Below are 45,100 nucleotides of genomic sequence, written 5' to 3' on the forward strand. Positions count from 1 at the left end.
TGTTCATGCCTGTGTCTCCAGTTTTGCACTGGCGCAGAACTGAGATCGCACCTACCTAGGAACAAGTATGCACCTTTTGGTAAGTATGAAAATATGACGGCGTCTCCTTCCCCTTCCGGCTTCAGTTGCGGCCTCGACGCGACGCTTCGCGTGATCGCGGGCAAGTGGAAGCCGCTGATCATCTATTTCCTGATTCAGGGGCCGAACCGGTACGGCGCGCTGAAGCGGGCAGTGCGAGGGGTCAGCGACAAGGTGCTGATCCAGCAGCTGAAGGAGCTGGAGGCCGACGGTATCGTGACGCGACGGGATTATCGGGAAGTCCCGCCGCGCGTGGACTATACGCTGACGCCGCTGGGCCACAGCCTGGCTGAAGCGCTCGTGCCGCTGTGCAATTGGGGAGCGGACAATATGGCGGAGGTCGCGCGCATCTTTGCGGAACGCGAAGCATGGCAGGCCGGGGGCGCGGCTAGGGCCGCAGAGGGCAAGGGAGCGCGAGAATGACCACCATCCTTTCCGTGCGCCGCATCTATGACGACTGGCTGGGCGTCACCATGGCGACCGTGCGGGCGGAAGGCGGCGACATATTCGAGCGGCATGTGGTGGAGATGGGCCGCGCCGTCGCGGTGCTGCCCTATGATCCCGAGCGGCGGGTGGCGCTGGTGGTGTCGATGCCACGGGCGCCGGTGACGCTGGCGGGACTGCCCGACATGCTGGAGGCGATCGCCGGCAATCTGGAAGATGAGCCGGAGGATTGCGCGCGGCGCGAGGCGCTGGAGGAAGCGGGCGTGCGGCTCGGCACACTCGATCCGCTAGGCCAGATCTGGAGCATTCCCAGTGTCGTGACCGAGAAGATTGATTATTTTCTGGCCGATTACCGGCTGGCGGACCGCATCGCCGACGGGGGCGGCGTTGCGGATGAGCAAGAAAATATCACCGTGCATGAAATGCCGCTGGCAGCGCTATGGGATCTGTTCGAGCGGAAGCAGATGCAGGACGGCAAGCTGGTCATCCTGCTGCTGGCGCTGCGCGTCCGGCGACCGGAATTGTTCGACGCGGGCTGAAGCGGGTCAGCCTTCCACCGTGCGGAGGCTCCGGCCCGCCACTTCCACCGCGATGCCGGGGAGATGGAAGGTGCAGGGTTCGCCTATCCCATTGATGCAGAGCGTGAGACCTGTCGCCCTATAGCGCAGCGCAAGGATGCGCCGGGCCGGGTCTTCCCACTGTGCGACGGTCAGCGGCTCGCCTGCCTCGTCCAGCCATTCGACGTCATCCGGGCGTAGGAAGGCCGTATCGTGCAAGGGGGCATGGCGCTCTCTCAGATCGGCCATGGCGAAGGCATGCTCGAGTATCTCCGCGTCGGCCGCCGACCAGTCGATCCAGCCGATCGCATTGTCCTGCGCATAGGCGTTGTTATTGCCCTGCTGGCTGCGGCCGAACTCATCGCCCGCCGTCAACATGATCGTGCCGCGCGAGCAGAAGAGTGTGGAGAGCAGCGCCTTGACGTCACGGCGGCGGGCGGCGAGGATGGCCGGATCGTCGCTCGGCCCCTCCACGCCGTTGTTCCAGCTGAAATTCTCGCCATGGCCGTCGCGATTGTCCTCGCCATTGGCTTCGTTGTGCTTGTCCGCGAAGGCGGTCAGGTCCGCCAAAGTGAAGCCGTCATGCGCGGCGAGGAAGTTGACGCTGCGCGTCCCTTCCCCCGCAAAGAGGTCCGACGAGCCGGCGAGCCGGGTCGCCAGCGTGCCGATCGTCCCGGCGTCGCCGCGCCAGAAGCGGCGGACATCGTCGCGATAGCGGTCGTTCCATTCCAGCCACCCCTCATCGAACCGCCCGAGGCAGTAGCCGCCCGGCCCGATGTCCCAGGGCTCGGCGATCAGGACGCGATCGGCGAGCACGGGATCGGCGCGCATCTCCCGAAGCAGCGGCGCCGCGGGATCGAAACCCTGGGGAAGCCGTCCCAGCGCCGGGGCGAGATCGAAGCGGAAGCCGTCCACGCCGGCCTGGGTGACGAAATGCCGGAGCGAATCCAGGATCAGCCGTCGCACCATCGGATGATTGCAGTCGATGCTGTTGCCGGTGCCGGTATCGTTGATGAGGCGGCCGTCCTCTTCCCGCCGGAAATAGTCGCGTCCGTTGAGGCCGCGCAGGGAAAGCACGGGGCCTTCGGTATCGCTTTCCCCATCATGGTTGAACACCATGTCCAGGATCACACCGATCCCAGCCGCGCGCAACCCCGTCACCGCGTCACGCAGTTCCACCATGCCGCCTGGCGCCAGGCGGGGGTCGAGCGCGAACCAGCTGACCGGATTATAGCCCCACGCGTTGCGCAGGCCGAGCGGCGGCAGATGGCGTTCGTCGATCCAGGCGTTGATCGGCATCAGTTCCACGGCATCGACGCGCAGCCGTTTGAGATGCGCGATGATGGACGGATGGGCGAGCGCGGCGATGGTGCCGCGCTGTGCCTCCGGCACGTCGGGGTGCAGGCGGGTGAAGCTGCGGACCTGAAGCTCATAGATGAGGCCGCCGGGTGCAAACAGCGGTGGCGCAGGGGCGAGAGGAGGCAGCGGTTCCGCGATCACGCCACGCGGGACGAAGGGGGCGGTGTCAGGCCCCGCCCCTCGTCGGGCGGCCAGCAGCGGGAGATGCTCGAACGGCCGGTCGACGGCCGGCGCATAGGGATCGAGCAGCAGCTTGTCGGGATCGAACCAATGTCCGGCATCGGGCGCATAGTGGCCCTCCGCGCGCAGGCCGTAGCGCGCGCCTGTCCCAACGCCCGGCGCATCGCCATGCCAGATGCCGTCGCCGGCGCGGAGCATCGGCAGCCGCGTCTCTTTCTCCTCGGCGTCGAACAGGCAGAGCCAGAGCTGCGTGGCGTCGGGGGCCCAGACGCTGAAATGCGTTCCGTTCGCGCCGACGACCGGCCCCAGCGTCGCCGTCATGCAGCCTCCGCGGCCAGCGACCGGAACAGCGCCGCATAGCGTGCCGCGCTGCGCGTCCAGGAAAAATCGGCACGCATCCCGGCGCGCTGCATCGCCTGCCAGGCCGGACGGTCGCCATGCAGGTCGACGGCACGCGCAATAGCCCCGTGCAGAGCAAGCGGATCGGACGGCGGGAAGAGGATGCCGGTCGCCGCGCCCGACGCCACTGCCGCTTCGTTCGCGTCGATCACGGTATCTGCCAGGCCACCGACCCGCGCCACCACCGGCACGCAGCCATAACGCAGGCCATAGAGCTGGGTGAGGCCGCAGGGTTCGAAGCGCGAGGGGATCAGGATCGCATCGCCACCGGCCTGCATCAAATGCGACAGCGGCTCGTCATAGCCGATCTGCACGCTTACCCTGCCCCGATGCTGATCGGAGGCGGCCAGGAAGGCGCCTTCCAGCGGATGGTCGCCCGACCCGAGCACGGACAACTTCGCGCCGAGCCCGACCAGATGGTCGATCGCGCCAATCATCAGATCCATGCCCTTCTGCCAGGTCAGGCGGCTGACGATGATGAAGAGCGGCGCAGCGTCGCGGTCCAGCCCGAAGCGCGTCTCCAGCGCGCGGCGATTGGCGGTTCGCGCCGTCAGCGATCGAGCCGCGAAGGGCTTTGCGATGAGGGTGTCGGCCGCCGGATTCCAGATGTCCATGTCGATGCCGTTCAATATGCCGTGCAGCCGGTCTGCCCGCCCGTTGACCAACCCGTCCAGCCCCATGCCGTGGGCGGGCGATCGAATTTCCTCTGCATAGGTCGGGCTGACCGTAGTGATCGCGGCGGCGGAGACGAGCCCCGCCTTCAGATAGCCGATCCCGCCATAATATTCGACACCGTCCATGCCCCAGGCTTCCGGCGGCAGGCCGAGAGCGGGGAAGATGTCCGCCGGGAACCGGCCCTGAAAGGCGAGGTTGTGGATGGTGACGACGCTGGGGATCGCATGGCCCGGCCCGAAACGCAGATAAGCGGCGGCCATCGCCGCCTGCCAGTCATGTGCATGGACAATGTCCGGACACCAGCCCCTGATACCATCCACCGCCAGGTCGGCCGCGACCTGCGACAGGGCCGCGAAGCGCCGCCAGTTGTCGCTCCATTCATTCCCGCCCGCGTCGCCATAGGGACCGCCTTCGCGCGCGAAGAAGTCTGGCGCGTCGAGCACCAGCAGGTCGAGCCCGCCTACATGCGCCGCCAGAACCGTTGCCGACGCGCCGAACAGCGCGGAATAGCGCCGCACCGCCTTCGCCTTGCCCAGATGCGCGAGCACCGACGGATAGCCGGGCACCAGCGTCCGCACCTCCACCCCCTGCGACGCAAGGGCTCCTGGAAGCGCGCCCACCACATCGGCGAGCCCGCCGGTCTTGACGAGCGGATAGATTTCGGAGGCGACCGACAGCAGTTTCATCATGGCGCCTTCGATCAGCCTGCGAGCCGTTCGATCATCGGCGGGGTGATGAGGCAGATGCCGCTTTCTGTCCGGCGGAAGCGCTGCGCGTCATGTTCGGGATTTTCGCCCACGATCAGTCCTTCGGGAATGATGACGCCGGAATCGAGCACGCACCGATGCAGCCGGGCGCCGCGCCCGATCACGCAATCGGGCATGACCACACTTTCGGTCACGGACGAGAAGCTGTGCGTGCGCACGCCGGAGAACAGCAGGCTCCGATGCAACGAAGACCCCGATACGATGCAACCGCCCGCGACCAACGAGGAGGTGGCGGAACCGCGCCGACCATCCTCATTATGGACGAACTTGGCGGGCGGCGTGACCTCCGAATATGTCCAGAGCGGCCAGCTGCGGTCGTAGAGATCGAGCGAGGGCACCACGTCGGTCAGGTCGATATTGGCCTGCCAATAGGCATCGATCGTGCCCACGTCGCGCCAATAGGGCACCAGCTCGCTTTCCGCGCGCACGCAGCTGCTGGAAAAGCGGTGGGCGACCGCCTTCCCATATTTGACGATGTGCGGGATGATGTCGCCGCCGAAGTCGCGCCTGCTATCTCGGTCGTCGGCGTCGCGCCACAACTCCGCGATCAGGAACTTGGTACGGAAGACGTAGATGCCCATGGAGGCAAGCGCCATGTCGGGCTGGCCGGGGATGCCGGGCGGGTTCTTGGGCTTTTCGACGAAGGCGGTGATGACGTCCTGCTCGTCCACATGCATGACGCCGAAACCGGTCGCTTCCATCCGCGGCACCTCCAGGCAGCCGACGGTGACGTCCGCGCCACTGTCGACATGCTGCTGGAGCATCAGTTCATAGTCCATCTTGTAGACATGATCGCCCGCCAGGATGACCATATATTCGGGCGCGTAGCTTTCGATGATGTCGATATTCTGGAACACCGCGTCGGCCGTGCCCTCATACCACTGGCTTTCCGACACACGCTGGCTGGCGGGCAGGATATCGAAGCTCTCGTTCCGTTCCGGGCGGAAGAAGTTCCAGCCGCGCTGAAGATGGCGGATCAGCGAATGCGCCTTGTACTGGGTCGCGACGCCGATGCGGCGGATGCCGCTGTTGAGCGAGTTTGACAGGGCGAAGTCGATGATCCGCGCCTTGCCGCCGAAATGCACGGCCGGCTTGGCACGCCGGTCGGTCAGGTCCGCCAGGCGGCTGCCGCGACCCCCGGCCAGCACATAGGCCATGGCGTCACGGGCAAGGGGCTGGTGTCGGCTCTGCATTCTCATCCTCTCCCGCCCATCACGATCGGGCGATCCCGATCGTCTAATTGTCCAGTTCCAGCATCAACGTCGCAAAGGGCGGAATGGTGACATTGGCCCATCCCTCCTCATCGGCGTGGACCTGGCCCATATTGCCCATGCCGCTGCCGCCATATGCCGAAGCGTCGCTGTTCAATATCTCCCGCCAGCGCCCCGCCGCGGGCAGGCGCAGGCGATAGCCGTGGCGCAGCACCGGCGTGAAGTGGCTGATCACCACCACCGTCGGAACGCCAGGCGCCCGCCGCTGCCAGGCGAAGACCGAGTCCGCCGCCGCGTCGACCAGCACCCATTCGAACCCTTCCGGCTCGCAATCGCGGCGGTGCAGCGCGGGATGCTCGCGATAGATCCGGTTGAGGTCGCTGACCAGCAGCTGCATCCCCCGGTGCGGTGCGTGGTCGAGCAGATGCCAGTCCAGACTGCTCGCCTCGCTCCATTCGGCGCGCTGGGCGAATTCCTGTCCCATGAACAGCAGCTTCTTGCCGGGATAGCCCCACATCATCCCGTAATAAGCGCGCAGCGTGGCGAATTTCTGCCAGTCGTCCCCCGCCATCTTGTGCAGCAGCGACGACTTGCCGTGCACGACCTCGTCATGACTGAGGGCCAGAACAAAATTTTCGGTAAAGGCGTAGAGCAGGCCGAAGGTGATGTCGTCATGATGATGCGCCCTGTGCACCGGCTCGCGCGCCAGATAGCGCAGCGTGTCGTGCATGAAGCCCATGTTCCATTTAAAGCCGAAGCCCAGGCCCCCGGCATGCACCGGATGCGACACATTGGGCCAGCTGGTCGATTCCTCGGCGATGGTCATGACGCCGGGATGGGTGCCGTAGAGCGCCTTGTTCATGTCCTGGAGAAAGCGGACGGCCTCCACATTCTCCCGCCCGCCCTGGGCATTAGGCACCCATTCCCCTTCCTTGCGGGAATAGTCGAGGTAGAGCATCGATGCGACCGCATCGACCCGCAACCCGTCGACATGGTAGCGCTCCGCCCAGAAGAGCGCGTTGTTGACCAGAAATTGCGCCACTTCCCGCCGGCCGAAATTGTAGATCGCGGTGTTCCAGTCGGGGTGGAAGCCCTTGCGGGGGTCGGCATGTTCGTACAGCGCCGTGCCGTCGAAACGGGCGAGCCCGTGCTCGTCGGTCGGGAAATGGGCCGGCACCCAGTCGAGGATCACCCCGACGCCTGCCCGGTGCGCGCCGTCGACGAAGCGGGCAAATCCCTCCGGATCGCCAAATCGCGCGGTAGGCGCATAGAGGCCCAGCGTCTGATAGCCCCAGCTCGGGTCATAGGGATATTCGCTGATCGGCAGGAATTCGATATGGGTGAAGCCCATGCCGACGACATAGGGGATCAGGCGATGCGCCAGCGCATCCCAGCTGAGGAAATTCCCCTGCTCGTCGCGCTGCCAGGATCCGGCATGAACCTCGTAGATGCTGATCGGCTCGCGGCGCGCATCAGCCTCCGCCCAATAGCGGCGGTGCCGGTCATCGCCCCAGGCATGAGCCGGAGGATCGCCGACGATCGAGGCGGTGGAAGGGCGCAGCTCCGTGCGGAAGGCGAAGGGATCGGCCTTGAGCGGCAGCACCACACCATCGCGGCCCACAATCTCGAACTTGTAGGGGCTGCCAGGGCCGACATCGGGCAGGAAGATTTCCCAGACGCCCGCATCCTGCCGGTGCCGCATCGGGCCGCGGCGCCCGTCCCAGCGATTGAAGTCGCCGACCACCGACACGCGGCGGGCGTTGGGGGCCCAGACGGCGAAATGCGTGCCCTCCACGCCTTCATGCGCGATGCAATGGGCACCCATCTTGTCGAACAGACGGTCGTGGGACCCTTCCGCGAAATAATAATCGTCGAGCGGCCCCAGCACCGGACCGAAGCTGTAGGGATCGGTCAGCCAGTAATCGCCGCCATCGGCATAGTGCGCCTGATAGCGCAGCGGCCGGCGTTCCTTGACCGTCACTTTGCCGTGAAACAGCCCGTCGGAATGGACGGCAGGCAGTTCGCCCACCGCCTCTCCCTCCAGCGTATGGGCGACGACGCGCACCGCCTCCGGCAGGAACACGGTGGCCGTGCAGCCCTTCCCCGCCGGATGAACGCCGAGCGTCGCAAAGGGATCGTCCTCCCGCCCTTCGACCAGCCTGGCGATCTGCTCCGGCGTCAGCACCCTATCCGCGACCTTCCGTCATGGGATCTTCCAGATGTCGGCGGCATATTCGCGGATCGTCCGGTCCGAGGAGAACCAGCCCATGCGGGCGACGTTGCGGATCGCCTTTTCCGCCCATCGCGCCTGGTCCCGCCACAGCGCGTCGACGCGCCGCTGGGCAGCCGCATAGCTGTCGAAGTCGGCTGCGACCATGAACCAGTCATGATCGTAAATGCCCTGGATGAGGTCCTTATAGCGATTGGGATCATCAGGGGAGAACACTCCGCTGGCGATTGCGTTCAACGCCTGTCCCAATTCCCGGCTGCCCGCGATCACCTCCCGCGGGTTATAGCCGTTGGCGCGGCGGCTGTTCACCTCCTGCGCGGTCAGGCCGAAGATCACGATATTCTCCTCGCCCACATGGTCCCGCATCTCGACATTGGCGCCGTCGAGCGTGCCGATGGTGAGCGCGCCGTTGACCGCGAACTTCATGTTGCCAGTGCCGGACGCTTCCATGCCCGCGGTCGAGATCTGCTCCGACAGATCGGCCGCCGGAATCATCACTTCCGCCATCGAGACATTGTAATTGGGCACGAACTGCACCTTCAGCAGGCCCTGTACCGCCGGGTCGTGATTGACCGCGCGGGCGACGTCGTTGGCAAGCTTTATGATGAGCTTGGCATTGTGATAGCTGGGCGCTGCCTTGCCGCCGAACAGCTTGACGCGCGGCACCCATTCCTTTTCCGGATGCGAGCGGATCTGGTCATAGAGCGACACGGCCTCAATGATGTTGAGCAGTTGTCGCTTATATTCGTGGATGCGCTTGATCTGGATGTCGAACAGCGCGGCCGGGTCTATCCGGGCGTTGACCCGGCGACGAAGCAGGTCGGCGAGGGCCGTCTTGTTGGCCGTCTTCACCGCCATGAACTTCTGCTGGAATGCGCTGTCGGTAGCAAAGGCGTCGAGATCGCGCAGCGCCTCCGGATCGTCCATGAAGCGGTCGCCGATCGCCCCGCGGACCAGATCGAACAGGCCATGATTGCACTGCATCAGCCAGCGACGGAAGGTGACGCCATTGGTCTTGTTGTTGATCCGCGTGGGATAGAGCTTGTGCAGGTCGGCGAACACCGTCTCCTTCATCAGGTCTGTGTGGAGCGCCGATACGCCGTTGACGCTGTGCGATCCCGCAAAGGCCAGGTTGCCCATGCGCACGCGCCGCTCCCCGCCTTCGTCGATCAGCGAAATCGTACCGATCGCCCGGTCGTCCAGCTTGCCCGACCGCCGCGCCTCGGCCAGCAGGCGGCTGTTGACCGCATAGACGATCTGCATGTGGCGCGGCAGCAGCCGTTCGAACAGCGGCACCGGCCAGCTCTCCAGCGCCTCCGGCAGCAGGGTGTGGTTGGTGTAGCTGAAGGTGCGGCGGGTGATGTCCCACGCCTCGTCGAAATCCATGCCGTGAACGTCGAGCAGGATGCGCATGAGCTCTGCGACCGCTACCGCGGGATGGGTATCGTTGAGCTGGATCGCCGCCTTGTCCGGCAGCGTCTCTATCCTGTGGAAATATTGCATGTGCCGCCGGACGATGTCCTGCAACGAGGCGGAGGAGAAGAAATATTCCTGACGCAGCCGCAGTTCCTGGCCGGCGGGCGAGCTGTCGGCGGGATAGAGGACACGGGTCAGCGCCTCGGCCCGGTTGCTTTCTGCCAGCGCGCCCAGATGGTCGCCCGCGTTGAACCGGTCGAGCAGGATCGGGTCGATGGGCTGCGCTTCCCATAGGCGCAACGTGTTGACCCGCTTGCCGCGCCAGCCCGCGATCGGCGTGTCATAGGGTGTGGCGATCACCCGCTCTGCGGGCTTCCAGTGCATCTGGTGCGGCGCCGCATCTTCCCCCTCGAGCGGGTCGACGCGGCCGCCGAAGCCGATCTCGTAGCTCGCCTCACGCCGCTCGAACTCCCAGGGATTGCCGTGCGCCAGCCAGTTTTCTGGCAGTTCGACCTGCCAGCCATCGGAGATTTCCTGCCGGAACATGCCGTTCACATAGCGGATGCCATAGCCATAGGCGGGCACATCCACCGTCGCCATGCTCTCCATGAAGCAGGCGGCGAGACGGCCGAGACCGCCATTGCCGAGCGCCGCGTCGGGTTCCAGTGCGGCGATGATGTCGAGGTTGACGCCCAGCGAAGCGAGCGCGGCCTGCAAATCCTCCAGCATCTCCATGTTGGAGGCGGCGTCGCGCATCAGGCGGCCGATCAGGAATTCCAGGCTCAGATAATAGACCCGGCGCCCTTCCTCCTCATAGGTCTTCTGGGTCGAGTTGATCCAGGCGTCGATCACCCGATCGCGGATCGAGAGGATGACGGCGTGCAGCCAGTCGTGCGGCTTGGCGGCGGCGGCGTTCTTGCCGATCCGGTAGGTCAGGCGCTCGACGATCTCATGCGCCAGAACCTGCGGGTCGTATTGCCGGGGAGCGGGTTTGGGAAGCGTGGTCTTGCCTTCGATATTCATGGCAGCGTCACCCCCTGCTGAGTCTGGGAAATCATGGCACAGCGCCAGCGCGGGCCAAAGCAATTTTGCAGCGCAGCAACATATCTGCGGTGCGAAAGGTTCCTCATCGCCGCGGTGCGGCACGCCGGTTCCGTGTGGTGCTAGGCCCGGCTATGAACGATCGCGCGACGGATGCCTGCGCGGAACTGGTTGCGGATAGGATGGGTGCTGGACGGGAGATGCTGGGTCATGAGGATGCCGATCAGCCGCTCGACCGGATTGATATAGAAGAAGGTGGAGAAGATGCCGCCCCAGTAGAATTCCTGCGAAGCAAGATCCACCGCGAAGCCGAGACCGAAGCCGATCCCGCTATAGTCCGCCTCGCTGAACATCGCGCGCGAGAGGCTGGCGAGGTCGCTGCCGCCCGGGAGCTGGTTGCTGCGCATCGCAGCGACGGTCTGCGGCTTCAGTAGCCGGGCGCCGTCCAGTTCGCCACCGCGCAGCAGCATGCGGGCAAAGCGGTGATAGTCCGCTACGCTGGAGACGAGGCCACCGCCGCCTGACAGGAAGCGCCCCTTCTGCCGCCACCGACTGCGGGCGCCACGATCCCCGACCACCAGCTTGTTCTGATCGTCGAGCCGCCACGCGTCGGCCATCCGGTCCAGCCGATCCGTCGACAGGACGAAGGTCGTGTCCGGCATACCGAGCGGATCGAAGATGCGACTGCGGAAACAGCTTTCGAGGTCGAGGCCGCTCAACCGTTCCACCACGACGCCCAGCACGTCCGTTGAAACCGAATAGTTCCAGCGATCCCCCGGCGAAAATTCCAGCGTCAGGCCGGCAAGGGCGGCGATGAATTCGTCGGATGTGCGCTTCTGCTGGAATTCATCCAGCCCCAGTTCCCGGTAGCGCGCGTCGATGGACGTCCGCCGCTGCAACCCGTAGGTAAGGCCCGAGGTGTGGCGCAGAAGATCGATCATCCGCATCGGCTGCCGGACCTTGCGCCCGCCCTTCGGCCCCACGCGCAGCCCCGCGAATTCCGGGATTATGTTGGTCACCGGATCGTCAAGCGCGACCAGCCCCTGTTCCACCAGCATCATGAACGCGACCGATGTCACGGGCTTGGTCATCGACGCGATGCGATAGAGCGCGTTTTCCCGCAGCGGCTGGCCCGTCGCCCGCGCCCTGCCCTTGCAAAAGGATAGCAGCGGCTGCTCGTCGCGGGAGACGAGAAGCTGGAGATGCGGCAGCTTTCCGCTGGCGACATAGGTTTCGTCGAGAAAGGTGGCGAGGGCCGCCAACGCGTCGGGGTCCATGCCCGCCGCGCGCGCCGCTTCGCCGTCGATACCTTTGTTCGTCATCATTGCTTCGCCTCCCGCTCCCTTCTTCCGTTCGCCCTGCGCCTGAACGGAGGAGGTTATGATGCCGGCTCTAGATGAACGGAGTCGCAGCCGTAAATGATTCATCGCGCCCGCCCTAGCCTTCAATGATTGCATGTCGCGAGCGCCGGCATTATGGCAACCGGCCTTGTCGCCTCGCACTGGACCGTCTTGGGCATGGCCACCGGCCTTTCCGCCATCTTCCTCGCCAATCGCGCCGCGTTGCTGCGCTTTGTCCGCGCGCGCGGTGCGGGCGACGACGCGGAAGACGTCATCCAGGAAATGTGGATGAAGCTGGAGGCCAAGGATCTCGGCCCCGTCGCCGACCCCCTGCCCTATCTTTACCGCATGGCAAACAACCTGATGCTGGACCGTTATCGGTCCGCGACGCGGCGCGAGCGGCGGGAGCAGGACTGGGCGGAAGGCGCTGGCGGGGTGATGGCCGATCCCAGCGAGGACCTGGCCGTCGACGAACGCATGATCCTGGCGCAGCGGCTGCGGGAGGCGGAGAAAGTGTTACGCGAGTTGGGCCCGCGTGTCGAACTGGTGTTCCGCCGCTTCCGCCTGGAAGGCGTCGGCCAGCGGCAGATTGCCGAGGATCTGGGGGTCAGCCTGACCACCGTGGAAAAGGACCTGCAGAAGGCCTATCGCGCCATGCTGGCCCTTCGACTGAGGCTCGATACGGAATGAGCAGGGCCGCGACGTCTCACCCACCGAGGGGCAGTGTATGAACGGGGCTGAGGCCATGATCCATGAAGCGGCGATCGGATGGGTGATCCGAACGCGCGATCCGGAATTTACCGACTGGGAAGGCTTCACGGCCTGGCTGGAAGCCGATCCCGGCCATGCGGCGGCGTATGACGCGCTGATGGCGGCGGACGCGGACCTGCCCTCGCTGCTGCCAGAGAACCCGGTCGGTATGCCGGAGCCGGCGAATGACCCCGGCGAGCGACGATCCCGTCCCTGGCGCTGGGTCGGCGGGGGCGCGATCGCGGCGGCGCTGGTCGCGGCCATTTCCATCGGCAGCTGGAATCGCACCGACATCTATTCGGTCACCACCCGTCCCGGCGAGACGAGGACCATCGCCCTGGAGGACGGCACGCGGATCGACCTCAACGGCGGCACGACGCTGCGGCTGGACCGCAAGAATATGCGCTTTGCCGCCCTGGACGCGGGCGAGGCCGCGTTCACCGTGCGGCACGACGCGGCCGACCCGTTTCGGGTGACGGTGGGCGAAGCGGTGTTCGAGGACGCGGGGACAGTGTTCAATATCGTCCATGCATCCGGCGCCACCCGCATCGGCGTATCGGAGGGCAAGGTCATCTACAACCCGCAAGCGGAGGCGATCGCCCTACCCGCGGGCCGCGCGCTGACCGACGACGCCAGCGGCCTGCACCTGATGGCGGTCGCGCCCGAGGCGGTGGCGAGCTGGCGTCAGGGCAGCCTGGTCTATGCCAACGCCGCCGTCGGCGACATCGGGCAGGACATCGCCCGATCGCTGGGCGTGCGGCTGACGATCGCGCCCGGCGCGCAGGCGATGCGCTTCACCGGCACGATCCGGCTGGATCGCAATCCCGAACGCTTCTTCGCCACGGCCGCGCCGCTGATGGGGTTGAGCGCAGTTCGGCAGGGGGACGGATGGGTGCTGAAGGAAGGGCATGGGCCGCAAAGCTGACATCGTTCTTGCCACCGCCCTCGCTTTAGCAGCCACATCGCCAGCGCATGCGGCGGACGGACAATCGATCAGCATCGCCCAGGGCAGCCTGGGCGAGGCAAGCATTGCGCTCGGCCGACAAGCGGGCGTCAGCATCGGCATGTCCGACCAGTCGCTTGCCCGCATTCCCACACGCGCGGTCAAGGGCCGCCTCTCGGTCGAACAGGCGCTGCGCCGCCTGCTGAAGGACAGCGGCGCCGTCGCCCAGCGGATCGACGAGAGAACATGGCGTATCGTCCGCGCGCCGCACCCCGCGCCTGCCACACGGGCGCCGGTGACCACCGCCGCGCTGGCACCGGTGGAGCAGCAGCCGGTGGCCGAAATCGTCGTCACCGCCTCCAAACGCGACCTGCCGCTGCCCCGCTATCCCGGCATGGTCGATGCGGTGGACAACGGCGCCTTTACCAGCGGGGAAGCTGCGGGCGGCACCGCCACCCTGCTCGCGCGCATAGCCAGCCTCAGTTCCACCCACGCCGGATCGGGCCGCAACAAGCTGTTCATCCGCGCCATCGCGGATTCCGGCGTGGTCGGGCCGACCCAGGCCACCACGGGACAATATTTCAACGACCTGCGGCTGAACTATGCGGCCCCCGATCCCGACCTGCGCCTGTATGACGTGCGCGGCGTCGAGGTGCTGGAAGGGCCGCAGGGCACGCTGTACGGCGCGGGGTCGCTGGGGGGCATCATCCGCATCATGCCCAACCCACCCAATCTGGGCGAAACGGGTGGGCAGCTGTCGATGGGCCTGGCCGCTCCCCAGCATGGCGACCCGGGCGGCGACGTGGCCGCAACGCTCAACCTGCCCATCGTGCCGGAAAAGCTGGCGCTGCGCGTCGTCGGCTATGGCGTGCAGGATGGCGGCTATATCGACGACGTCCAGCGCGACAAGGACGACGTCAACCGCACGCGGACATGGGGCGGACGCGCCGCGCTGCGCTTCGCGCCCGACGACGACTGGACCATCGACCTCAACGGGCTCTACCAGGAGATCAAGGCCGACGACGCACAATATGCAGCGAAGGACGTCGGTCGCCTGGAACGCGCATCGGGCGTCGCCCAGCCCTATTCCTCGACCTACGGGCTGGTGAACCTGCGGGTCGAGCGCCAATGGGACAACCTTCGCTTCGTGTCCTCGACCGGTTATGTGCGGCAGGCTCTGAACGAAAGCTACGACGCCACGGTCGAGAAGGATGTTCCCGCCCTCTTTCGCCAGCGCAACAGGGTCAACATCTTCTCGACCGAGAACCGGCTGGTGCGCGACCTGGATAATGGCCTGGGTTGGATATTGGGCGCGTCCTATCTGGAAAGCAGTTCGGACCTGCGCCGATCGCTGACGTCAGACGTGTTCAGGGTCGTCCCGGTGCAGGCGTCCGCCATTCCCGGCGTGCCGCTCTACGGCTTCGGCCGGGTGGCAACCACCACCGGCGTGCATAACGAGATCAAGGAAGCGACGCTGTTCGGCGAAGCCTCGTTCGAACCGATACGGGGGCTGGTGGCAACCGTCGGCGGGCGATGGACCAACAGTCGCCTGTCAGGCCGGGCGATCGACCCCATCGCCCTGCTGTCCTTTGCCGAGATCGCCCGGGCGGAGGCGCAGGCCGACCGTACCGAAAGCGTCTTCCTTCCTTCTGTCGGGCTGCTTACCGACGCCATCGCCGGCATGACGCTCTATGCCCGCTTCCAGCAGGGTTTCCGCCCCGGGGGGCTGGCGGTCGACGACCAGCGCATCCAGCGCTTTCAGAACGACCGCGCCTCCACCGTGGAAGTCGGGTTCCGCCAGGGCGTGCCGGGCCGCGACCTCGTCGCACTTTCGGGCAATGTCGCCTATACCGAGTGGCGCGACATCCAGGCCGACGTCACCGATCGCATCGGCCTGCCCACCACGGCCAATATCGGCGATGGGCGCATCTACACGGTCGAGGGGCGGATCGTGTTGCGCCCGGTGCCCCGACTGACGCTGGATGGCAGCATCATCTACAATGACAGCCGGCTGACCCGCCCGGCAGAGTTCGTGACCACCCTGTCCTATCGTGGACAGTCGCTGACCCTGCCCAATGTCGCCAATCTGGGCGGCCGCGTCGCGTTCGACTATCGGACGCCGGTCGGCAAGGACATGGGCCTGCGCATCGGCGGGTCGGCCCGCTATGTCGGCAAGTCGCGCCTGGGCGTCGGGCCGATCCTGGGCCGGACGCAGGGCGATTATGTCGACACCAGCCTGACCGCCGCGCTGCGCAAGGGCGCCGTCGAGCTGTCGCTGTCGCTGACCAACCTGCTCGACAGCGACGGCAACCGGTTCTCGCTGGGAACGCCGTTCGACCTCAGCACCGACTATTACACGCCGCTGCGCCCCCGCACCGTCCGTGTGGGCCTGGATTTCGCCTTCTAGGACCGATCGATATTCAGCCCTGACGGGATTGCGACGTCGGCGCCGTCCCCTCCGCACGCGCGCACCCCAATAGAGGCGCGGCACGCAGAGGAGACATCATGCGACATCTTTTGGCCTGCACGGCCATCGCCCCCGTTCTTGCGGCCCTGACGATCGGGCAGGCGGCGGCGGAAACCAACATCAGCAGCGCCACCACCGCCCCTGTCAGGACGTCCACCATCGCCAATGGCGGAGCGGATTCCATCACGGTGCAATCGGCCGGTTCCATCACCGTGACGAGCGGCGCCGCGATCACCCAGGATTCCAATCATGCCGTCAACAATGCCGGCGGGCTGAGGATTACCGGCGCCGACAATGCGACCGGCATCCTGGCCGCGCCAGGCACCAGCGCCGACATCACCAGCAGCGGCACGATCACGATCGACGAGGATTATACTCCTACGGACTCGGACAGCGACGGCGACGTGGACGGCGCGTTTGCCACGGGCGCCAACCGCAACGGCATATGGGTTCAGGCCGGCGCGCCGCACAGCGGATCGATCACCACCAGCGGCACCATCGCGATCGAGGGCAATAATTCCGCCGGCATCCGCATCGATGCGCCGATGACGGGGAACATATCGACCAGCGGCTCCATCGCGGTGACGGGTAACAACAGCTATGGCATCGCGACCAACGACGTTGCCGGCAACGTCACCATCCAAGGCGGAGTCTCCGCGCTGGGCGCCAACAGCACGGGCGTCGGCCTGCTGGGCGACATCAACGGCGCGCTCAAGATCCAGGGAACGGTCAGCAGCACCGGCTATCGATCGACCACCCGGCCCAGCGACACCAGCAAGCTGGATGCCGACGACCTGCTTCAGGGCGGATCGGCCGTGCGGATCGCGGGCAATGTGACCGGCGGCGTGATTTTCGACATCCCGCCAACCCGCACCGATCAGGATGACGACGACGACACCGATATCGACGACGACGGCCTGACCGACAGCACCGAAGGTTCCGCCTCGGTCGTCACCTATGGATCGGCCGCGGCGGTACAGGTCGGCGCGGCTGACCAGGACACCAGCATCGGCGCAGTCGCTGCCGACAGTTCCGGCTACGGCTTCATCGTCAAGGGCACGATCGCGGGCTCCGGCGTCTATGACGGGGTGGACGGCAATGGCCTGGTGATCGGTGGCCTGGGCGGCGATGTTTCCATAGCCAGGGGTATCCTCGTCTCCGGCACGGTGGTCGGCATCTCCTACGACAGCAACGCGACCGGCCTGCGGCTGGGATCCGGGGCAAGCGCGGACACCATCGAGGTTTCCGGCACGGTCGGCGCCAACGGATCGACCAAGGCGGGCACCGCCGCGCACGCGCTGGTGATCGACCAGGGCGCGCAGGTCGGCACGATCAAGGTCAGCGGCAATATCACCGCCACCGGCCTCAGCACCGAGAACGGGACCGCGGTCGCCATCCTCGACAGGTCGGGAACGGTGTCGAATGTCTCCAACACCGGGAGGATCGTCGCCACCGGTGGCAAGTCCGGATCGAACATCGCCATCGACCTCAGCGCCAACGGCAGCGGCGTGACGCTGACGCAGGCGGCGGCATCCTCCACCGCGGCCGCGCCACAGATCGCTGGCGACATCCGCCTGGGATCAGGCAATGACGTGGTGACCGTTTCGGCCGGCACCGTCACCGGCAATGTGGACCTGGGCGCGGGTGCCGACCGGGTGTCGCTGTCGGGCTCCTCGTCCCTCGCCGGCAATCTGCGCTATGGCGGCGGAAATGGCGCGCTGGCGCTGGCCGGTACGTCGCGCATGGCGGGCGATGTCGATTTCGGCGGAGGGGCGAACACGCTCACCCTGTCGGACACGGCGTCCTATACCGGCAGGATCAGCAATGCCGCACAGACCGCCGTGGTACTGAACGGCGGCACGCTGGACGCGACCAACGCGGGCCCGGTCGCGCTCGCTTCGCTGAGCGCAAGCAGCGGATCGGCCATCGGCGTCACCATCGACGCGAAAAACGGCACACACACCAGCTATGACGTCGGCGGCGCGGCGAGCTTTGCCAACGGGTCGAAGGTCAAGGTCGGGCTGACCCAAGTCAGGGGATCAGAAGGCGACTATGTCATCGTTCGGGCCGGATCGCTGTCTGGCGCCCCGACCAGCGCCGAAGCCACGCAGCTTCCCTATCTGTTCAAAGGGTCGGTGTCGGGCAACAGCACGACCGGCGAGGTGACGCTGTCGATCGCGGCGAAGAGCACGGATGAGCTGGGGCTGAGCGGATCGCGGGCGCGCGCCTATCAGGCGGTGTTCAACGCGCTGGACAATGACAGCGCCGTCGCCAACGCCTATCTGGGCATCGCCGACAGTGCGACGCTGAACGCCAACCTGCAGCAGATGCTGCCCGACCATGCGGGCGGCACCTTCGAATCGGTGACTTCCGGATCGCGCGCCACCGCGCGCATCCTGTCCGATCCGGGCGGCATCTATCGCACGCGCGACGGCCGTCTGGGCTTCTGGCTGCAGCAGGTCGGGTTCGGCAGCTCGAAGAGTGTCGGCAGCACCGGATCCTACGACATCCAGGGCTGGGGTGCCGGCGGCGGCGCGGAATATCTGACCGGGCTCGGCGCCTTCGGCGCATCGATCGCCTATATCCACGGCAGCGATTCGGACGGCGGATCCGACAATGCGGTCGATTCCGACCAGTGGGAACTTGCGGCGCACTGGCGCGGCAGCTGGGGTCCGCTTCAGGCCTTTGCCCGTGCATCGGGCGCCAAGATCGACTTCCAAGGCACCCGCCATTTTTCCAGCGGCGACGTAGTGCGCACGGCAAGGGGCGACTGGTCGGGCACGCTGTGGTCGGCGACGGCCGGCGCGTCCTACGAGTTGCGGTTCAATCGCCTGAGCGTCCGCCCCGGCGCGGGCATCGACTATTACCGCCTGAAGGAGGACGGCTATAGCGAGCAGGGCGGCGGCGATGCCTTCAACCTCACCGTGCTGGGCCGGACCAGCGACGAGCTGATCGCGAATGGCACCGTGACCATGGGCTATGACTTCGGCGCGCTGGCGAAGGAAGACGGCTGGATGCGCTTCGAGTTGGAAGGCGGGCGCCGCCAGATCATCGGCGGTTCGCTGGGCGACACGGTCGCCTATTTCAAGGGCGGCGACCAGTTCACCCTGGTACCGGAGGACCGCACCAACGGCTGGACCGGCCGTGCCCGCCTGTACGGCGGCACCGACACTTTCCGCATCGGCGGCGAGTTCAGTGCGGAGGAACAGCAAAATCACGTCGCCATCGCATTTCGTGCGACGGTTAACTTCGTCCTGTGACGTCTGACTAAGGAGCGGACGGGCCACCCCCCACAGACCCTCCGGCCCCTCCGCTCCGTCACGGCGCATGTTCCTCCCCCGGAACGCCGTGACACCTAAGGAAGGGGCGCCGCTTCCCTACAGCGGCGCCCCTTTTCATCCCATAGTACCCGCTAAGGACGAGACGGGCCGAAGTCAGCCCAGCGCTTTGCGCACCAGTTCGTTCACGACCTGGGGGTTCGCCTTGCCCTGCATCGCCTTCATCGTCTGGCCGACGAAGAAGCCGAAAAGCGCTTCCTTGCCCGCCTTATACTGGGCGACCTTTTCGGCATTGTCGGCCAGCACCTTGTCCACCGCCGCCTCGATCGCGCCGGTGTCGCTGGTCTGCTTAAGGCCCTTTTCATCGACGATCTTCGCGGGCTTGTCACCGGTCTCGAGCATGATCTCGAACACCTGCTTGGCGATCGTGCCGCTGATCGTGCCGTCCGCCACCAGAGCAAGGAGTTCCGCGCCTTCCTCGGGGCTTACGGGGCTTTCCTCTAGGCTCTTCCCAAGCCGATTGAGCGCGCCGTAGAGTTCGGAGAGCAGCCAGTTGGCCGATGCCTTGGCCACCTCTCCCTCGCTCTTCTTCTGGATGCGCGCGCCTTCGGCCAGCAGCGCCTCGAACCAGCGGGCGGTGTCGGCATCGGCGGTCAGCGTCGCGGCATTATAGGCGGAAAGGCCCAGATCCTGCTCGTAGCGGCGGCGCTTGGCGTCGGGCAGTTCGGGCAGCGACTGGCGGCATTCCTCCAGGAAGGCGTCGTCCAGTTCCAGCGGCAGCAGGTCGGGATCAGGGAAGTAGCGATAGTCGTGCGCGTCCTCCTTCGACCGCATCGACCGCGTCTCGTTGCGGTCGGGATCATAGAGGCGCGTTTCCTGCACTACGGTGCCGCCCGCTTCCAGCACGTCGACCTGGCGGCTCGCCTCATGCTCGACAACCGCCATGACGAAACGGACAGAATTGACGTTCTTCGTCTCGGTGCGCGTGCCGAACGGCTCGCCCGGCTTGCGGACGGAGACGTTGACGTCGGCGCGCATCGACCCCTGATCCATATTGCCGTCGCACGAGCCGACATAGCGGAGAATAGTCCTGAGCTTCGAGAGATAAGTCCCTGCTTCAGCGGGAGAACGCATGTCGGGTTTCGACACGATCTCCATCAGCGCCACGCCGGAGCGGTTGAGGTCGACATAGGAGCGCGTGGGATGCTGGTCGTGCATCAGCTTGCCGGCGTCCTGCTCGACATGGATGCGTTCGATGCCGATGGTCTTGGTGCTGCTCTCCGGATTCTTCTCGTCGAGCACGATCTCGATCTGCCCTTCGCCCACCAGAGGATGGTAGAGCTGGCTGATCTGGTAGCCCTGCGGAAGATCGGCGTAGAAGTAGTTTTTACGGTCGAAACGCGACCATTTGTTGATCTGCGCTTCGATCGCCATGCCGGTGCGGACCGCCTGGCGGATGCACTCGCGGTTGGGCACGGGCAACATGCCGGGCATGGCCGCATCGACCAGGCTGACCTGCGTATTGGGCTCCGCGCCGAAGGCGGTCGCCGCGCCGGAGAAGAGCTTGGCGTTGGAGGTCACCTGGGCATGGACTTCGAGGCCAACCACGACCTCCCACTCGCCGGTTGCACCCTGGATGCGATAGGTTGATTCAGTCATTCGCTTCTTACCCATCAATTTCTGTCGGAGCGATCCGACCTCTGTTTCGGCGACCCTTGCCCCACAGACTGATCCTCGGACGATCCGGTGTCGCTTCCGCGGTGGCAATGACGATCTTCCGCCGCTTGGCTGGTCGATCATCCTTACGCTGATATCGCTGCTTCCCAGAAACGGTGAGGGAACTGAGCAAATCGACAAGTCCCCCCGCGAGTTCTGCGAAACTCATCTCACCACCACTTGTCCGGCCGCGCCGTAAAGCTGGCGCGTTCCTCGATCGCGAGACTCGCGTTCAGTACGGTCTGCTCGTCCAGAGCCTTGCCGATGATCTGCAACCCGATCGGCAGACCCGCCGCGTCCAGCCCGCCCGGCACAGCCATCGCCGGCAGCCCTGCCAGCGATGCAGGCACGGTGAAAACGTCGTTCAGATACATGGCCAGCGGATCGGCCTGCTTCTCGCCCAGCGCGAAAGAGGCGCTCGGCGCGGTCGGCGTCAGCAGCAGGTCGCACTTCTCGAAGGCCAGCTCGAAATCGCGGGCGATGAGCGCCCGGACTTTCTGCGCCTGCGTATAATAGGCGTCGTAGAAGCCGGCCGACAGCACATATGTGCCGATCATGATGCGGCGCTTGACCTCCGGCCCGAAGCCGGCGGCGCGGGTCGCGGCATACATGTCCTGCAGACCCGCCCCGTCGGGCAGGTCGCGCTGGCCGTAGCGCACGCCGTCATAGCGGGCGAGGTTCGACGAAGCCTCGGCTGGCGCGATGATGTAATAAGTCGGCAGCGCATATTGGGTGTGCGGCAGCGACACCTCGACCACCTCGGCGCCCGCGTCCTTCAGCCATTCGATGCCGCGATCCCATAGCGCTGCAATCTCGGCATTGAGGCCGTCGGGGCGATATTCCTTCGGAACGCCGACCTTCTTGCCGCGCAGGTCGCTGGAAAGGTTCGCCTCCCACTGGGGCACGGGCAGATCGAGCGAGGTCGAGTCCTTGGGATCGAAGCCGGACATGACTTCCAGCAGGATCGCATTGTCGCGAACGGTGCGTGCCATAGGCCCGGCTTGATCGAGCGAGGAGGCAAAGGCGACGATGCCCCAGCGCGAGCAGCGGCCATAGGTCGGCTTGATGCCCGAAATGCCGGTGAAGGCGGCAGGCTGGCGGATGGACCCGCCCGTGTCCGTGCCGGTCGCCGCCGGGCAGAGCCGCGCCGCGATAGCCGCCGAAGAACCGCCCGAAGAGCCGCCGGGTGCCAGCGCCGCATTGTCACCGCCGCCCCGCCGCCAGGGCGAGATGACGTTGCCGAAATAGCTAGTCTCGTTGGACGAGCCCATGGCGAACTGGTCGAGGTTGAGCTTGCCCAGCATCCCCGCACCGGCCGCCCAGAGCTTGCCCGAGACAGTGGATTCATAAGTTGGCACAAAGCCTTCCAGCATGTGGCTGGCCGCCGTGGTCTGCACGCCCAGGGTGCAGAACAGGTCCTTCATGCCGATCGGCACGCCTGCCAGCGCGCCCAGCGGCTCGCCCGCCGCCTTCGCCTTGTCGGCGGCATCGGCGGCGTCCAGCGCCTTCTCGGGCGTTTCCACGATGAAGGCGTTGAGCGCCTTGGCAGCGGCGACATTGGAGTTGAACGCCTCCGCCACTTCGCGCGCGGAGAAATTCCCGGCGCGAAAGCCGTCGCGGATATCGGCTACAGTGAGATCAGTCAGATCAGTCAAAACTCTAACCCCGTTCGGGCTGAGCCTGTCGAAGCCCAGTCCTTCTTAAAGAGAAGTGCGGCCCTTCGACATTGAAAAGAGACAAGCGGCTCATTTCAACAGAGCGAACGGTTCTGGAGGGCAATGCCCTATTCGATCACCTTCGGCACCGCGAAAAATCCATGCTCCGCCTGCGGCGCATTTGCCAGCACCTTGTCGCGGACATTGCCGTCGGTCACGACATCGTCGCGCAGCCTTTGCCGGTTGGGGATGACGGCGGTCATCGGCTCCACGCCGGTCACATCCACCTCGCCCAGTTGCTCCACCCAGCCCAGGATGTTGTTGAGTTCGGGCACCATCGCCTCCGCCTCGGCCTCGGTCACCGAGATGCGGGAAAGGCTGGCGATCTTCTTGACGGTCTGAAGGTCTATCGACATGGGCCGCCGCTAGCACCCGCTCCGGCCCGCTTCAAGTCTTGCCTATGCGGATCGCGCATCTTGCGTGTCGCCTGCCCTTGCGTCAGACAGTCACCCACGACCGCGGGCGCGCCCCGCCGACAAGGAAAAAATGGAGAAACAGGGTGGCCCGCAAGTTCCTTTATGTCATCGCCGGCCTGATCGTGCTGGTGATCGCGGCGCTGCTGGTCTACCGCATCTGGGGGCTGGAGCTGATCCGCGCGGTGATGGTCCCGCGCGAGGCTTTCGCTCCCCTCTCCCCACTGCCCGCCAATGCCTATGACGATCCCAAGATGTGGATCGCGCGGCCGGACATAACGAAGGACAATCCGGCACTCTGGACTCCGCAGGGGGTGAAGGATGCACCTGCTGCGAAAAAAGCGGCCGTGTTCTTCATCCATCCGACGTCCTACATCACGACGCTGGGCGATGCGCATTGGAACATGCGGCTGGATGACCCGGAATCGCTGAAACTGGCGCGCCGCTTCGTCCAGGGGCAGGCAAGCACGTTCAACGCCGTGGGCGACATCTGGGTGCCGCGCTATCGCCAGGCCAATTTCGGTGTCTTCTTCACCGACAAGCCGGCGGCAGAGGCTGCGCTGGACGCCGCCTATAGCGACGTCGCCCAGGCTTTCGCCGCGTTCGTCAGGGCCAATCCGGATGAACCTCTGATCCTGGCCGGGCACAGCCAGGGGTCGCGCCATCTGTTGCGCCTGCTGCGCGATCAGGTTGCGGGCAAACCCGTCGCCGACCGTATCGCCGCCGTCTACGCCGTGGGCTGGCCCATATCGGTCGAGGCGGACCTGCCGGCGCTCGGCCTGCCCGCATGCGCCCGGCGCGAGCAGGCGCACTGCATCGTCAGCTGGCAGAGCTACGCCGAACCGGCCGACCCGTCGGGCGTGCTGGAGGTCTTCGGCCGTGCCAACGGCTATACCGGCAAGCCGCGCAAGGGCACGCATATGCTCTGCACCAATCCTATAACCGGCGCCTTCAACGGTTCCGCGCCCGCCACCGCCAATCTCGGGACGCTGGATAGCCGCGACGACAAGAAGCCACCGCACCTCATCACCGGGATCGTGCCGGCCCGCTGCGACACCAGCGGCGTGCTGATGATCGGAGAGCCGGTCGACCTGGGGCCGTTCACCCTGCCCGGCAATAATTACCATGTCTATGACTACAGCCTCTTCTGGGCCAATGTCCGACAGGATGCGAAGGTTCGCCTGGCGACGTTCCTGAAGCAGGAAAACGGGACCTGACGCGATGACAGAGGCCATCCTGACCTCGGACCGGGCGGCGTTCCGCGCGGCGCTGCCCCATGGCGGACGGCTGATCGGCATGGACGTGGGCAGCAAGACGATCGGCCTTGCGCTGTGCGACGCCGGCTGGTCCATCGCAAGCCCCGCCCATACCGTGTCGCGCGGCAAATTCTCCAAGGACAAGATCGCGCTGGCCGCCTTCATCGAGCAGCAGCAGGTAAAGGGCATCGTCATTGGCCTGCCGCTCAACCTTGACGGCAGCGAAAGCCCGCGCAGCCAGGCAAGCCGTGCCTTTGCCCGCAATATCGCCGCCCTGGGTCATCCCATCCTGCTGTGGGACGAGCGTTGGTCCACCCAGGCGGTGACGCGCACCCTGCTGGAAGCCGATGCGAGCCGTGCCCGGCGCGGCGAGCTGGTCGACAAGCTGGCGGCCAGCTACATCCTGCAGGGGGCGATCGACGGGCTCATGGCGGGGTTTTAGGAGGTCTATCCGTCCATCCCGTCCCGGTCGTAAACATCGGGAAGGAACTGAACCCCGTCCCCCACGGGCACGACGGTCAAATAGGTCAGGTAGACGGGCACCGGCTGGGGCAACGGCACATGCTGTTCCGGCGCATCGCTGTCGGGCTTCAGCGTCTTGCCGAAAAACCATTGGCCCAGGCGCTGCGCATCTTCCAGCCGGACGCAGCCATTGCTGAACTGGCGTGCGGACCTGGCAAACAGCTCGCGCTGCGGCGTGTCGTGCAGATAGATGCCGAGGTCGTTGGGGAACATGAACTTGACCTTCCCCATGGCGTTGCTGCCGCCGGGCAGCTGCCGGATCCGCACCTCCTGTTGCCCGGCCGCGACCGCATTCCAGTCCACCTGCGACTGCGCAAGCGGCTGGGGATTGGCGCTCCAGTCGGACAGCGCCTCATAATTAAGGCGGGTCAGCGAAGCGCCGCCCAATATCCGGGGCGCGACCTTGTTCTGAACCAGGTCCGGCGGGATGTTCCAATAGGGGTTGAGCGTCGCATAGCGGACCATGCCCGCCATCATCGGCGTCTGCGTTTCCTTCGTCCCGACCACCACCTTCATCGTGCCGTCGAGCGCACCGCCATCATAATACCAAAGCCGCGCGGAGGCGGCATCGACCACGACATGCTTCACCCAAGGTCCGGGCAGCAGCCGGGCCCGCTCCTGATTGAGCGCGATCTTCCGTTCATACCATGACGGCCCGCGGTTGAGCGCCGCCAGTGTCTGCGCGCCGGCAATGCCGTCAGCCTTCAACCCATGCGCGGTCTGGAATGCCTTTACGCGTGCCGCCAGTGCTTTGTCATAGGCTACGCCGTCGCTGAGCCCCAGCCGGTGCCGCAGGACCGGAACAAGGTCACCCTTCATGCCGGGCCGCAGCCGCACGTTTCCCGGCACAGCGACGGCGGGCAGGCTGCCCCAGTCCTCCCGATAGACCGCACGGGCGTGACGAAGGCGCATGTAGAGCGGGTCCATCCAGCCGACCGTGGCGATATATTCGGCCAGTGACGGCGCCAGCGCGGCGGAACGCAATATCTCCGAGGGCTCGGGCGTCTTGGGCTCCACCTCCGGGTCCAGATAGCGGATTCGCACCGTCCGCGACGGGCGGCGCATGTCGGTGACCAGATCAGCGAAAGTGCGCGACAGGGCGACCTCGGCGCGCGCCAAGGCCTTGGGATCGCTCCCGGCATTGGCTTCCTCGATCAGGCGACCCAGGCCGCGCGGATCATAGTCGCGCGGGCGCAGGCCATCGGCTTCGCTTCCCTCGATCAGCGCCAGCAGCGCATCGGCCTGAGGCCCCACCCGGTCCTTTTCGATCCAGAGCGGCCAATAGCCACGCGGGGCGTAGAAGTCCCGCAACCTGCCGCCGGCCTGCGCGCGCACCTCGGCCGCCACGCTGGAACGGGCGGCGGTTGCGACGGGCGACGCGGGCTGCGCCGCTGCGGCCTGTACCGCCGGCGCGGCGAGCGCCGCTAAGACTATCAAAGGAGGGATCAGGGGGGCGCGACGAGTCCGCCGCGCCCGCAAAGTCAGGTGGATCAGCCGCGTTCTCCGGCCCGGGGCGGCGGCGGGGGCGGCGGCGGAGGCGGACAGGGCGGACCTTCGACAGGATGGTAGATGCCATCGGCGGTGTAATAGCCGTCGACATAGCCGTCGCCATTACGGTCCGCCGCAACGGTACCAGCAATGGCGCCCGGGCCTACGGGCGGGGCGGGGGCGACCGGTTCCTGGTTCGAAGCGCAGGCGCTAAGGCCCAGCAACCCGGCGGCTACCAGTGTCATTTTCCTGATGTTCATTATCTTCTCCCTGGGCGTGCGCAGGGCCGCAACGCCAGTTTGCTCCTCGAAGCCGCAGAAACTGCAGCTGGCTCCTAACGCCCGAGGGGGAGGAAACGAATCCATTGCCTTTGCGCAATGACGGCAGACCGTGGCTTATGCACGATCAACCGTTACGCGACATCAATAGCTGCGTCCGACCAGCACGCGCTCGACAGCGGGGGCACCGGTGAAGATACAGGCACCATCGGCGGCCTCCGCAGCGAGCGGCACGTTGCGCAGGGTCAGCTTCTCGGCCTTCAGCCATTGGACCACCTTGTCCAGTTCCGCGCCGGTCGGCCTGCTCCACTGGACCAGCGCCCAGCCGGGTTTGCTGCTGGCGTCGAAATAGGCTTTGAGCGCATCAAGTTCGGTGATCGACTTGTCGATATTGCCGAGCAAGCGGGATTCCGCCTCCGCGAATAGCGTTGCCTGAATGCCTTCCAGCACCCCGGTGGCTTGGTTGAGAAATACATCTTTCGGTATAATCGCGCTATCGAGCTTGCCGTCCTCCCGATACAGCCGGTCGCGCCGCAGCACGGAGACATTGCCGCCCGCGACGTCGCGACCGCCGACCTCGATCACAATGGGCGCGCCCTTCTTGACCCAGCCCCAGCGCTTGTTCGTTGCCTTGGCGGGGCGCTTGTCGAGGATCGCGCGGACGGGCTCGCGAAACACGTCCAGCGCGTTGAGCTGCGTCACCAGGTCAGTGCAGTAATCCAGGATCGCGGCATCCTCATCCGTATCGCGCAGCATCGGTACCACCACGATCTGATAGGGCGCGACGCGCGGCGGCACGCGCAGCCCGTCATCGTCGCCATGAACCATGATCAGACCGCCGATCATGCGGGTCGACATACCCCAGCTGGTCGTCTGGGCCAGTTCCTGCTGCCCCTCGGCATTCTGGAAACGGATGTTCTGCGCCGACGAGAAGGTCGTGCCCAGGAAATGCGAGGTGCCGGCCTGAAGCGCCTTGCCATCCTGCATCATCGCCTCGATCGAATAAGTCGCGACGGCGCCGGGGAAGCGCTCATTCTCGGGCTTCTCGCCCGCAATCACGGGAAGCGCGACGCACTCCTCGGCGAAGCTGCGATAGACCTCCAGCATCTTCATGGTCTCTTCGACCGCCTCGTCGACGCTGGCATGGGCGGTGTGCCCTTCCTGCCAGAGAAACTCGCTGGTGCGCAGGAACATCCGCGTGCGCATTTCCCAGCGCACGACATTGGCCCACTGGTTGATCAGCACGGGGAGGTCGCGCCAGGACTGCACCCAGCGCGAGAAGGCGGCGCCGATCACCGTTTCCGACGTCGGGCGCACGACCAGAGGCTCTTCCAGCTTCGCCTCGGGATCGGGCACCATCCGGCCGTCCTTCTGGATCAGGCGGTGATGGGTGACGACCGCCATTTCCTTGGCGAAGCCGTCGACATGCTCAGCTTCCTTCTCGAAATAGCTGAGCGGGATGAACAGCGGGAAATAGCAGTTCTCATGCCCGGTCTGCTTGATCCTCTCATCCAGCAGCTTCTGGATGCGCTCCCAGATGCCATAGCCCCACGGCCGGATCACCATGCAGCCGCGCACGCCGCTTTCCTCCGCCAGATCGGCTTCGGAAATGACGGCCTGATACCAGGCGGCGAAATCCTGTTCGCGGGTGACGGAAAGAGCGTGCTTCACGGGGTCTGCCTTGATCGTCTGAAGGAATGGCGCGCCATAGGGCAAGCGCGCCGTTCCTGTCGACCCCGAAGGCGCCGGGCGTCTATCAACCTTGGGAATGGAATGGTGCCTCTGCCAAGGCAGAGGCAAGACGCGCCTCACCTAGCTCAGCTTGTCGATCTTCGCATTCAGCGCCGCAAGTTGAGCCTTCAATTCCGCGATCTCGTCGTCCTTGCTTTCCTCGCTCGCGCCCGTCGCGGCGGCAGGCGGCACGGCGCCCGGGATGCCAGTGCCGAAGGCGCTTGCCGCGGCCTCGAACATCTGCATGTTGCGCTTGGCGATTTCGGCCAGCGGGCCGCCGCCGAACGCACCCTTCATCGCTTCCTGGAACTGCTGCTGATTCTTGCGGAACGCCTCCATCGAGGCTTCGAGATATTGCGGCACCATCGACTGCATCGAATCGCCGTACATGGCGATCAGCTGACGCAGGAAGTTCACGGGCAGCATGTTCTTGCCACGCTGCTCCTCCTCCATGATGATCTGGGTCAGCACATTATGCGTGATGTCCTCGCCCGTCTTGGCATCGACCACGACGAACTCGCGTCCTTCGCGGGTCATCTGGGACAGCAGATCGAGCGTGATGTAACTGGACGTTTCCGTGTTATACAGGCGCCGGTTCGCATATTTCTTGATAATGACCGGTTCCGCGTCGCCCACTGTTTTCGATTTGGCCATGGATACCTCTCCCGCACCTGCACATTCCGCATTAGCACAAGGCATTGCCGCGCCGCAACATGGGCCGCGTCCTTTGCCGCTCTTTCTCAATATTTTATGGCGCGAAACGGAGGATGACACGGATCTGCGGCGGCGCGCCTTCCTTGGGCTACGCCGCTACCAAGGGGCGCAGCGGCTGACAGGGCCGGCTCCCATGCCCCAGATCGCCAGCGCCGGGAGCGCCCGCTTGCTCCGTTATGGCGAAGAAGACGGCCGTGCACCGGTCGTGTTCGTGCCTTCGCTCATCAACCCGCCCGCCGTGCTAGACCTGTCCGAAGGGCGATCCATGCTGCGCCGCATGGCCGCAGCAGGACATGATGCCTACCTGGTCGACTGGGGCGCGCCGACTCCGGCCGATGCCGCGCTCGATCTGGCCGACCATGTCATGCAACGCCTGCTGCCGCTGATCGCCGCCCTGCCACGCCCGCCCGTGCTGGTCGGCTATTGCCTGGGCGGCAGCCTGGCCCTGGCAGCGGCCGCCCTGACGCCGGTGCGGGCGTTGGCGACGATCGCGACGCCTTGGCATTTCAGCGCCTTGCCCCAGGAGGACCGGGAGCGCGTGACAGCGCTGTGGCGGAACGCGCGGCCGATGTGCCAGCGGCTCGGCTATGTGCCGATGGAGGTGCTGCAGGCAGGCTTCTGGGCGCTCGACCCGCAACGCACCATCCGCAAATATGCCGCCTTCGCCGACATGGCTCCGGGATCGGAGGCTGAGCGCGCCTTCCTGGCGGTGGAGGACTGGGCGAATGGCGGACCGCCCCTGACATTTTCGGCAGGGGCGGAGCTGTTCGAGCGATTTTACGGCGACGACCTGCCCGGAGAGGGGCTTTGGGTCGTCGGCAAGCAACATATCGATCCTGCAGCGCTTCCCTGCCCCGGCCTGTCGATCCGTTCCGCCACCGACAGGATCGTTCCGGCCGCCGCCGCGCCGATCCTGGCTGAGAACCGCACCCTCGAGCTTGGCCATGTCGGCATGATTGTCGGCAGCCGGGCGGATGCGCTACTCGCACGCCCGCTTTCCGCATGGCTTTCCAGCCAGGGAGGCTGATGCTATGTGCGCCTGCGAAAAGACTCTCCCCTTCCGAACAGGAGCAGGCCCTTGTCCGATATTGTCATCACCGCCGCCAAGCGCACCCCCGTAGGCAGCTTTATGGGTGCCCTGGGCACGACCCCGGCGCATGTGCTGGGCCAGACCGCCATCATCGCCGCGCTGGAGCAGGCCGGAGTCGGCGCGGACGAAGTGGACGAGGTGATCCTGGGCCATGTCCTGACCGCCGGCCTCGGTCAGAACCCCGCCCGCCAAGCAGCGGTCGGCGCCGGTATTCCGGTGGAACGTACCGCCTTCGCCATCAACCAAGTCTGCGGCTCCGGCCTGCGCGCCGTGGCGCTGGCAGCGCAGGCGATCGCAACGGGCGATGCCAGGATCATGGTCGCGGGCGGGCAGGAGAGCATGTCGCTCGCCCCGCATGCGCAAAAGCTGCGTGCCGGGGCCAAGATGGGCGACGTTACGCTGGTCGACACCATGATCGTCGATGGCCTGACCGACGCGTTCAACGCCTATCACATGGGCATCACCGCGGAAAACCTGGCCGAGAAATACCAGATCACCCGCGAGGAGCAGGATCTGTTCGCGGTCGGCAGCCAGAACAAGGCGTCCGCCGCCCGCGCGTCGGGCCGCTTCAAGGACGAGATCGTGCCGGTGACCGTCAAGGGCCGCAAGGGCGACACCATCGTCGATACCGACGAGTATATCCGGGACGGCGCCACGCTGGAGGGGATGCAGGGCCTGAGGCCGGCATTCAAGAAGGACGGCACGGTGACCGCCGCCAATGCCAGCGGCCTCAACGACGGCGCGGCGGCGCTGGTGCTGATGACGGCGGCCGAGGCGGAGAAGCGCGGCGCGTCGGTGCTCGGCCGGATCGCCAGCTTCGCGACCTGCGGCGTCGATCCATCCATCATGGGCATCGGCCCCGCGCCCTCCAGCACCAAGGCGCTCGCGAAGGCGGGCTGGTCGCTGGCCGACCTCGACCTGATCGAGGCGAACGAGGCCTTCGCCGCGCAGGCGCTCGCCGTCGGCAAGGAGCTGGGCTGGGATCCTGAAAAGGTGAACGTCAATGGCGGTGCGATCGCCATCGGCCATCCGATCGGCGCGTCAGGCGCTCGCGTTCTCACCACCCTGCTCTACGAGATGGGGAAGCGCGACGCCAAGAAGGGCCTCGCGACCCTGTGCATCGGCGGCGGCATGGGCGTCGCCATGTGTATCGAGCGGTGAGTTTTCCCGCCCCTCTCCCTTGGAGAGGGGCGAACTCCGTCAGGCCCAGACCCGGTCGAACCGCCGCCCGAGCCCTGTCAGCAGCTCATATTGCGACAGCCCCGAAGCCGCCGCCGCGTCCGGAAGGCGATAGTCAATGTCGAGCCAGTCGCCCTCCGCGATGTCGGGCAGCGCCGACACGTCCACCGCCAGCAGGTCCATCGAGACCCGGCCGAGCACGGGCAGCTTCTGCCCCTCCGTCACCGCCGCGCCGCGTCCCGAAAAGCCGCGCAGATAACCGTCGGCATAACCGAGGTTCAGCACCGCGATCTCCACATCCGCCGGCGCGGTGAAGGTCGCATTGTAGCCGATCGTGTCGCCCGCGATTACCCGTCGGCGCTGCAGCACCTGCGCCTGCGGCTTCACCACCTGCCGGATGTGCTCCGCCGCATCGGTCCGTGGCACGCCGCCGTAAAGCGCCAGGCCCGGCCGGGTCAGATCGAAGGCATAGTCGGCGCCCAGACAGATGCCCGCGCTGTTCGCCAGGCTGGCGCGCCGCGCCGTGACCTTGTCCTTCACCGCCACGAAGCGCTCGCGCTGGAGCGCGCTCAGCGGCGTGTCCTCGTCTGCCGAGGCCAGATGGCTCGCCAGCGTCTCGATCCGCAGTCCCTGCGTCCACCCAGCCACGTCCCCGCGCCAGTCGAGCCCAAGGCGGTTCATGCCCGTGTCGATCATCACGTCGCAGGCCCCGCCTCCGGCCTCCCGCCAGCGCGTGACCTGTTCCGCCGTGGACAGCACCGGGCGCGCCCGCGACGCCAGAGCATAGGCCATGTCCTCTTTCCGCGCACCGTGCAGCACGGACAAGCCGATCCCCTCGTCGAGCAGGGGTTCCAGCGCCGCTGCCTCGATCCAGTTGGAGACGAAGAAATCACGACATCCCGCCGCCGTCAGCCGGCGCATGACCTCTGCCGCGCCCAGACCATAGCTGTCCGCCTTGATCGCCGCGCCGCAGGCTGCGCCGCCCCCCTGTTTGGCCAGCCAGCGCCAGTTGGACAGGAGCGCCGCGCCATCAAGGCGCAGGCGGAGCGGAGCGAAAAGCGAGATCATTACCCTGCCGATAGCGCCCGCGGCCTCAAGCGTCGAGGGGGCGGTCCCTGGTTTCCGGCAATCCGACGAGGCAGGTGACCAGCGCCAGCGCCACGACCACCAGCGTGTACCATAGCCCCGCATAGGGATCGCCGGTCCGCGCCACGATGTACTGGCTCACCAGCGGCAGGAAACCTCCGAAATAGCCGGTGCCGACATGATAGGGGATGGACAGCGAACTGTAGCGGATGCGTGCCGGGAAATATTCGGACAGCAGCGCCGCGACCGGGCCGTAGGTCGCGCCCGACAGCGTCCAGAGCAGCAGCAGTGCCGCGAACAGCGCCAGCGCGCGGGGCCAGTCCGGCGTCACCAGATCGAAGGGATAGCCCTGCACCCGCAGCGCGCCATCCAGCCCTGCCGGGCTCAGATCTGCCACCGGGGTGCCGCCGATCGACACCGCCGGCATCTCTCCTGCCCGCTTCTCATAGGGAATGCCGCGCTTGGAGAAATGGTCGAGCAGCTTGCCGCAGGCGGTCGGCTGCACCTTGGCGAAAGGATCGAAGCGACAATCGGGGCCGCTCACCACCACGGGCGCGCTCTTGGCGGCGGCGGTCAGCTCCGGGTTGGCGGTAGTGCCCATGAACTGATAGAGCGGCAGAGTCAGCAGGAGCACGAGCGCATAGCCGATGACGATCGGCTTCTTGCGCCCGATCCGGTCGGAGAGCCAGCCGAAGAAGATGAAGGTCGCCATGCCCCCCATGGCGCTTCCCCCAACCAGCAGTTGTGCCATGCCGGGTGCCACATGAAGCCCGTTCTGCAGGAAATAAAGTGCCTGAAACATCACGGTATAGGCGATGGTGGTGAAGCCCGCGGCGATGCCGATCATCGCCACCAGCATCCGCCGCTTGTTGCCGGGCCAGGTGAAGGCTTCCCTCAGCGGGTTACGCGACTGCTCGCCCGCAGCCTTCATCGCGGTGAAGATGGGGCTCTCCCGTAGCTTCAGCCGCATCCACAGCGAAATCGCCAGCAGGCCCAGCGAGAACAGGAAAGGCAACCGCCACCCCCAGTCGTCCCACACTGCCTTGCCTATCACCCATTGCGTGCCGACGACGACAATCAGCGACAGGATGAATCCGCCGATCACTCCGGCCTGGATGAAGCTGGTGTAAAAGCCGCGCCGCCCGGGCGGGGCATGTTCCGCGACATAGATCGCGGCGCCGCCATATTCGCCGCCCAGCGCAAGCCCCTGCGCCACGCGCAGCAGGATGAGGATGACCGGCGCGGCAACGCCGATGCTCGCGGCCGACGGCGTCAGACCGACGCCGGCCGTCGCTCCGCCCATCAGCACGATGGTCGCGAGGAAGGTATATTTGCGTCCCAGCCGGTCGCCGAGATAACCGAACAGCGCGGCCCCCAGCGGCCGGAAGGCGAAGCCGATGGCGAAGCCGGCAAGCGTATAGAGCAGCTCAACGGTCGGGTTGTCGGTCGGAAAGAAGGTACGTCCGATGATCGGCGCGAGGACGCCATAGATGTAGAAATCATACCATTCGAACACCGTGCCGAGCGCGGAGGCGGTGATGACCAGCCGGTCCCGCTTCGCGTCCATCACATAATCGCCCTTGGCCGCCTCGCCCATCCCGTCCCCTTTTCTCCTGCCATCCGAGGACGGCATCGAGGCCTTTCTCTAGCAAGACGGGAACGGCAGGCAAGCGCTGGGATGGGTGGCTTGAGAAGAACAAGTCACCTGCTGCTTCTCCGCATCAGGGGAGAAGGTTGGAAAAAGGGGAGCGAGCACAACATCGGCGGCCCGCTCCGTGCCGGAATGGACGTCAGTCGCCGGAAACGTCGACCGGCGCAGGATCGTTCGGGCTCAGCCAGCGATAGACGAAGCCGCCCAGCGCCCCGCCCAGGATCGGCGCGACCCAGAACAGCCAGAGCTGCTGAAGCGCCCATCCGCCGACGAACAGCGCCGGCCCGGTGCTGCGCGCCGGATTGACCGAGGTGTTGGTGACCGGGATGCTGATCAGGTGGATCAGCGTCAGCGCCAGGCCGATGGCCAGCGGCGCGAAGCCGCGCGGCGCCGCGCCGTGGGTCGCGCCCATGATCACGAACAGGAAGGCGAAGGTCAGCACCACCTCGCAAACGAAGGCCGCCGCCAGCGCATAGCCGCCCGGCGAATGATCGCCGAAACCGTTGCTGGCGAAACCGCCCGCCAGGCTGAAATCCGCCTTGCCGCTGGCGATCAGGTACAACATCCCGGCGCCCGCAACAGCGCCCAGTACCTGCGCCACGATATAGGCCGGCAAGTCGCGCGCCGCGAATCGCCCACCGGCCCACAGGCCCACGGATACGGCTGGATTGAGGTGGCAGCCGGACACATGGCCGACGGCATAAGCCATCGTCACCACCGTCAGGCCGAACGCCAGAGAAACGCCGACGAAGCCTATTCCAAGATCGGGAAATGCCGCCGCCAGTACCGCTGATCCACATCCGCCCAGGACCAGCCACGCCGTACCGATGAATTCCGCCACAAGCTTCTTGAGCACCGCACGTCTCCTTCGCACCATGACGCGCGGAGACTATACCTGCCCGGAAGGATCGCCAAATGCTTTCGGCCGCGTAACACTTTGCCGCTCAGAACAGGCGCGATCCGTTGGGAACCGGCTTGTCCGGCGCGAAGAGCACCACCGCGCCTGTTTCATCCGCGAAGCCGAGCGTCAGCACTTCGGACAGGAACTTGCCGATCTGGCGCGGCGGGAAGTTGACCACGGCGGCGACCTGGCGGCCGGGCAATGTCTCCGCCGCATAATGTTCGGTGATCTGCGCGCTGGACTTCTTCACGCCGATGCTGGGACCAAAGTCGATGGCGAGCTTAATCGCCGGCTTGCGCGCCTCCGGAAAGGGCTCCGCCGACAGGATGGTGCCGATGCGGATGTCGACCTTCAGGAAATCGTCGAAGCCGATGGTTTCGGCGGCGGGCGAAGCGGGATCGTGGGAGAGGTGCATGAGCGGGCTCCATTCACCCCGAGCTTGCCTCGGGAAGTGGTGTGCGAAGCGTGATGCGGGGCTGTCTTTCGAGAGGACGCTCCCCCTCCACCATGCTTCGCATGGTCCCCCTCCCCGAGACAAGCTCGGGGAGGAACGACGTCACTCCAGTTCCAGGATCACCGCGTCGACGGGCAGGCTTTCGCCCTGCGCGGCGGAGAGGCTCTTGACCCTGCCGGCTTTCTGCGCGCGCAGGATGTTCTCCATCTTCATCGCCTCGATCACGGCGAGCGGCTGGCCGGCCTCGACCTTGTCGCCTTCCTTGACGTTGAGCGCCACCAGCAGGCCCGGCATGGGGCAGATGAGGAAGCGCGAAAGGTCCGGCGGCACCTTCTCGACCATATGCACGGCATAGGGCGCGGCATGGGCGGGCAGGATGCGCAGGCGATGGCTCGCGCCGCGGGTCGTCAGCGCGAAGCCCCCGCGCGCTGGCGCGATCTTCACCGCCAGCTCGCCATCGCCGAACTCCGCTTCGATCAGGCGATCGCCGGGCGTGTATTCCAGGCTCATCTCCAACATCGCGCCGTCGACCGTCACCTCATCACCGCTGATCACGACATCGTGCACCGCGTCGCCGATCTTCACCTGCCAGCCGGTGGGCGGCGGCAACCGCTTGCCGAGCTGGCCGTCGATCCGGCGGGCGCGGTCGGCCTGCGCCATGGCGGCGAAGGCACCGATGGCGGAGAGGCGACGGAGCAGTTCCGGCGACGCGGGCGCGCCCTGGAAGCCTTCGGGATATTCTTCGGCGATGAAGCCGGTGGTGATGTTGCCCGAACGAAACCGCTCATGCTGCATCAGCGCGGACACGAAGTCGATATTGTGGCCCGGCCCTTCGATCTCGAAGCGATCGAGCGCCTCGATCTGCTTGTCGATGGCTTCGAGGCGGGTGGGCGCCCAGGTGACGAGCTTGGCGATCATCGGGTCGTAGAACATGGAGACCTCACCGCCTTCGGTAACGCCGTCGTCCACGCGCACCTTCGCGCCGGTTGCGTCGGTACCTTCCTCCGGCGGGTTATAGCGGATCAGGCGGCCGGTCGACGGCAGGAAGCCGCGATAGGGGTCTTCGGCATAGACGCGGTTTTCGATCGCCCAGCCGTTGATCTTGACGTCATCCTGGCCGAACGACAGCTTCTCGCCATTGGCGACGCGGATCATCTGTTCGACGAGGTCGACGCCGGTGATCTCCTCGGTGACCGGATGCTCAACCTGAAGCCGGGTGTTCATTTCGAGGAAGTAGAAGCCGTCGCCGGTCTTGTCCTCGCCGCTGACGATCAGTTCGACCGTACCCGCGCTGAAATAGCCGACCGCTCGGGCGAGCGCGACGCACTGCTCGCCCATCTTGCGCCGCATTTCCGGCGACACGAAGGGCGACGGCGCTTCCTCGACCACCTTCTGGTGCCGGCGCTGGATCGAGCATTCGCGTTCGTTGAGGTACACGATATTGCCGTGCTGGTCGCCCAGGATCTGGATTTCGATGTGGCGCGGGCTTTCGATGAACTTCTCGATGAACACGCGGTCGTCACCGAAGCTGGCGAGACCTTCGCGCTTGGTCGCCTCGAACCCTTCGCGGACATCCTGTTCGGAGTAAGCGAGGCGCATCCCCTTGCCGCCGCCGCCGGCCGAGGCCTTCATCATCACCGGATAGCCGATCTCGTTAGAGATTTTGACAGCATGTTCGGTGTCGTCGATCACGCCGACATAGCCGGGCACGACATTGACCCCTGCTTCCTTGGCGAGCTTCTTGGACTCGATCTTGTCGCCCATCGCCGCGATCGCGTTGGCGGGGGGGCCGATGAAGATGATGCCCTCGGCGTCGAGCGCCTTGCGGAAGGATTCGCGCTCGGAGAGGAAGCCATAGCCGGGGTGGACGGCGTCGGCGCCAGTCTGCTTGCAGGCTTCGATGATCTTGTCCGCGAGCAGATAGGACTGGGCTGCGGGCGGCGGGCCGATATGCACGGCCTCGTCCGCCATCAGCACATGCGGCGCGCGCGCATCGGCATCGGAATAAACCGCGACGGTCTTGATGCCCATCTTCTTGGCCGTGCGCATGACGCGGCAGGCGATTTCGCCTCGGTTCGCGATCAGGATTTTGGTGATTGGCATTTCAGTCTCGTTTCCCCGATTTGCGGATGGCCCAAAGCGCGATCAAAACTCCGGCCGAAGCCAAGCCGCAGAGCACCCAATAAAATTGCCCGTAGTCCGAACAAAAATCATCCAGTCCCCATTTGCCGCAAGGCTTGGCCGATGACGCGGCGAGTCCCGACACAACAGCGATCAAGACGCAAATCAGCGCGATCAGACTCAACGCTGCTACCTTCGCCCACCTCACTCAACCGTCACCCTGAACTTGCTTCAGGGTCCATTCCTCCCAGCAACCCGCCGCTCTCGAAGGCGGGATGAATGCTGAAACAAGTTCAGCTTGACGAGGGGAGACATTAAGCATCACGCGGCCTCACCCCTCATCCATTCTGCCGCACTTGATCCGGCATCCCGCTTTCTTCCCCCGCTACCGCAGAGAAGAAGCGAGATCCCGGATTGAATCCGGGGTGACGGAGGTGGGGCAACCTTGGCTCCCCTCCCCTGAAGGGGAGGGGCTTAGGAAGAAGGGCCGCGCCGTAGTTCACTCCGCCGCCTCCAGATGCCCATGCGGCTGCGCGGCCATCGCCGTCAGCCCCAGCTTCCCCAGCAGCGCCGCATCCTTGTCGTCGCCCGCATTCGCCGCCGTCAGCAGCTTGTCGCCGGTGAAGATGCTGTTCGCGCCGGCCATGAAGCAAAGCGCCTGGCAGGCCTCGCTCATGCTCTCCCGGCCCGCGCTCAGCCGCACCATCGATTGCGGCATCACGATCCGCGCCACCGCGACCGTGCGGACGAACTCCACCTCGTCGATCTTCGCGAGCGGCGTGTCCTTGAGCATGTCACCCAGCACCGTGCCCTCGACCGGCACCAGCGCATTGATCGGCACGCTTTCCGGGTGCGGCATGGTGGCGAGCGCGTGAAGGAAGCCGATGCGATCCGAGCGCGTCTCGCCCATGCCGACGATGCCGCCGCAGCACACGTTGATGCCGGCGTTCCGCACATTCTCCAGCGTCTCGATCCGGTCTTCGAAGGTGCGCGTCGTGATGACGTTAGCGTAATTTTCCGGCGAGGTGTCGATATTGTGATTGTAATAATCGAGCCCCGCATCCGCGAGCTGCTTGGCCTGCTTCTCGTCCAGCATCCCCAGCGTCATGCAGGTCTCCATGCCCATCGCGCGCACGCCCTGCACCATGGCGACAAGCTTGGGCATGTCGCGCTCCTTGGGATTGCGCCAGGCGGCGCCCATGCAGAAGCGCCCGGAGCCATGATCCTTGGCCTGCGCAGCGGCCTGCAACACCGCCTGCACGTCCATCAGCTTGGTGGCCTTGAGCCCGCTCTCCGCCTCGGTCGATTGCGAGCAATAGCCGCAATCCTCCGGGCAACCGCCGGTCTTGATCGACAGCAGGGTGGACAGCTGCACTTCATTACGCGGGAAATTGGCGCGATGGATCGACTGCGCTTCGAACATCAGGTCGTTGAAGGGCAGGTCGAACAGCGCGGCGATTTCCGCGCGCGTCCAGTCGGTGCGGGGGGTATTCGGGGTCAAGCGGCTTCCTCCAGCCCGGCGGGGGGCATGTTGTGGCCGAGGAGGCGCAGCACGTCGGCGGCGCATTCCACGACATTGGAACCCGGTCCATAAATGCCCTGGACGCCGGCGTCACGGAGGAAGTCGTAGTCCTGCGGCGGGATGACCCCGCCCGCGATCACTTTGATGTCGCTGCGACCCTGTTCGCGCAGGCGGTTGATGAGTTCGGGGATCAGCGTCTTGTGGCCCGCCGCGAGGCTCGACGCGCCGACGACGTCGACGCCGCTCTCCAGCGCCAGCATCGCCGTTTCCTCCGGCGTCTGGAACAGCGGGCCCGACACGATATCGAAGCCCATGTCGCCGAACGCCGAGGCGATGATGTTGGCGCCCCGGTCGTGCCCGTCCTGCCCCATCTTGGCGATGAGGAGCTTGGGCTTGCGACCGAGGCGCCGCTCGACGGCCTGCACTCCGTCAAGAACCTGCTGCCATCGGCTGTCATCCTTGTAGGGCGCGGCATAAACGCCCTTCACCGGCGTCGGCTGCGTGCCGTAGCGCTGGAAGCTGTCTTCCATCGCGGCGGAGATTTCACCGAGCGTGGCGCGGGCGCGGGCGGCTTCGACCGCATGGGCGAGAAGGTTGTTCTCAATGCTTTGCGGCCCGGCGGCTGCCTGCCGCAGCGCTTCAAGCGCCGCCTGGCAGGCCGCTTCGTCGCGCTCCGCCTTCACGCGGTTGATGCGGGCGATCTGCGCCTCGCGCACCTTGCTATTGTCGACCTCCAGCGTTTCGAGCAAGTCTTCGTTGGCGAGGCGGTATTTGTTGACGCCGACGATCACGTCCTCGCCCCGGTCGACGCGCGCCTGCCTCGCGGCGGCAGCGGTTTCGATCATCGCCTTGGGCCAGCCGGCGGCGACCGCCTTCGCCATGCCGCCCTCAGCCTCGACCCGATCGATGATCGCCTGCGCGGCGTCGACCAACTGCTGGGTCAGCGCCTCGACATAATAGCTGCCGCCCAGCGGATCGACGACATTGCACATGCCCGTCTCTTCCTGGATCACGATCTGCGTGTTGCGCGCGATCCGGGCCGAAAAGTCGGTCGGCAGCGCGATCGCCTCGTCCAGGGCGTTGGTGTGGAGCGATTGGGTGCCACCCAGCATCGCCGCCATCGCCTCGATCGTGGTTCGCATAACGTTGTTGTACGGGTCTTGCTCGGTCAGCGACACGCCGCTGGTCTGGCAATGCGTCCGCAGCATCTTGGACCGCTCATCCTTCGCGCCGAGCTTCGTCATGACGCGGTGCCATAGCACCCGTGCGGCGCGCAGCTTGGCGATCTCCATAAAGAAGTTCATGCCGATGGCGAAGAAGAAGCTCAAACGCCCGGCGAACCTGTCGATGTCGAGGCCGGAGGCGACGCCGTAGCGCACATATTCCGCGCCGTCGGCGATGGTGAAGGCCAGTTCCTGCACCTGCGTCGCGCCGGCCTCCTGCATATGATAGCCGGAGATCGAGATGCTGTTGAACTTGGGCATCTCGCGCGATGTGTAGCCGAAAATGTCGCTGATGATCCGCATCGAGGGTTCGGGCGGGTAGATATAGGTGTTGCGGACCATGAACTCCTTGAGGATGTCGTTCTGGATGGTCCCGTCGAGCAGCTTGCGATCGACCCCCTGCTCCTCGCCCGCGACGATGAAGAAGGCGAGGATCGGGATCACCGCGCCGTTCATCGTCATGGAAACCGACATCTGGTCGAGCGGGATGCCGTCGAACAGGATCTTCATATCCTCGATCGTGTCGATCGCGACGCCCGCCTTGCCGACGTCACCCACCACACGCGGATGGTCGCTGTCATAGCCACGATGCGTCGCCAGATCGAACGCGACCGACAGCCCCTTCTGCCCGGCGGCGAGGTTGCGGCGGTAGAAGGCGTTGGATTCCTCGGCGGTGGAAAAGCCCGCATATTGGCGGATGGTCCACGGACGGCCCGCATACATGGACGCACGCACGCCGCGGGTGAAGGGCGCGAAGCCGGGCAGGCCTGGGTCGACCGTCAAGTCCTCGGCCGTATAGAGCGGCTTCACCGTGATCCCTTCCGGCGTTTCCCAGTTCAGGTCCTTGCCCTTCACCTCCTTCGCGGCGGCGGCAGCCCATTGTTCCAGCGTCGGCTTCTCGGTCATCAAAGTCCCTTACCCACTTCCCCTCTCCCGCAAGCGGGAGAAGCAACGTGACTTAGATCCGCGAAGCGGGCCTGAGTCGCAGTGGTGAGGGTCTTTGCCACCCCTGCCCTCACCAACTTCGGCCAGGCAGCAAGCTGCCAAGCCTCCATATCCTCTCCCGCTTGCGGGAGAGGAGTTAGGTTCAATGCGCCCCCTTGGGCGTCTCCATGATCTCGGTCAGCACCCCGTTCATGTCCTTGGGATGCACGAAGAAGATCGGCGTCCCGTGCGCCCCGATGCGCGGCTCGCCCAGAACCTTCTTCCCCAGCCCCTCGAACCAGGCTTTCGCCTCCATGATGTCGGGCACTTCATAGCACATATGATGCTGCCCCCCGGCCGGGTTCTTGGCGAGGAAGCCGTGGATCGGCGAACTCTCCCCCAGCGGCTCGATCAGTTCGATCTGCGTGCCGGCCGTGCCATTCCCTCCCGGCGTGTCGACGAAACACACCTTCACCCCCTGCGCTGGCAGGTCGAACGGCTCGTGTTCCAGCGTTGCACCCATCACGTCGCGATAATAAGCGAGGCTCGCCTCCAAAGAAGGCGTCGCCACCCCGATATGGTTCAGCCGTCCCAGCTTCATGCCGCCGCCTCGATCACCATGGCGATACCCTGCCCGCCGCCGATGCACATCGTAATCAGCGCATATTTGCCGCTGGTCCGCTTCAGCTCATAGGCCGCCTTGATGGTCAGGATCGCCCCGGTCGCGCCGATCGGATGGCCGAGCGAAATGCCTGACCCATTGGGATTGGTCTTGGCCGGATCGAAACCCAGTTCCTTCGCCACCCCGCACGCCTGCGCGGCGAACGCCTCGTTGCTCTCGATCACGTCCATCTGATCGAGGCTTAAGCCTGCGCGTGCCAGAGCGACCGGCACCGCCTTCACCGGCCCCAGCCCCATGACCGAAGGCTCGACCCCGGCATGGCCCCAGCCGATGATCTTCGCCAGCGGCTTCAGCCCCTTCTCCGCCACCGCTTGGCCGCTCGCCAGCACGACCGCGCCCGCGCCGTCATTGATGCCCGACGCATTGCCCGCTGTGACCGTGCCGTCCTTCTTGAACACGGGCTTGAGGCTAGCCATTCCCTCGGCCGACGCGTCAGCGCGGACATGCTCGTCAATGTCGAAGACGGTTACGCCCTTGCGCGTCTTGATCTCGACCGGGACGATCTGCTCCTTGAAATGGCCCGCCGCGATCGCCGCCGCCGCGCGCCTGTGGCTCTCCACCGCCGCCGCGTCCTGCTCTTCCCGGCTGATACCGCAGCGCTCGGCGACATTCTCCGCCGTCACGCCCATATGGATATTCTCGAACGGGTCGTGCAGCGCGCCGAGCATCGCGTCGACCATCTCGATATTGCCCATCTTCTGCCCATTGCGCGCGGCAAGCACCATGTGCGGCGCGTTGGACATGGATTCCGCCCCGCCCGCGACGGCGATCTCATGTTCGCCCAGCGCAATCGCCTGCGCCGCCGACACGATCGCCTGGAGCCCCGATCCGCACAGCCGATTGACGTTCATCGCCGGCGCATCGATGGGAATGCCCGCATTCACCGCCGCGACGCGGCTGACATAGGCGTCCTTGGGCTGGGTCGGCACCACCGTCCCAATGACGACATTCTGCACGTCCTCAGGCGCGATTCCGGCGCGCGCGATCGCCTCCTTGATGACGATCGTGCCCAGCTCCGCCGGCCGTAGCGACGCCAGCGATCCGCCAAACGTCCCGATCGCGGTCCGCGCCCCGCCGACGATGTAGATATCATTGCTCATGATGCTTATCCCGCTCCGCTCATGTCCGCTCACAGCGGAATATTGTCATGCTTCTTCCAGGGGTTATCGAGGCTCTTGTTCCTGAGCTTCCGCAGACCCAGCGCGATCCGCTTGCGGGTCGAATGGGGCTGGATCACTTCGTCGATGAAGCCCATGCTCGCCGCGACGAAGGGGTTCGCGAAGCGGTCCTCATATTCCTTGGTCCGCGCCGCAATCTCATCGGCCGTCTTGCCGCGAAAGATGATCTCGACCGCGCCCTTCGCCCCCATCACAGCGATCTCGGCCGTTGGCCAGGCATAGTTCAGGTCGCCGCGCAAATGCTTGGAGGACATGACGTCATAGGCGCCGCCATAGGCTTTGCGCGTGATGACGGTGATCTTGGGCACGGTCGCCTCTGCATAGGCGAAGAGCAGCTTGGCGCCATGCTTGATGATGCCATTATGTTCCTGCGCGGTGCCCGGCAGGAAGCCCGGCACGTCGACGAAGGTGACGATCGGGATCTCGAAGGCGTCGCAGAAGCGCACGAAGCGTCCGGCCTTCTTCGACGAGTTGACCTCTCTTATTCACGACGCTCGGTTTCGGGCCCGCTCTGGGCATTTGCTGCGGCTGGCTGTATTGCGCGGACGACCGGCATCGCTGGCGTTTGTTTCACCGCATTCGGATTGATGGGCTTTTCGGGTTGAAGGGCTGGGCTCGGAGTTCTGCGGCGCTGCCGCATGGGCTACGTCGGCGCAGGCTTCAGCCGGAGAACGAGGGCGCGGAACAGGTCGGCATCCGGACAGGCGGAAGCGAAGGCAATGCGGATGCGGCTAGCACTTTCTACGACGCGCGCAGCGACCTTGAGCAGCCGCAGGCGCAAGGTGGTAAACTCCGCGCTTGCCAGAGCAGCGGTCCTGGGCATCGCCTGCTGGATGCGCCATAGCAGCCAGTATGCGGCAGTGTGCAGTATCAGGCGCATCTGATTGGCATTGGCCGAGCGGCACGAGGTTCGGTCGCTGGCGAGCTGGGACTTGTGGCGCTTGATCAGGTTCTCGGCCTGACCACGCGCGCAGTAGAGCGTGTCGTAGATGTGCTCGGCCGATCCTGTTGCCAACGAGGTGACGACATAGCGGATGTCCATGCCCAGCGTGCTGGCCTCGATCCGTGCAACGACGCGACGCTGGCACTTCCAGGTCTTTGCCCCATAGCGGGTCTCGGCATAGTTGCGCAGGACGGGACACTGACGCTGGGCGCGCTTGACCGCGCAGGCATCGGCGACCGCAACAATGGCGGGATCGGCGCGCAGCGCTGAATTGGTGGGCAGGCCGAACACGTAATCGACGCGGGCCGCATCGCAGTAGGCCATGACCTCGGGTCGACCATAGTGCCCGTCGCCGCGGATAGTGATGTGGGTATCGGGCCAATTACGGCGCAGGTGACGCACCAGGCGTCGGATGTGCCCCGCCGCCTCCTTTCCAGAAGGCGTCTTGCCTGTGCGCAGCAGCATGGCCACCGGCCTGCCGGTCGCGGTGTCGTAGATATGGATCGGTAGGAAGCAGCGCTCCCCATGATGCCCGTTCCAGAACGAGAGCTGTTGATAGCCATGCACGACGTCGCACGTGTCGTCGATATCCAGCGTGACCGCTGTCGGAGGGGCGGGATAGCTGGCGCAGTAGATGTCGATCATCGCGGCCATCATGCTGGCCAGTTCGCGCGTAGTCGGTGCATTTTCCCACCGGCTCATCGTCGGTTGGCTGGCCAGCCCCGCGCCCGATTCCGGCAGCTTGCCGAGCGCCAGGCGGAAGCCTGGATCGTCGCGCAGAGCATCGAGATCATCGGCATCCTCATAGCCGCACGCAATCGCGAACACACGGGCACGCAGAATGTCATCCAGGCGATGGATCACCCGCGCTGGATCGCGCGGATCGGCAATACAAGCCGCCAGGCGCTGGCAAATCCCCATCGCGCGCTCGGCCTGTGCAAGCAGTAGAACACCGCCATCCGAGGTAAGCCGGCCACCGTCGAACGCAGCTGTGATTTTCTTGCGGCCGACTGCTGGGAATCCAAATGAGCTTGCGATATCATCGTTCATGGCGGGTGTGGCCCGTGGCATTTTCTGCCCTGCGGCAGGTTCGGCTTAGACACCCAGTTCCTAATTCAGATCAGAGGCTTACGCCACTCCCGCCAACCCTTCAGGACACTTTTGGTGAATAAGGCGGG

Annotated in this window: 35 protein-coding genes and 1 pseudogene (1 of these 36 cut by a window edge); 10 read left to right on the top strand and 26 right to left on the bottom strand. The window is 65.6% G+C overall.

What is annotated here, in order from left to right; all coding sequences use genetic code 11:
- Positions 1-7 carry the 5' portion of an SDR family NAD(P)-dependent oxidoreductase gene (locus tag M529_RS35320; RefSeq protein ID WP_031294959.1) on the bottom strand. 728 nt of this gene lie to the left of the window's left edge, so 7 of the gene's 735 nt are visible here — the first part of the coding sequence; its start codon is at positions 5-7; its stop codon lies beyond the left edge, outside the window.
- Between the two features lie 86 nt (positions 8-93).
- Here M529_RS35320 and M529_RS35325 point away from each other — a divergent pair, with 86 nt between their 5' ends.
- Positions 94-501: a winged helix-turn-helix transcriptional regulator gene (locus tag M529_RS35325; protein ID WP_021317973.1), complete on the top strand. Its 408-nt coding sequence runs from the start codon at positions 94-96 to the stop codon at positions 499-501.
- A complete protein-coding gene (locus M529_RS35330) occupies positions 498-1,061 on the top strand; it encodes an NUDIX domain-containing protein (RefSeq protein ID WP_021317974.1) in 564 nt (187 codons plus the stop codon). Before M529_RS35325 ends, M529_RS35330 begins: the two co-directional genes overlap by 4 nt.
- Before the next feature lie 6 nt (positions 1,062-1,067).
- Here M529_RS35330 and glgX read toward each other — a convergent pair whose 3' ends face one another.
- The 6 genes from glgX to M529_RS35360 all read right to left on the bottom strand — a co-directional run bounded on the left by glgX (position 1,068) and on the right by M529_RS35360 (position 11,682).
- Complete coding sequence (glgX, locus tag M529_RS35335; RefSeq protein ID WP_021317975.1) at positions 1,068-2,939, bottom strand: glycogen debranching protein GlgX; 1,872 nt, start codon at positions 2,937-2,939, stop codon at positions 1,068-1,070.
- Complete coding sequence (gene glgA / locus M529_RS35340) at positions 2,936-4,381, bottom strand: glycogen synthase GlgA (RefSeq protein WP_031294961.1); 1,446 nt, start codon at positions 4,379-4,381, stop codon at positions 2,936-2,938. Before glgA ends, glgX begins: the two co-directional genes overlap by 4 nt.
- An 11-nt stretch (positions 4,382-4,392) precedes the next feature.
- Entirely contained in the window at positions 4,393-5,652 is a 1,260-nt protein-coding gene (glgC, locus tag M529_RS35345) for a glucose-1-phosphate adenylyltransferase (RefSeq protein WP_031294962.1), read from the bottom strand.
- Positions 5,653-5,695: 43 nt separating this feature from the next.
- Positions 5,696-7,855 (bottom strand): 1,4-alpha-glucan branching protein GlgB, encoded by a 2,160-nt coding sequence (glgB, locus tag M529_RS35350; RefSeq protein ID WP_021317978.1) that lies wholly within the window; start codon positions 7,853-7,855, stop codon positions 5,696-5,698.
- Positions 7,856-7,873: 18 nt separating this feature from the next.
- A complete protein-coding gene (locus M529_RS35355) occupies positions 7,874-10,339 on the bottom strand; it encodes a glycogen/starch/alpha-glucan phosphorylase (RefSeq protein WP_021317979.1) in 2,466 nt (821 codons plus the stop codon).
- 140 nt (positions 10,340-10,479) lie between these two features.
- Positions 10,480-11,682: a serine hydrolase domain-containing protein gene (locus M529_RS35360; protein ID WP_021317980.1), complete on the bottom strand. Its 1,203-nt coding sequence runs from the start codon at positions 11,680-11,682 to the stop codon at positions 10,480-10,482.
- A 192-nt stretch (positions 11,683-11,874) separates the two neighbouring features.
- Here M529_RS35360 and M529_RS35365 point away from each other — a divergent pair, with 192 nt between their 5' ends.
- From M529_RS35365 to M529_RS35380, 4 genes are all read left to right on the top strand, one after another.
- Positions 11,875-12,387 carry an RNA polymerase sigma factor gene (locus M529_RS35365; protein WP_031294963.1) on the top strand — a complete coding sequence of 171 codons (513 nt, stop codon included), beginning with the start codon at positions 11,875-11,877 and terminating at the stop codon, positions 12,385-12,387.
- Between the two features lie 55 nt (positions 12,388-12,442).
- A complete protein-coding gene (locus tag M529_RS35370; RefSeq protein ID WP_021317982.1) occupies positions 12,443-13,372 on the top strand; it encodes a FecR family protein in 930 nt (309 codons plus the stop codon).
- A complete protein-coding gene (locus tag M529_RS35375) occupies positions 13,356-15,797 on the top strand; it encodes a TonB-dependent receptor domain-containing protein (RefSeq protein ID WP_021317983.1) in 2,442 nt (813 codons plus the stop codon). The genes M529_RS35370 and M529_RS35375 overlap by 17 nt, the downstream gene beginning before the upstream one ends.
- Positions 15,798-15,895: 98 nt before the next feature.
- Positions 15,896-19,117 (top strand): autotransporter outer membrane beta-barrel domain-containing protein, encoded by a 3,222-nt coding sequence (locus tag M529_RS35380; RefSeq protein ID WP_021317984.1) that lies wholly within the window; start codon positions 15,896-15,898, stop codon positions 19,115-19,117.
- Between the two features lie 174 nt (positions 19,118-19,291).
- On the opposite strand, the gene gatB is transcribed toward M529_RS35380, so the two are convergent.
- The 3 genes from gatB to gatC all read right to left on the bottom strand — a co-directional run bounded on the left by gatB (position 19,292) and on the right by gatC (position 22,922).
- On the bottom strand, positions 19,292-20,794 hold the full coding sequence (gene gatB / locus M529_RS35385) for an Asp-tRNA(Asn)/Glu-tRNA(Gln) amidotransferase subunit GatB (RefSeq protein WP_021317985.1): 1,503 nt from the start codon (positions 20,792-20,794) through the stop codon (positions 19,292-19,294).
- A 227-nt stretch (positions 20,795-21,021) separates the two neighbouring features.
- Complete coding sequence (gene gatA, locus M529_RS35390) at positions 21,022-22,506, bottom strand: Asp-tRNA(Asn)/Glu-tRNA(Gln) amidotransferase subunit GatA (RefSeq protein ID WP_021317986.1); 1,485 nt, start codon at positions 22,504-22,506, stop codon at positions 21,022-21,024.
- Between the two features lie 128 nt (positions 22,507-22,634).
- On the bottom strand, positions 22,635-22,922 hold the full coding sequence (gatC, locus tag M529_RS35395; RefSeq protein WP_021317987.1) for an Asp-tRNA(Asn)/Glu-tRNA(Gln) amidotransferase subunit GatC: 288 nt from the start codon (positions 22,920-22,922) through the stop codon (positions 22,635-22,637).
- Between the two features lie 143 nt (positions 22,923-23,065).
- Here gatC and M529_RS35400 point away from each other — a divergent pair, with 143 nt between their 5' ends.
- Both M529_RS35400 and ruvX read left to right on the top strand, forming a co-directional pair.
- Positions 23,066-24,196 carry a DUF3089 domain-containing protein gene (locus tag M529_RS35400; RefSeq protein ID WP_021317988.1) on the top strand — a complete coding sequence of 377 codons (1,131 nt, stop codon included), beginning with the start codon at positions 23,066-23,068 and terminating at the stop codon, positions 24,194-24,196.
- 4 nt (positions 24,197-24,200) lie between these two features.
- Positions 24,201-24,677 carry a Holliday junction resolvase RuvX gene (gene ruvX / locus M529_RS35405; protein WP_021317989.1) on the top strand — a complete coding sequence of 159 codons (477 nt, stop codon included), beginning with the start codon at positions 24,201-24,203 and terminating at the stop codon, positions 24,675-24,677.
- Positions 24,678-24,682: 5 nt separating this feature from the next.
- Here ruvX and M529_RS35410 read toward each other — a convergent pair whose 3' ends face one another.
- The 4 genes from M529_RS35410 to phaR all read right to left on the bottom strand — a co-directional run bounded on the left by M529_RS35410 (position 24,683) and on the right by phaR (position 28,908).
- Positions 24,683-26,194 carry a L,D-transpeptidase family protein gene (locus M529_RS35410; RefSeq protein WP_021317990.1) on the bottom strand — a complete coding sequence of 504 codons (1,512 nt, stop codon included), beginning with the start codon at positions 26,192-26,194 and terminating at the stop codon, positions 24,683-24,685.
- A 53-nt stretch (positions 26,195-26,247) separates the two neighbouring features.
- A complete protein-coding gene (locus M529_RS35415; RefSeq protein WP_021317991.1) occupies positions 26,248-26,505 on the bottom strand; it encodes a hypothetical protein in 258 nt (85 codons plus the stop codon).
- A 162-nt stretch (positions 26,506-26,667) separates the two neighbouring features.
- Positions 26,668-28,194 carry an aminoacyl--tRNA ligase-related protein gene (locus M529_RS35420; protein WP_031294965.1) on the bottom strand — a complete coding sequence of 509 codons (1,527 nt, stop codon included), beginning with the start codon at positions 28,192-28,194 and terminating at the stop codon, positions 26,668-26,670.
- A gap of 141 nt (positions 28,195-28,335) precedes the next feature.
- Positions 28,336-28,908, bottom strand: coding sequence for a polyhydroxyalkanoate synthesis repressor PhaR (phaR, locus tag M529_RS35425; protein WP_021317993.1), 573 nt, complete (start codon positions 28,906-28,908; stop codon positions 28,336-28,338).
- On the opposite strand from phaR, the gene M529_RS35430 reads away from it, so the two are divergent.
- On the top strand, positions 28,907-29,995 hold the full coding sequence (locus tag M529_RS35430; protein ID WP_084491056.1) for an alpha/beta fold hydrolase: 1,089 nt from the start codon (positions 28,907-28,909) through the stop codon (positions 29,993-29,995). The two genes, phaR and M529_RS35430, sit on opposite strands and share 2 nt — an antisense overlap.
- A gap of 51 nt (positions 29,996-30,046) precedes the next feature.
- The gene (locus M529_RS35435; protein WP_021317995.1) at positions 30,047-31,219 is read left to right on the top strand and encodes an acetyl-CoA C-acetyltransferase; all 1,173 of its coding nucleotides are present in this window, start codon (positions 30,047-30,049) and stop codon (positions 31,217-31,219) included.
- Positions 31,220-31,258: 39 nt separating this feature from the next.
- On the opposite strand, the gene alr is transcribed toward M529_RS35435, so the two are convergent.
- From alr to M529_RS35490, 12 genes and pseudogenes are all read right to left on the bottom strand, one after another.
- Positions 31,259-32,305 (bottom strand): alanine racemase, encoded by a 1,047-nt coding sequence (gene alr / locus M529_RS35440; protein ID WP_021317996.1) that lies wholly within the window; start codon positions 32,303-32,305, stop codon positions 31,259-31,261.
- Between the two features lie 25 nt (positions 32,306-32,330).
- A complete protein-coding gene (locus M529_RS35445; protein ID WP_021317997.1) occupies positions 32,331-33,920 on the bottom strand; it encodes an MFS transporter in 1,590 nt (529 codons plus the stop codon).
- Between the two features lie 193 nt (positions 33,921-34,113).
- Positions 34,114-34,851 carry an aquaporin Z gene (aqpZ, locus tag M529_RS35450; protein ID WP_031294967.1) on the bottom strand — a complete coding sequence of 246 codons (738 nt, stop codon included), beginning with the start codon at positions 34,849-34,851 and terminating at the stop codon, positions 34,114-34,116.
- A 67-nt stretch (positions 34,852-34,918) separates the two neighbouring features.
- Positions 34,919-35,290, bottom strand: coding sequence for a tRNA-binding protein (locus tag M529_RS35455; RefSeq protein ID WP_021317999.1), 372 nt, complete (start codon positions 35,288-35,290; stop codon positions 34,919-34,921).
- Positions 35,291-35,431: 141 nt separating this feature from the next.
- Positions 35,432-37,432 (bottom strand): acetyl-CoA carboxylase biotin carboxylase subunit, encoded by a 2,001-nt coding sequence (locus tag M529_RS35460; RefSeq protein WP_021318000.1) that lies wholly within the window; start codon positions 37,430-37,432, stop codon positions 35,432-35,434.
- A gap of 1 nt (position 37,433) precedes the next feature.
- Positions 37,434-37,634 carry a hypothetical protein gene (locus M529_RS49245; protein WP_152522586.1) on the bottom strand — a complete coding sequence of 67 codons (201 nt, stop codon included), beginning with the start codon at positions 37,632-37,634 and terminating at the stop codon, positions 37,434-37,436.
- A 315-nt stretch (positions 37,635-37,949) separates the two neighbouring features.
- A complete protein-coding gene (bioB, locus tag M529_RS35465; RefSeq protein ID WP_021318001.1) occupies positions 37,950-38,951 on the bottom strand; it encodes a biotin synthase BioB in 1,002 nt (333 codons plus the stop codon).
- Positions 38,948-41,101 (bottom strand): methylmalonyl-CoA mutase, encoded by a 2,154-nt coding sequence (gene scpA / locus M529_RS35470; RefSeq protein WP_021318002.1) that lies wholly within the window; start codon positions 41,099-41,101, stop codon positions 38,948-38,950. The genes bioB and scpA overlap by 4 nt, the downstream gene beginning before the upstream one ends.
- Before the next feature lie 181 nt (positions 41,102-41,282).
- Positions 41,283-41,720: a methylmalonyl-CoA epimerase gene (gene mce / locus M529_RS35475; RefSeq protein ID WP_021318003.1), complete on the bottom strand. Its 438-nt coding sequence runs from the start codon at positions 41,718-41,720 to the stop codon at positions 41,283-41,285.
- Positions 41,717-42,901 carry an acetyl-CoA C-acyltransferase family protein gene (locus tag M529_RS35480; protein ID WP_021318004.1) on the bottom strand — a complete coding sequence of 395 codons (1,185 nt, stop codon included), beginning with the start codon at positions 42,899-42,901 and terminating at the stop codon, positions 41,717-41,719. The genes mce and M529_RS35480 overlap by 4 nt, the downstream gene beginning before the upstream one ends.
- Before the next feature lie 29 nt (positions 42,902-42,930).
- A pseudogene (locus M529_RS35485) lies at positions 42,931-43,464 on the bottom strand (carboxyl transferase domain-containing protein); the annotation flags it as partial.
- Positions 43,465-43,622: 158 nt separating this feature from the next.
- Positions 43,623-44,972 carry an IS1380-like element ISSp1 family transposase gene (locus tag M529_RS35490; protein ID WP_013039775.1) on the bottom strand — a complete coding sequence of 450 codons (1,350 nt, stop codon included), beginning with the start codon at positions 44,970-44,972 and terminating at the stop codon, positions 43,623-43,625.
- Positions 44,973-45,100 lie beyond the last annotated feature (128 nt).

The organism is Sphingobium ummariense RL-3, assembly GCF_000447205.1.
Lineage (GTDB): Bacteria > Pseudomonadota > Alphaproteobacteria > Sphingomonadales > Sphingomonadaceae > Sphingobium > Sphingobium ummariense.

What these genes read in the sequence shown, in the direction of transcription:
- M529_RS35325 (WP_021317973.1), top strand. Translation starts at nt 94, where the DNA reads ATGACGGCGTCTCCTTCCCCTTCCGGCTTCAGTTGCGGCCTCGACGCG.
- M529_RS35330 (WP_021317974.1), top strand. Translation starts at nt 498, where the DNA reads ATGACCACCATCCTTTCCGTGCGCCGCATCTATGACGACTGGCTGGGC.
- glgX (WP_021317975.1), bottom strand. Translation starts at nt 2,939, where the DNA reads ATGACGGCGACGCTGGGGCCGGTCGTCGGCGCGAACGGAACGCATTTC.
- glgA (WP_031294961.1), bottom strand. Translation starts at nt 4,381, where the DNA reads ATGATGAAACTGCTGTCGGTCGCCTCCGAAATCTATCCGCTCGTCAAG.
- glgC (WP_031294962.1), bottom strand. Translation starts at nt 5,652, where the DNA reads ATGCAGAGCCGACACCAGCCCCTTGCCCGTGACGCCATGGCCTATGTG.
- M529_RS35355 (WP_021317979.1), bottom strand. Translation starts at nt 10,339, where the DNA reads ATGAATATCGAAGGCAAGACCACGCTTCCCAAACCCGCTCCCCGGCAA.
- M529_RS35360 (WP_021317980.1), bottom strand. Translation starts at nt 11,682, where the DNA reads ATGATGACGAACAAAGGTATCGACGGCGAAGCGGCGCGCGCGGCGGGC.
- M529_RS35365 (WP_031294963.1), top strand. Translation starts at nt 11,875, where the DNA reads ATGGCCACCGGCCTTTCCGCCATCTTCCTCGCCAATCGCGCCGCGTTG.
- M529_RS35370 (WP_021317982.1), top strand. Translation starts at nt 12,443, where the DNA reads ATGATCCATGAAGCGGCGATCGGATGGGTGATCCGAACGCGCGATCCG.
- M529_RS35375 (WP_021317983.1), top strand. Translation starts at nt 13,356, where the DNA reads ATGGGCCGCAAAGCTGACATCGTTCTTGCCACCGCCCTCGCTTTAGCA.
- M529_RS35380 (WP_021317984.1), top strand. Translation starts at nt 15,896, where the DNA reads ATGCGACATCTTTTGGCCTGCACGGCCATCGCCCCCGTTCTTGCGGCC.
- gatB (WP_021317985.1), bottom strand. Translation starts at nt 20,794, where the DNA reads ATGACTGAATCAACCTATCGCATCCAGGGTGCAACCGGCGAGTGGGAG.
- gatC (WP_021317987.1), bottom strand. Translation starts at nt 22,922, where the DNA reads ATGTCGATAGACCTTCAGACCGTCAAGAAGATCGCCAGCCTTTCCCGC.
- ruvX (WP_021317989.1), top strand. Translation starts at nt 24,201, where the DNA reads ATGACAGAGGCCATCCTGACCTCGGACCGGGCGGCGTTCCGCGCGGCG.
- M529_RS35415 (WP_021317991.1), bottom strand. Translation starts at nt 26,505, where the DNA reads ATGAACATCAGGAAAATGACACTGGTAGCCGCCGGGTTGCTGGGCCTT.
- M529_RS35430 (WP_084491056.1), top strand. Translation starts at nt 28,907, where the DNA reads ATGGATACCTCTCCCGCACCTGCACATTCCGCATTAGCACAAGGCATT.
- phaR (WP_021317993.1), bottom strand. Translation starts at nt 28,908, where the DNA reads ATGGCCAAATCGAAAACAGTGGGCGACGCGGAACCGGTCATTATCAAG.
- alr (WP_021317996.1), bottom strand. Translation starts at nt 32,305, where the DNA reads ATGATCTCGCTTTTCGCTCCGCTCCGCCTGCGCCTTGATGGCGCGGCG.
- M529_RS35445 (WP_021317997.1), bottom strand. Translation starts at nt 33,920, where the DNA reads ATGGGCGAGGCGGCCAAGGGCGATTATGTGATGGACGCGAAGCGGGAC.
- aqpZ (WP_031294967.1), bottom strand. Translation starts at nt 34,851, where the DNA reads ATGGTGCGAAGGAGACGTGCGGTGCTCAAGAAGCTTGTGGCGGAATTC.
- M529_RS35455 (WP_021317999.1), bottom strand. Translation starts at nt 35,290, where the DNA reads ATGCACCTCTCCCACGATCCCGCTTCGCCCGCCGCCGAAACCATCGGC.
- M529_RS35460 (WP_021318000.1), bottom strand. Translation starts at nt 37,432, where the DNA reads ATGCCAATCACCAAAATCCTGATCGCGAACCGAGGCGAAATCGCCTGC.
- scpA (WP_021318002.1), bottom strand. Translation starts at nt 41,101, where the DNA reads ATGACCGAGAAGCCGACGCTGGAACAATGGGCTGCCGCCGCCGCGAAG.
- mce (WP_021318003.1), bottom strand. Translation starts at nt 41,720, where the DNA reads ATGAAGCTGGGACGGCTGAACCATATCGGGGTGGCGACGCCTTCTTTG.
- M529_RS35480 (WP_021318004.1), bottom strand. Translation starts at nt 42,901, where the DNA reads ATGAGCAATGATATCTACATCGTCGGCGGGGCGCGGACCGCGATCGGG.
- M529_RS35490 (WP_013039775.1), bottom strand. Translation starts at nt 44,972, where the DNA reads ATGAACGATGATATCGCAAGCTCATTTGGATTCCCAGCAGTCGGCCGC.